Origin of the sequence: Sphingobacterium sp. BN32 (assembly GCF_030503615.1) — a bacterium.
Classification (GTDB): Bacteria; Bacteroidota; Bacteroidia; order Sphingobacteriales; family Sphingobacteriaceae; genus Sphingobacterium.
The window spans coordinates 2076177-2133847 of the sequence record NZ_CP129963.1; the positions used below are offsets into that span (position 1 = coordinate 2076177).

The 57671-nt window shown below is 39.5% G+C and carries 45 protein-coding genes and 1 other RNA gene (2 of these 46 cut by a window edge); 26 read left to right on the top strand and 20 right to left on the bottom strand.

Annotated elements, in window-relative coordinates; genetic code table 11:
* From QYC40_RS08725 to QYC40_RS08740, 4 genes are all read left to right on the top strand, one after another.
* Positions 1–333 carry the final stretch of a low specificity L-threonine aldolase gene (locus QYC40_RS08725; RefSeq protein WP_301993587.1) on the top strand. The gene continues 705 nt to the left of window position 1, outside the view, so only the last 333 of its 1038 coding nucleotides appear in the window; its start codon lies off the left edge, out of view; its stop codon occupies positions 331–333.
* A 63-nt stretch (positions 334–396) separates the two neighbouring features.
* Positions 397–927 carry an isopentenyl-diphosphate Delta-isomerase gene (gene idi, locus QYC40_RS08730; RefSeq protein ID WP_301993588.1) on the top strand — a complete coding sequence of 177 codons (531 nt, stop codon included), beginning with the start codon at positions 397–399 and terminating at the stop codon, positions 925–927.
* 152 nt (positions 928–1079) lie between these two features.
* Complete coding sequence (locus tag QYC40_RS08735; RefSeq protein WP_301993589.1) at positions 1080–3098, top strand: FUSC family membrane protein; 2019 nt, start codon at positions 1080–1082, stop codon at positions 3096–3098.
* Positions 3099–3175: 77 nt separating this feature from the next.
* Positions 3176–3673, top strand: coding sequence for a DinB family protein (locus tag QYC40_RS08740; RefSeq protein WP_301993590.1), 498 nt, complete (start codon positions 3176–3178; stop codon positions 3671–3673).
* Positions 3674–3723: 50 nt separating this feature from the next.
* Here QYC40_RS08740 and QYC40_RS08745 read toward each other — a convergent pair whose 3' ends face one another.
* The 4 genes from QYC40_RS08745 to QYC40_RS08760 form a co-directional block, all read right to left on the bottom strand.
* Positions 3724–4158: an N-acetyltransferase gene (locus QYC40_RS08745; RefSeq protein WP_301993591.1), complete on the bottom strand. Its 435-nt coding sequence runs from the start codon at positions 4156–4158 to the stop codon at positions 3724–3726.
* 72 nt (positions 4159–4230) lie between these two features.
* Complete coding sequence (locus tag QYC40_RS08750) at positions 4231–4803, bottom strand: hypothetical protein (protein ID WP_301993593.1); 573 nt, start codon at positions 4801–4803, stop codon at positions 4231–4233.
* Positions 4804–4806: 3 nt separating this feature from the next.
* Positions 4807–5490 carry a hypothetical protein gene (locus QYC40_RS08755; RefSeq protein WP_301993594.1) on the bottom strand — a complete coding sequence of 228 codons (684 nt, stop codon included), beginning with the start codon at positions 5488–5490 and terminating at the stop codon, positions 4807–4809.
* A gap of 153 nt (positions 5491–5643) precedes the next feature.
* On the bottom strand, positions 5644–7338 hold the full coding sequence (locus tag QYC40_RS08760; RefSeq protein ID WP_301993595.1) for a helix-turn-helix domain-containing protein: 1695 nt from the start codon (positions 7336–7338) through the stop codon (positions 5644–5646).
* Between the two features lie 311 nt (positions 7339–7649).
* On the opposite strand from QYC40_RS08760, the gene QYC40_RS08765 reads away from it, so the two are divergent.
* Together QYC40_RS08765 and QYC40_RS08770 are read left to right on the top strand one after the other, a co-directional pair.
* Positions 7650–8216, top strand: a complete 567-nt coding sequence (locus tag QYC40_RS08765) for an AAA family ATPase (protein WP_301993596.1) — start codon at positions 7650–7652, stop codon at positions 8214–8216.
* Positions 8217–8340: 124 nt separating this feature from the next.
* Complete coding sequence (locus QYC40_RS08770; protein WP_301993598.1) at positions 8341–8736, top strand: (deoxy)nucleoside triphosphate pyrophosphohydrolase; 396 nt, start codon at positions 8341–8343, stop codon at positions 8734–8736.
* 140 nt (positions 8737–8876) lie between these two features.
* Here the strand turns inward: QYC40_RS08770 and QYC40_RS08775 are convergent, their stop codons facing one another.
* From QYC40_RS08775 to QYC40_RS08785, 3 genes are read right to left on the bottom strand one after another with little or no spacing between them, the layout of a single operon-like run.
* Positions 8877–10106 carry a Glu/Leu/Phe/Val dehydrogenase dimerization domain-containing protein gene (locus QYC40_RS08775; RefSeq protein WP_301993599.1) on the bottom strand — a complete coding sequence of 410 codons (1230 nt, stop codon included), beginning with the start codon at positions 10104–10106 and terminating at the stop codon, positions 8877–8879.
* 17 nt (positions 10107–10123) lie between these two features.
* Entirely contained in the window at positions 10124–11251 is a 1128-nt protein-coding gene (gene hppD / locus QYC40_RS08780) for a 4-hydroxyphenylpyruvate dioxygenase (RefSeq protein WP_301993600.1), read from the bottom strand.
* 29 nt (positions 11252–11280) lie between these two features.
* Positions 11281–12438, bottom strand: a complete 1158-nt coding sequence (locus QYC40_RS08785) for a homogentisate 1,2-dioxygenase (protein WP_301993601.1) — start codon at positions 12436–12438, stop codon at positions 11281–11283.
* A 329-nt stretch (positions 12439–12767) separates the two neighbouring features.
* Between QYC40_RS08785 and QYC40_RS08790 the strand changes: the two genes are divergently transcribed.
* Positions 12768–13745 (top strand): fumarylacetoacetate hydrolase family protein, encoded by a 978-nt coding sequence (locus tag QYC40_RS08790; RefSeq protein WP_301993602.1) that lies wholly within the window; start codon positions 12768–12770, stop codon positions 13743–13745.
* Between the two features lie 17 nt (positions 13746–13762).
* Entirely contained in the window at positions 13763–14659 is an 897-nt protein-coding gene (locus QYC40_RS08795; RefSeq protein WP_301993603.1) for a flavin reductase family protein, read from the top strand.
* Here QYC40_RS08795 and QYC40_RS08800 read toward each other — a convergent pair.
* Entirely contained in the window at positions 14648–16411 is a 1764-nt protein-coding gene (locus QYC40_RS08800) for an aromatic amino acid hydroxylase (RefSeq protein WP_301993604.1), read from the bottom strand. The genes QYC40_RS08795 and QYC40_RS08800 overlap by 12 nt on opposite strands.
* A 250-nt stretch (positions 16412–16661) precedes the next feature.
* On the opposite strand from QYC40_RS08800, the gene QYC40_RS08805 reads away from it, so the two are divergent.
* The 5 genes from QYC40_RS08805 (at position 16662) to QYC40_RS08825 (ending at position 21338) form a co-directional block, all read left to right on the top strand.
* Complete coding sequence (locus QYC40_RS08805; protein WP_301993605.1) at positions 16662–18437, top strand: long-chain fatty acid--CoA ligase; 1776 nt, start codon at positions 16662–16664, stop codon at positions 18435–18437.
* Between the two features lie 213 nt (positions 18438–18650).
* On the top strand, positions 18651–18968 hold the full coding sequence (locus tag QYC40_RS08810) for a GNAT family N-acetyltransferase (protein WP_301993607.1): 318 nt from the start codon (positions 18651–18653) through the stop codon (positions 18966–18968).
* Positions 18969–19023: 55 nt separating this feature from the next.
* Positions 19024–20352 (top strand): amidohydrolase, encoded by a 1329-nt coding sequence (locus QYC40_RS08815; protein WP_301993608.1) that lies wholly within the window; start codon positions 19024–19026, stop codon positions 20350–20352.
* 108 nt (positions 20353–20460) lie between these two features.
* On the top strand, positions 20461–20898 hold the full coding sequence (locus QYC40_RS08820; RefSeq protein WP_301993609.1) for an Rrf2 family transcriptional regulator: 438 nt from the start codon (positions 20461–20463) through the stop codon (positions 20896–20898).
* A gap of 50 nt (positions 20899–20948) precedes the next feature.
* Positions 20949–21338, top strand: a complete 390-nt coding sequence (locus QYC40_RS08825; protein WP_301993610.1) for a group III truncated hemoglobin — start codon at positions 20949–20951, stop codon at positions 21336–21338.
* A 3-nt stretch (positions 21339–21341) separates the two neighbouring features.
* On the opposite strand, the gene QYC40_RS08830 is transcribed toward QYC40_RS08825, so the two are convergent.
* Positions 21342–21851: a thioredoxin family protein gene (locus QYC40_RS08830; RefSeq protein WP_301993611.1), complete on the bottom strand. Its 510-nt coding sequence runs from the start codon at positions 21849–21851 to the stop codon at positions 21342–21344.
* Between the two features lie 101 nt (positions 21852–21952).
* Positions 21953–22777 (bottom strand): hypothetical protein, encoded by an 825-nt coding sequence (locus tag QYC40_RS08835; protein ID WP_301993612.1) that lies wholly within the window; start codon positions 22775–22777, stop codon positions 21953–21955.
* A 269-nt stretch (positions 22778–23046) separates the two neighbouring features.
* Here QYC40_RS08835 and QYC40_RS08840 point away from each other — a divergent pair, with 269 nt between their 5' ends.
* Positions 23047–23505 (top strand): hypothetical protein, encoded by a 459-nt coding sequence (locus tag QYC40_RS08840; protein ID WP_301993613.1) that lies wholly within the window; start codon positions 23047–23049, stop codon positions 23503–23505.
* Positions 23506–24118: 613 nt separating this feature from the next.
* On the opposite strand, the gene QYC40_RS08845 is transcribed toward QYC40_RS08840, so the two are convergent.
* The 4 genes from QYC40_RS08845 to QYC40_RS08860 form a co-directional block, all read right to left on the bottom strand.
* Positions 24119–25585, bottom strand: a complete 1467-nt coding sequence (locus tag QYC40_RS08845) for an efflux transporter outer membrane subunit (RefSeq protein WP_301993615.1) — start codon at positions 25583–25585, stop codon at positions 24119–24121.
* Positions 25585–28740 carry an efflux RND transporter permease subunit gene (locus tag QYC40_RS08850; protein ID WP_301993616.1) on the bottom strand — a complete coding sequence of 1052 codons (3156 nt, stop codon included), beginning with the start codon at positions 28738–28740 and terminating at the stop codon, positions 25585–25587. Before QYC40_RS08850 ends, QYC40_RS08845 begins: the two co-directional genes overlap by 1 nt.
* A 78-nt stretch (positions 28741–28818) precedes the next feature.
* Positions 28819–29982 carry an efflux RND transporter periplasmic adaptor subunit gene (locus QYC40_RS08855; RefSeq protein ID WP_301993617.1) on the bottom strand — a complete coding sequence of 388 codons (1164 nt, stop codon included), beginning with the start codon at positions 29980–29982 and terminating at the stop codon, positions 28819–28821.
* Between the two features lie 387 nt (positions 29983–30369).
* On the bottom strand, positions 30370–32112 hold the full coding sequence (locus QYC40_RS08860; protein ID WP_301993618.1) for a chloride channel protein: 1743 nt from the start codon (positions 32110–32112) through the stop codon (positions 30370–30372).
* Positions 32113–32261: 149 nt separating this feature from the next.
* Here QYC40_RS08860 and QYC40_RS08865 point away from each other — a divergent pair, with 149 nt between their 5' ends.
* A complete protein-coding gene (locus QYC40_RS08865) occupies positions 32262–34421 on the top strand; it encodes a S46 family peptidase (RefSeq protein ID WP_301993699.1) in 2160 nt (719 codons plus the stop codon).
* 145 nt (positions 34422–34566) lie between these two features.
* Here the strand turns inward: QYC40_RS08865 and QYC40_RS08870 are convergent, their stop codons facing one another.
* From QYC40_RS08870 to pckA, 3 genes are all read right to left on the bottom strand, one after another.
* Positions 34567–35421 (bottom strand): DUF6265 family protein, encoded by an 855-nt coding sequence (locus QYC40_RS08870; RefSeq protein ID WP_301993619.1) that lies wholly within the window; start codon positions 35419–35421, stop codon positions 34567–34569.
* A 511-nt stretch (positions 35422–35932) separates the two neighbouring features.
* Positions 35933–36961: a class 1 fructose-bisphosphatase gene (fbp, locus tag QYC40_RS08875; protein ID WP_301993700.1), complete on the bottom strand. Its 1029-nt coding sequence runs from the start codon at positions 36959–36961 to the stop codon at positions 35933–35935.
* Positions 36962–36979: 18 nt separating this feature from the next.
* On the bottom strand, positions 36980–38542 hold the full coding sequence (gene pckA, locus QYC40_RS08880) for a phosphoenolpyruvate carboxykinase (ATP) (protein ID WP_301993620.1): 1563 nt from the start codon (positions 38540–38542) through the stop codon (positions 36980–36982).
* Positions 38543–38932: 390 nt separating this feature from the next.
* Between pckA and QYC40_RS08885 the strand changes: the two genes are divergently transcribed.
* The 3 genes from QYC40_RS08885 to hisD all read left to right on the top strand — a co-directional run bounded on the left by QYC40_RS08885 (position 38933) and on the right by hisD (position 44338).
* Positions 38933–41503: a DUF5686 and carboxypeptidase-like regulatory domain-containing protein gene (locus tag QYC40_RS08885; RefSeq protein ID WP_301993621.1), complete on the top strand. Its 2571-nt coding sequence runs from the start codon at positions 38933–38935 to the stop codon at positions 41501–41503.
* Positions 41504–42195: 692 nt separating this feature from the next.
* Complete coding sequence (gene hisG, locus QYC40_RS08890) at positions 42196–43047, top strand: ATP phosphoribosyltransferase (protein ID WP_301993622.1); 852 nt, start codon at positions 42196–42198, stop codon at positions 43045–43047.
* A 1-nt stretch (position 43048) separates the two neighbouring features.
* On the top strand, positions 43049–44338 hold the full coding sequence (gene hisD / locus QYC40_RS08895; protein ID WP_301993623.1) for a histidinol dehydrogenase: 1290 nt from the start codon (positions 43049–43051) through the stop codon (positions 44336–44338).
* A 58-nt stretch (positions 44339–44396) separates the two neighbouring features.
* On the opposite strand, the gene QYC40_RS08900 is transcribed toward hisD, so the two are convergent.
* Positions 44397–45389 (bottom strand): hypothetical protein, encoded by a 993-nt coding sequence (locus QYC40_RS08900; RefSeq protein WP_301993625.1) that lies wholly within the window; start codon positions 45387–45389, stop codon positions 44397–44399.
* A 249-nt stretch (positions 45390–45638) separates the two neighbouring features.
* Between QYC40_RS08900 and ssrA the strand changes: the two genes are divergently transcribed.
* The 7 genes from ssrA (at position 45639) to QYC40_RS08935 (ending at position 54899) form a co-directional block, all read left to right on the top strand.
* Positions 45639–46006: a transfer-messenger RNA gene (gene ssrA / locus QYC40_RS08905) on the top strand.
* Positions 46007–46705: 699 nt separating this feature from the next.
* Positions 46706–47752: a ComEC/Rec2 family competence protein gene (locus tag QYC40_RS08910; protein WP_301993626.1), complete on the top strand. Its 1047-nt coding sequence runs from the start codon at positions 46706–46708 to the stop codon at positions 47750–47752.
* 2 nt (positions 47753–47754) lie between these two features.
* Positions 47755–49068 (top strand): ABC-three component system protein, encoded by a 1314-nt coding sequence (locus QYC40_RS08915; protein WP_301993627.1) that lies wholly within the window; start codon positions 47755–47757, stop codon positions 49066–49068.
* Positions 49058–49618 (top strand): ABC-three component system middle component 1, encoded by a 561-nt coding sequence (locus QYC40_RS08920; RefSeq protein WP_301993628.1) that lies wholly within the window; start codon positions 49058–49060, stop codon positions 49616–49618. The genes QYC40_RS08915 and QYC40_RS08920 overlap by 11 nt, the downstream gene beginning before the upstream one ends.
* Positions 49615–52728, top strand: a complete 3114-nt coding sequence (locus QYC40_RS08925; protein WP_301993629.1) for an AAA family ATPase — start codon at positions 49615–49617, stop codon at positions 52726–52728. Before QYC40_RS08920 ends, QYC40_RS08925 begins: the two co-directional genes overlap by 4 nt.
* A gap of 241 nt (positions 52729–52969) precedes the next feature.
* The gene (locus tag QYC40_RS08930) at positions 52970–53890 is read left to right on the top strand and encodes a toll/interleukin-1 receptor domain-containing protein (RefSeq protein WP_301993630.1); all 921 of its coding nucleotides are present in this window, start codon (positions 52970–52972) and stop codon (positions 53888–53890) included.
* A gap of 151 nt (positions 53891–54041) precedes the next feature.
* Positions 54042–54899, top strand: coding sequence for a hypothetical protein (locus QYC40_RS08935; RefSeq protein WP_301993632.1), 858 nt, complete (start codon positions 54042–54044; stop codon positions 54897–54899).
* 524 nt (positions 54900–55423) lie between these two features.
* Here QYC40_RS08935 and QYC40_RS08940 read toward each other — a convergent pair.
* Together QYC40_RS08940 and QYC40_RS08945 are read right to left on the bottom strand one after the other, a co-directional pair.
* Positions 55424–56749 carry an ATP-binding protein gene (locus QYC40_RS08940; protein ID WP_301993633.1) on the bottom strand — a complete coding sequence of 442 codons (1326 nt, stop codon included), beginning with the start codon at positions 56747–56749 and terminating at the stop codon, positions 55424–55426.
* 23 nt (positions 56750–56772) lie between these two features.
* The gene (locus QYC40_RS08945; RefSeq protein ID WP_301993634.1) at positions 56773–57177 is read right to left on the bottom strand and encodes a helix-turn-helix transcriptional regulator; all 405 of its coding nucleotides are present in this window, start codon (positions 57175–57177) and stop codon (positions 56773–56775) included.
* Between the two features lie 168 nt (positions 57178–57345).
* Here QYC40_RS08945 and QYC40_RS08950 point away from each other — a divergent pair, with 168 nt between their 5' ends.
* On the top strand, positions 57346–57671 hold the 5' portion of the coding sequence (locus QYC40_RS08950) for a hypothetical protein (RefSeq protein WP_301993635.1). Its footprint extends 145 nt past the window's final position; the window shows 326 of its 471 coding nt (coding positions 1–326); its start codon is at positions 57346–57348; its stop codon lies off the right edge, out of view.

The window sequence follows — 57671 nt, forward strand, 5'->3', positions numbered from 1 at the left end:
ATGGCAAAAGGGCGCCTATTAGCTGCACAATTTTATGCTTTATTTGAGCATCAACTTTATTTTGATCTGGCAAAACGTGCGAATCGCCACGCTATGCGCATCGCTGAGGCACTTCAGTCGGCAGGATTTTCTTTTTCATTGTCCCCAGAAAGCAATCAGCTATTTCCGATCCTGCCCTACAGCGTCATCAATGTTCTTTACGATGAATTTGAATTCTATGTTTGGGAAAAACTGAATGAGCAAGAAGCAGTCGTCCGTATCGTTTGCTCATGGGCAACAAACGAAAACGATGTTGATTTGTTCATTAAAAGAATAAAGGACCTGAGTAGCTAGGTCGGTAGGACATTTGAGATTTTATTTGTTATATTTCACACTTAAATATTAGCGAGCGTAACGATGATGAAGGAAGAATACGTAATATTAGTCGACGAACAGGACAATCCCATTGGCGAGATGGAAAAGCAGGCTGCACATGAGCAAAATAAAAAGCATCGTGCGTTCTCTGTTTTTTTATTGGACGAACAAGGAAGAATATTGTTGCAAAAACGAGCTGCTGGCAAATATCATAGTCCAAACCTATGGACCAATGCCTGCTGTGGGCACCCCCGCCCTGCTGAGGAAACGATTGATGCGGCAAAACGGAGAACATTTGAGGAATTGGGAATACAAGTCGAAATCGAAGAACTCTTTACCTTATCTTACGCTGAGGAATTGGAAAATGGTTTATGGGAAAATGAGTATGACCACGTTTTTGTTGGAAAATATACTGACCCGATAGAACGCTTTAATCCAGATGAAGTGCGGGCAATTAAATATGTAGCCGCCTATGAATTATTAGATGACCTAAAGCTTCACCCGGAACAATATACATTTTGGTTTAAGAAAATAATGCCGAAGCTGCTTCCCTATCTTGAAAAAGTAGATTAAAGTGTCTGCAAATTTTCAAAATTTAAAACAAGTAGAATTTCTGTCATCAAAATATTATATTGCATCATCTACAAGAAGCAATATCATATTTTATTTTCAATTTATTATTGTTATTTTTGCGCCTATAAATTAATGCAATTATAACATATTGAATGCTGCTTTTTTTAAAGGTAGCGTCATTTTTAAGGACTGAATCTAGTCTGGACGCACTTCGAAACATTTTAACCATCCTTTTACCCAGCACTTTGCTATTCCTTTTTTGGGATGGTCATATCGCAGTCGCTTTTGCTGTGGGCACTTTATTGGCCTCACTAACCGATCTACCAGGCAATAAATCGGACAAACTAAGCACCGCATTCTATTGTATCCCGATCTTTTTCGTTACAGCAATAACAAGCTCACTAGCTTTACATTATAATTCCTGGACTATAGTATTACTTTTAGGAATTTTTGGCTTCGTCTATACCATTATTGCCTTACTAGGTTTTCGCATCAATGTTGTTGGCAATTTAGGGTTAATCGTCGCCAGCTTTACCATTGGGCTACGTCCTGAAGACCCCATACAATTCAGTCTTTCTGTAACGGCAGGTGCGATATTCTTTTTCATCGTTTGTATTGCCCAAGTCTATCTGTTCCCACATCGCTCCTTACGCTATGCGGTGGAAGGCGGAATCAGTAATATGGCGAAACTCATACGTCTAAAGGTTGATTGTTATGATGAGGATGTACCTCTGAATAAAACGTATAAACAACTAAGCGCGCTGCATTCGCGGGTGAGCGATCAACTAGAATCTGTACGTTCCATTCTGTTGCGCGACAAACGTCTTCTCGCAGAAGGGAATGCATACAGCAAGCGCTGGTTGGCTAAGCTCTACCAATTGGTCGATCTTTATGAGCTATTGATGGCCGTAGATAACGATTATGAGACGATTAGAGAGACTTTGAGCGGTGGAAACACCTTACACAGCATCCGAAGGTCTTTAGCGATTCTAGCCTACGAAACGTCGCGATTGATGCAATCCAACAAAGAGAGAACTTTCCGCAGCATAGGTACGGCAGAACTGAAAAGATTATACGCGCAGCTAGAAGCAGAGCAGCGTCAGGCTTCTCCAGAAAAAGCGGCATTAATTTATTCTATAAGTGCTCAATTAAAGCAGTTGTCGGATATCCTTCAGCATATACATATCAGTAAGTTTGCTGCTGATGACTCCTGGATAGAATCTAAAAACTTTAAGGATTTTGTTGCTCCACAGAGCAGCTTCCAAACCATTATTAAGAATTTAAATTTTCGTTCGCCTATTTTTTCTTATGCGGTACGTATGTCGATTCTCTTGATATCGGGTGGTTTGATCGGGTTTCTCCTGCCGGAGTATCGTTATGCTTCCTGGATTTTGTTGACCATAATCTTAGTCGCCAGACCGAGCTATACCATTACGCAAAAGAGAAATTACCAACGAATTGTAGGTTCTTTGATTGGTATTGCGATCAGCCTACTTTTATTGCTGCTAATCAAAAATACCTTTGCCCTTTTAGCGATCGCCGCATTGTGTCTCTACCTGTTTCTTCTTTTCAATAAACCCAATTACTTGGTATGCGTGATTTTCATTACGATTACGATCTTGCTGGGACAGAAACTACATGAAGGAGAGCTTCATGATATTTTAGGTAGCAGATTCGCCTTCACCCTCTTAGGTTCTATATTTGCGGTTCTGGGTTGTTTGGCGATTCCTATCAATCATTATCGAAGCGTAGAACAAACGACAGCTTCTCTTTTCAAACATTTTCGTGATTACCTGGAGAAGATACAGGAAAGCTACCAGACCGCGAACTTGAATCACTACGACCTTCGCCTGCTGCGTAAATTTACGCAGGCTTCCTTGGCGCAAAGTTATGATTCGCTAGAGCAATTTGGGAAAGAGCCGCTTCGCGGAAAGGCTTTCAAAGACGATATACAGCATTTACAAACGCTCGCTTACCGCATCAACGCATTGCTGGTTGGCTTATCGGTCAACATCACCAAACTTGGGCTAAACTGGAATTCTGATGCCATGAATTCTCGGGTGAATTATGTTCAGGTGCTCATCGAAGAAGCGGAAGAGCTATCTAAGAAACTCGCACAATCCAAGCGTGCGAAGGATAACAGCAAAGTTAATCTTCAACCCTCAAAGTAAGGGACACCCAGCATTTCTTGCCTTAAGACAAGCGAACTTTGCATAGTATTTGAGATATTGCATTAAAGCAATGTACTATGGAAATCAATCAGCAAATATCAAGGGAGATTACGGAGGTTTTTGATCAGCTTAAGACGCTTATTCAGGATCTCACGGATGAACAGATTAATAGAAGGCCCGAAGCTGGCGGATGGAGTATCGGCCAAATCGTTGAGCATATTCTGCGTAGTTCGAATGGTATTCCGGATCGTAAAGTGCAGACCTATAATCGCGCTTTTGACGAGCAAGTGCCTGCTATTCGATCGCTGTTCTTGGATTTAAATACTAAGTTTGAAGCGGATAAAAGCTTGTTGCCTAAGGAGGATAATTATACGAAGGAGGACCTGCTAGAACGTGTGTTGGCTCGAAAAACGAAGCTTGTTCTGGATGTGAAGGATAAGGATTTGACGCTGATGTGCATGGATATGGAATTCCCGAATCTTGGCTATCTGACCAGGTTTGAATGGTTGACGGTGATAGCGGCGCATAGCAAACGACATTGTTTTCAGATTGAGAGTGTGAAGGGGGAATTATAGCGGGGCGAATAAAGGTTCTTCACAGCTTTCTGTAATAGATATTGAACAATCTATTTTTTGAATAGATCGACTATCGTCTTTAACGGCAAAAACATCCGTTTTGACGTTTTCAAAGGTAGAAAGCCTAGTTTAGTGTAAAATCTCTCAGCAGGCTCATTGGTTGGATCAACAATGACGGCATGGTTCCCCACGAGCGTGCTAATTTCTAGGATTCGTTTAAATGCATCAATTAGTATCGCTTGGCCTAGCTTGTTTCCCTGATAGTACTGGTGTATTGCTAAACGTCCAATAATGATAACAGGCACCTCAGTATATGATAAAGATTTCGCTAAATTGTCGGGGATATCGGATATATCTATACGATTGGACGAAAGCGTGTAATATGCAATTACATCATTCTTTTTGTCGGCAAGGACATAACAAACCGCCAAGCGCCGTTTGATATCTTGATTTGTACAAATGTACGGAAAAGATCCGTACAGCAAAAGGTGCTAATTATTGAAAAGACTGGGTGTATTGAGGATGGCTAGCGTTTTTGGGCATTACATCTCCACAAACTACCACCACTGCGCAATTGGTAGCTTATAGAAGTTTAGGTCAATCTTAGTTTGCCATGGAGCCATGGGGAAAGACCAACTTTCGGGAGTCTTATCGAATCGGCGACCTATGGATTGGTCACCCCATTGATACTCTACTTTATATTTTTTGCCATTATAATCGATAGCTCCGAACAGGCAGGGCTTCGAGCTTCCGGACACACCATTCGTATACATCGTTGCTTTGGAAAAAACTACTTGCTGACCTGCGGGAATTTTTACGATAAATCGTGCATCGGGTACTTCAATGGTCAAACGCTCGTGCAGGTATTGATAATTTCGCTGATACCGGTCGGTAATCAAATGAGGAAAATCGTCGTTGGTTGGGAATTCTTCGATAAACAGTTCGACATCTCTAACCAAGCTCAAGGGTTTGTTTAATATCTCTTGGAAGGGAGTGATTTTGTTCAGACTAGTAGACTTAGTTTTTACCGACGCATAAAGCATGAAGCAGAAAAGAAATATTGCAGCTACAACAACTAAGAGTGCAATTTTTAGCACGCACTTACCAGTTAATTCCTTTTTCTGCTTCATCTATTATTTCTTTTCCGTGAGGTTTACTTCAAGTAGACCATCCGTTGATTTTAAACGGATATTATAGCTTTTTTGTTCTTCAACCTTCATTTCGTCCGCCGTTTCCTCGAAATCCGTCGAGTTCATGTTGGCAGGAGTTTGGTGGTGAATCTGCATATCTTTACTCATCGCCAATTTTACAGTACCATTAGCATTCTCTGTTACTTTAAACCATCCAAATCCGGTCTTCGAGGGTACTCGATTCCCTTCTTCGTAGCGCTCGAAGCGACCAAAATATATATTGTTTGGCTCCATAGGTAATTCTAATGGCTGAGCTGCCGTTAAATTAGTATCTACAGGCTTGAAGAATGAATCATAGGTTAAATATGCGAATAGCCCGATAACACCAAGTAGCATAATATAACCAAGAGCTTTTATTTTAAAACGATAGGGTGCTTCTGGTACCTGAGATTCTTTTTGTTGAACAACATTGTGCATGCCCTCCGTCCAATATTTTTTCCCTATTCTTTTATTCGTAACGGTATCCACATAGAATGGAGCTGCGTCCTTCGATGTCGCTGAAAAAAATGCAGAACTTGAATAGTTACGAACAAAGGATAAAACCATCGGGTTTCCGGGGTTTACCGGATTTACTAATTGATCTACCGCAAAGGCAGCCTCTTCATGTTGTCGAATAGAAAAAAACATAGAATTCGATTTAGTTTAAGTTCAGCAGTTCGATTTTCGAAAAACTGTTGATATACCAAAGGTAGGTCACTCCTAAAAAAAATACTATCTGATGCCTTGCGGATTTATATAATACAGGTAGGAAAAACGGCTGGATATCATTTAAAACGCTATTTATCGACCTTCATCCTTTAGGTAATCTAAAAATTGAGAGGGTGTCACACCTGTACTTTTCTTAAATGCTTTACTAAAAATACTATGTGATGAGAAGCCTGATACTTCCGCTAAATAGCTGATCTTATATTGTTCAAACTGCGGTTCGTTCTTGATACGGTCGATGATGTAACGAATACGAAGACCATTAATATAATCATTGAAGTTCATCTCTTTGAACGTGTTGATAATCTTTGAAAGCGTAATGGTGTTAGTCCCAAGATAACTTGCCAAGTAAGACAAGCTCATGCGGCTATCAACGAAGAGATTGCTATGTTCAAATTCCGTCAGCTTATCTAATATCTTGTTCGTCTTATCATCAATTTCTTCATTGGCTTGGGATCCCCTCTGCTCGTTCGTGCGACGCTCCTTTTTCAAAGGTACAACTTTTGTTGCCTCATCAACAGCTTCGTTATCCATCTGATCCATGTATTCCTCAATCCTCGCACGGATTGCTTTATTCTCTGAAACCTGATAAAAAGAAAATAAGATCAAACCGACCGTAAGAATGCCAAAACCGATCAAACCATAACGAAGGAGATGATTGCTGTTACTGGTCGATTTAATGTCCTCCTCGAGTTTATTGACTTCTAAATTGTTGATAAAGGAATTGATAAAATTGGATTTCCGATTATCATTCATTGCAGCGTCTTGTTCGATAAAAAGGCGAGAATATTCCAATGCCTTCTCGGTTGCTCCCAATTCCTTACTCGATAAATAGGCATAGCGCAATGCCTCCATCTCAAAGTCAATATAATCAGCGACAGCAACTTGAGAATGAATCGCTGTTTCCGCCTGTTTCAAGGCTTCTTTATAATTCCCCTGTTGGTAATTTACTATGGCCAGAAATACGCGCGCTTTATATTGATATTCTTTAAAACTGTGTGAATCACCAAGATTAATAACCTCCTGAAGATAAGGGATCGCCTTATCAAATTCTTTCTTAAACAAATACAGCTGACCGAATGCTAACTTGCGCATTAAGCTGGAGCTATACAGATCATCGGGAAAATGCTTTTCGATGATTGCTTTCGATTCATTCAGATACTTTTCGGCAGATGCAAAATCCTCTTTCATCGTATATCCATGCGCAATAAAATTGATCAGTACTGACTTTCCCATCCACAAAAAATCTAAATCAACGCCTTTCAGCGCTTTGGACTCTTCAATTTTATTGATCTCTTGCAGATTCTTGAGGTTCTGCTCGATAAATAGGTCGAATTTACCGCTCAAATAATAGAAATAGCTGTATTCGGCTTTGGACAGCACCTTATTCATGCCCTCTGGGAGTTTCTCGATAAGCGGTTGAGCAGCCTCAAATACCATTTGACTTTTCTTGTATTCTTTCTTTCGATAATGAAGTTCCGCAATAGAAAGCTTTGCGACAACCTCATTGGTAAGATCGTCGGTATTTATTGCCGAGGAATCAAGCTTATTGTAATAAACTAATGCCGAGTCTAACTTACCCTCCGAGATTAACATCCGTCCTAAATCCTGATATAAAAGCTTCGTTTCATCAACGCTCAACTTTCGTTTTTCTAAATATTCCAGATAAAATGTCTTATGCGTAGAAAATGCCCTGTCTAAAAGTTCCTCATTGGAATACTTCGCTAAAGTATCAGGTAGCGGATTACTTTGTAAAGCTGTGGAGTGCAAACACAAAAAGGATAGAATTATTAAAAAAAAGCTATAGCACTTTAATCGCATGGAATGAAAATAAGATAATTGGAGCATCTTCACTGCTTAGGTCGAAACTTCCGAAAATAAGTCTTAATTAAATAATACTATAGCCAATATAATGCCACAATAAAACTATTTATAGACATTATTGTTATTCGATTAATTACAAGTTTAAACACAGAATAACAAGCACTTAACAAGGTGCGAAAATGACCTTATAAGCACAACAAGATTAGATATCTATCGTTTTATAATAAACAGTTAAATCAGCGTTTTTAAATATGCTCATGGATAATTTTTTCATTCTTACAGGCGGACCGGGGGTTGGCAAGACGACTTTGCTCCGCGCACTGGAAAAGGAAGGTTTTACAATAGTCGACGAAGTAGCACGTCATATTATTCAAGACGAGGTGCAAAAGCGTGGCGACGCCTTGCCATGGGCAGATAAAACCAAGTATGCTGAGCGGATGTTGTCCGGATCTATTGATACCTTTGAAAAGCAACAAATAGCATGTCCACATAACGTATGTTTCTTTGATCGCGGTATTCCCGACACATGGGCGTATGCAAAAATGGAAAAACTAGATCTATCTCCTGAGCTCCTTGAACGGACTACGGATTACAGATACAATCCTATCGTATTTATCCTCCCTCCTTGGGAAGAAATATATGCAACGGATGAAGAACGAAGACAAAGTTGGGAAGAAGCCCTGAGAACCTATCATGAAATTCAAGACACTTATATCTCGGCTCATTACCATTTGGTAGAAGTACCGAAGACAGATGTTGACGCAAGACGAGACTTTGTTATGAAAACCATTGTCGCTGCGATGAAGATGAAAAGCAACGGCTAATACCCAGCTCACAAAACTATCCTCCAGCGCGTGAAGCACTGGACTCCATAAAGAATCGGCCATAAAATTGGCGCTAGCGAATAATATTATTTTGCTATGCGTTAAATTTAACTATATTTATGTAATGATACATGTAGCCTGCGCCCTGATAGAGAAAGATAATCAAGTTCTAATTTGCCAACGATCGGCGGATATGAAACTTCCCTTAAAATGGGAATTTCCCGGTGGCAAACAAGAAGAGAATGAATCCTTGGAAGAATGTTTACTTCGCGAGGTTGAAGAGGAATTGAAGTTAAAGATTAAGATTCATCGTCCCTTAACCAAAGTAGAATATCATTACCCTGACTTCTCCTTAACGCTCTACCCCTACCTCTGTAGCATCCAATCCGGTGAACCTACTAAAACCGAACACGAACAAGTCATTTGGGTCGATCAAGTTGACCTAGGGAAATACGACTGGGCAAATGCCGACCTCCCCATCATAGAAGAGTATATTCGTATTGTAAGGGAAGCAATTTAAAACAGAAAAGAGTCTAATAAAGGCTCTTTTCTGTTTAGACAATAGATATAAGACATTAGACTTTAGACCTTGACCGGTTTAAACTAATCTAATTATGTCTGATGTCTACGGTCTAATATCTGACGTCTAACATCTCATATCTATATAAGCTGCTTCAAAGCAATCTCATATCCCCTCGACGAAATACCCGTCTTGGAAGTCGGATTAGCAGCATGTATAGCCTCCATGGCCTTCAGAATTATCGCTGATACATCAGAGAATAACGCATCGTCACTGATTTCAATATTGGGTTGCATCAGGTAAGCAAATACTCGCGCCATGCCGCAATTCGCGATAAAGTCTGGGATAACAGCGACATGTTGATCGGCATACTCCATCACGGGGCCATAGAAGATCTCTTTGTCGGCGAATGGGACATTGGCGCCAGAAGCGATCAGCTCTAGTCCGTGGGCTACCATCGTGTTGACTTGCTCTTTGGAAACAAGTCGCGAAGCGGCCGCAGGAATAAAGATATCAGCTCCTAATTTCCAGATGCGCTCATTGATCTCTTCGAATGGTATCAAATGGTCTGCAGCAAGGGAGTTTCCCTTACGCGATAAAAATAAAGCCGCAATCTCTTCTTCGGAAAATCCTTTCTCATTGATCAAACCACCGACGCGATCGATAATCCCGATAATCTTTACGCCAAATTTACTCAGGTAAAATGCTGCCGATGCAGCCACATTACCCCAGCCTTGAATGATCGCTGTCTTCTCACTTATCTGGCCTCCAAATAGCGAATAAAAATGACGAACTGACTCCGCAACACCGAATCCAGTAATCATGTCAGCAACCTTATATTTACGCCTCAATTCCGGACTGTATGTACCATCTTCCAATACCTTGGAAACACCATAACGAAGCTGTCCGATTTGATGTATTCGGCCATTCTCTCGCACATCGAAATGTCCGCTAAGCACACCCTCCTGCGGATGCCAAAGGCCGTATTGCTCCGTTAAAGGAATAACATCGGTTATTTCATCGATGTTCAAGTCTCCACCGGTGCCATAATAGTTTTTCAACAACGGCGTTACAGCCTTAAACCAACGATCCAGAACGTCTTTTTTACGAGGATCTGATGGATCAAAATTAATACCCGATTTAGCTCCGCCGATAGCCGGTCCGGACACTGTAAATTTCACCTCCATGGTCTTCGCAAGCGACTCTACCTCATTACGATCTAATCCCAAACGCATACGCGTGCCGCCGCCTGCGGCACCACCACGCAATGAATTGATAACAACCCATCCTTCTGCATCCGTCTCCGGATCTTTCCATTCAAAAACAATCTCCGGACGCTTCTCTTCGAAAGCTTTCAATAATTCTTTCATTCTAACTTTGCAATATGTTAAAGGTTTCCTCTCTTTTCTTGTTCTCTTTCGATGGCTTCAAATAGTGCTTTGAAGTTTCCAGCACCAAAACTCTGTGCGCCTTTGCGCTGAATGATCTCATAAAATAAGGTCGGACGATCCTCTACTGGCTTGGTGAAGATCTGAAGTAAATAGCCTTCCTCATCGCGGTCGACTAAAATTCCCAGATCCTGAATTATCTTGATTTCCTCATCAATAGCGCCAATACGCTCTGGTAACATCTCGTAGTATGCCTCCGGCGGTGCTCCTAAGAACTCCACGCCCCTAGCTTTTAATGCTTTTACCGTAGCAACAATGTCGTTGGTAGCTAAAGCAGCGTGCTGAACGCCTTCTCCCTCATAAAACTCCAAGTACTCTTCAATCTGAGACTTCTTTTTCCCCTCGGCAGGCTCGTTGATTGGAAACTTCACATAGCCATTCCCATTGCTCATTACTTTACTCATCAATGCTGAGTATTCCGTATTGATCTGCTTGTCGTCGAAAGAAAGGATGTTTACAAAGCCCATCACATCCTGATACCACGCTACAGTCTCGTTCATTCTTTCCCAACCCACGTTGCCCACGCAATGATCGATATACAATAAGCCCGTTTCCTCCGGGTTATAATCAGACTCCCATACTTGATAGCCTGGCATAAATGCACCCGTATAATTCTTACGTTCAACGAACATATGCACCGTCTCACCGTAGGTGTAGATACCAGCCGTACGAACTTCGCCAAACTCATCTTGTTTAACTTCTAGTTCCTGATACACTTTAGCACCACGGCTAACCGTTTCTTTGAAGGACTTCTCCGCGTCGTCAACCCATAGTGCCAACACTTTCACACCATCGCCATGCTTTTTAACATGTTCGGAAATAGGGTGATCCGATTTCAATGCTGTTGTCAGGACTAAGCGTATTTTATTCTGTTTGATAACATAAGAAGCGCGGTCGCGAACTCCTGTTTCCGGACCAGCGTAGGCTTCAGATTGAAATCCAAAAGCAGTCTTGTAATAATGGGCTGCCTGCTTTGCATTGCCCACATAAAATTCAACGTAATCAGTTCCGTTAATAGGTAGAAAATCCTGCGCTAAGGCAATCTTTTCTGCGAATGTTTGTGCCATAATCAATAATTTATAATAGTCGAATGTTTTTAACTTAACCAAGAAATGTAATAGTCCGGATCCTCTAGTTCCAAAGCTTCCTTCGTTAATTTAAGCGGACGGAAAGGATCGATCATCACTGCTAACTCATCTGTTCGCGTTTGCCCGATGCTCTTCTCCACGGTACCCGGATGCGGCCCATGCGGAATACCGCCCGGATGCAAAGTGATCTGTCCCTTTTCTACAGACTTACGGCTCATAAAATCGCCATCTACATAGTAAAGCACTTCGTCGGAGTCCACATTGCTGTGGTTATAAGGAGCAGGAATAGAATCTGGATGGTAGTCATAAAGACGCGGACAGAAACTGCATAACACGAAAGAATTGGTTTCAAAGGTCTGGTGAACCGGTGGCGGCTGATGCAGCATGCCAGTAATCGGCATAAAATCATGAATTGAAAATGCCCAAGGATAGTGATATCCATCCCAACCGATAAAATCAAAAGGATGGCTTCCATAAATGTATGGATAGATCAAGCCCTGCTTTTTAATCTTGACTTCAAAATCCCCAAATTCGTCATAAGTCTTCAGATTCTGCGGACGCTTGATATCTCGCTCATAAAATGGCGCATGTTCCGCTAATTGGCCAAACTCATTTCTATAGCGCTTCGGCGTACGGATAGGCTCGAAGGATTCAACGATAAACAACCTATTGTTCTTATCATTGAATTCCAACTGATAGATTACCCCTCTTGGGATAACTAAATAATCACCATAAGCGAAGGGAATTTCCCCATACCCGGTTTTTAATGTTCCTGAACCCTCATGTATAAAGATCACCTCATCAGCTTGGCTATTTTTATAGAAATAATCCTTCATCGAATCCTCTGGGGCTGCCAGTGAAATATGTAAATCGTCGTTAACCAATACTGGCACTCGGCTTTCTAAATAATCTGCTTTAGGTTTTACTTGAAAACCCTTCAGGCTCGTATGTTTTAGATGCTTGTCGCGTGCAACTGTTGGCGAAACATCATAAGGTTCTTGTATTTGCTTAACTAAGGTTGGCGGATGACAAGGGTAAACCAAAGCATAAGTGCTCGAGAAGCCGTGCGTAGATACCAACTCTTCCGCATAGAGCTCGCCATTCGGCTTTCTGAATACGGTATGTCGTTTTGGGGGAACTTGTCCCAATTGATGATAAAGTGGCATATTAAAAAGATTTATAAATTGATTATTAACCCGATTGCAATACAGCAACGGATAGTTTATTTCTCGAAATCGTAATGAGGAATTAGTATTGGGCAAACACAACTTCAGCAATAAGTGCCTTCGTAAAAGGCATCATTCCTTTTGGAGGAAAGACAATATTTGCTCTACTGATGTTCATAAATGGTTATTGCTATTACCCAAATATACGGCATTTTATTTTATATTTACGTCGGAATACAGAATATATCTTTTATTTAACAAGTCATTTTCAAATACTTAATAAATAAAAGCGCCAATTGTAAATTTTAAACATTCGAAGATCATCCGTTATGAAAATCATAACATTCCGTCATAATAATCAAGAATCTTTAGGTCTTGTTCATCAAGATTACCTCATCCCGATATCGAATATTGGCGATAATCTACCGGATAGCATGGAAGCGCTTCTGAACGCCGGACAAGAAGGGTTGGATAATCTATACCAAGCCTTTCAAACCTACTTAGAAAACAGTCAGCAAACTGCTAATTTATCATTTGAGGAGGTCGAAATACTTGCTCCTGTCCCGAGACCAACATCCTTAAGAGATGCTTATGCCTTTCGGCAACATGTGGAAACCTCACGCGCAAACCGCGGATTAGAGATGATTCCCGAATTTGACTTATTCCCGGTATTCTATTTTTCCAATCATCGAGCAATTGCCGGTCCTGGAGAAGTATATTGTATGCCTGATCATTTCGATCGAATGGACTTCGAATTGGAAGTTGCCGTTGTTATAAATAAAGAAGGTAAAAATATTAAAGCCGCAGATGCCGATGAATACATTGCCGGTTATATGATCATGAACGACCTGAGCGCACGCCGCCTACAGATGGAGGAGATGAAGCTTAATCTAGGCCCCGCAAAGGGAAAGGATTTTGCTACTGTAATCGGCCCATATCTAGTAACAAAAGACGAGCTAGCAGCTTACAAGGTCCCTACGCCTGCGGGTCGCGAAGGCGACTTATACGACTTAAAGATGGAATGCTTTGTCAACGACATGAAAGTATCATCAGGAAGTTTGGCAAGTATGAACTGGACCTTCGCGGAGATCATTGAACGCATATCCTACGGCGTGACGATCTACCCAGGAGATGTCATAGGCTCCGGAACTGTAGGAACAGGATGCTTCTTAGAACTTAACGGAACCGGGAATCGCAAAGACCCAAACTACCGGGAACAGTGGCTGCAGCCCGGCGATAGTATCCGCATGGAAGTTACAGCCTTAGGATCTCTTGAACACACTGTTCTCCTAGATAAAAACCTATAAAAAAACTAGCGATTGATATGCAAAATCTAGAAACCAAAACCTTTGAACCCGCTGTACATGGACGCGTATTCGACAACCTGATAAAATATGCTGTTGCTCCTCGACCTATCTGCTTCGCCAGTACGATTGACGCTGCGGGCGAAGTGAACTTGAGCCCATTCAGCTATTTCAATTACATGTCGCAAAAACCGCCCATCTGCGTATTCTCACCACTACGCCGAGTACGCGATGGTTCTACAAAACATACCTTAGACAATATTAATGAAGTGGCAGAGGTTGTTATCAATATTGTAAACTACGATATGGTACAGCAGCAGTCCCTCGCCAGCACGGAATATGCTAAAGGAGTCAATGAGTTTGATAAATCAGGGCTTACCCCTGTCCCATCACAACATGTTAAACCACCGCGTGTCGCGGAATCTCCAATACAGTTAGAGTGCAAGGTACGCCAAGTTATTCCGCTCTCAGAGGATGGTGGGGCTGGTAACTTAGTTATTGCAGAAGTCGTTTGTATGCATGTGAAGAGTCATCTTCTTAATGAGCACGATCAAGTCAATCAAGCAGACTTAGATCTTGTTGCACGTTTAGGTGGAGACTGGTATTGTCGAATAACGGAAGAAAACCTATTCGAAGTCCCAAAACCATTAAGAAAGTTAGGAATTGGTGTGGATCAATTACCCGAGCATATCCGCTTGTCCAGTATCTTAACAGGAAATCAATTGGGGCTATTGGCAAATATAGAAGCGCTTCCCGAGGAAAGTGATCTAGCAAAAAATGACGCACACGTGCAGCAATTGCTTACTATGTGGCAGAATGATAAGACTCAATTAACAAATGAGCTGCATCGATATGCAGCCCAACTTCTTGACCAAGACGAAATAGACTTCGCCTGGCAGGTCTTATTACTGGCTTAGCGTCAGACTGATATTCCTGTCTTTCGCCAAACGAATACCATCCTGAATAAGTTTATCTAATTCAGGATGTTTTGTTTTCATCATCCTTAAATAGCCCTCTGCATCGATCGCTAGGTCTTGCTTCTCCTGATCCAATGCGATTTCTAAAATTTCCAAAGCCGCTAACCAGGTATCCGAAAAATTCGCATCTAAACCTCTTAATTTATTAACTAAACTGTCCACATTACCCTTTTCGGTTCGCACAGCGCGGATAGCTTGATATACTTGTTGTAAAGCTAGAACGCGATCCGAGTAAACGCCTGCAGCGATAGGCTCGCCTGTACCGCCTCCTGCTCCTTCATAGGCATCCTTATCTGCGGCGCCTGCAAAAACAGATACTATTTTATGACCGACCGCCATATCGTAGGTTCCCCATTCGGGTTGAAAATATACTTTCCCAGATGCATCATTTACTGTGCAGTCGCTGAATGAAATCATCAATAAACGCTCGTTGCGATAGGTCAGCCCATCAACAACGCCGCGTACTGCTAATCCTGATTCGAAATGTAGCTCAGCAGGCTTTCCCTGGACAATTCCCAGTTCGCTCAACTGTTGCGTTGAAAAAACTTCTAAAGGCTGAGAAATGCCTTTTAGTAAGCCTACAGGCGAGCTGAAACCATCTTTATGATAGTTTTTCCCATGCCCATCGAGCTGCTTGTCTTCAAATGCAAGCGAGGTAGGGCTGTTCGTCTTGATGCCGATCAGCTCTTCGCTATCTGCGAAATCTACGAATACACCCGAAACCTGCAATCCCGAACTATATACCGCAGTACATACCGTCCGACTATCAATCGCCTTGTCCATACTCGCCTTCCCGCCAACGCGGAAAGCCATTTGATTCGCGAACTCATCCAATACGTCGTAAACCTGATGGAAATCTGCTGTCACAAATAATTGGGGCTGCGGCTGCGTGATATCATATGCATATTTTATCGCATCTAGCGTAAAAGGTAGCTTGCTGACCTCCGGACGCATGCAATTCGCGCTTTCACCGATTGAAGAAAGCAATCCTGCACCATATATTTTAGGGTCTTCTAACGTACCTATCAGGCCGTACTCCACTGTCCACCAGTGTAAGCGACTCAATATAGCCATTTCCGACGGCTCACCCATGTTCTTGGAGATAGCCTCAAACTTAGATTCCGCCGCATCGATTTCCTCTTGCGACGCACCTTCCTTTTCTTTCACGATCGAGAGCTCCCGGATCGCTTCATAAAGTTCCATATCTTTCCCCGAGCTTAAAGCTTTGGTGCCGACAGATCCAAAATACTGCAAATAATCAGCATATTCAGGTTCACCAATAATCGGAGCATGCCCGGAAGACTCATGAATAATGTCCGGTGCCGGCGTATATGAAATATGATCTATACTTCGGATGTCTGCCGCAATGACCAGAACGCGGTATGCTTGAAACTCCATAAATGCCGAAGGCGGAATAAATCCATCAACCGTAACTGCACCCCAGCCTATTTTTTTCAAAGCATCGTTCATCGACTGTAGGTTCGGAACCTCCTCGATACTAAGGCCAGCTTTCGTCAACCCTGGAATGTATGGGTAGTAGGCTATTTTGCGCAAATAGGCATAGTTCTGCCGCATAACATAGCGCCATACTGCTTGATCAATTGCTGTATATCGGGAGTAGTCTTGCGGAACAATGTATTTTAACAAATGCTTAGGTAGCTGAGCAACTACCGGATTATCATAATGATTCATTTACAACCGTTTTAACAAACATAATTATTTTAATTATTAATCACAAAGAATATTAATTGGTGTAAAGATAGAACAGTTAAATATCGCTTAACATTCCCTGTCCTTGGGTTTCAATGAAAAACTTAACAATTTCATAAATTACAACCCTTTATAAAGCAACATTTTTTTATTTTTGCAAACTTCTACTCATAGACAATGTTTAAATGAGGAGGAAGTCAGTCCCTAAAAACGACTGGTAATTTGATTTGAAATGGATGAAAAACTTAGACTGTTCGATCTAGCGTTTAGACAGGTCGAACTATTCCCTAACCTTGATATTTTCTCGCATAAAAAAGAAGGTGAGTGGAAACCAATAAAAACCGAACAATTTTTAACGGAAGTAAATGCAATTTCTAAAGGCCTTATTGAATTAGGTGTCAAGCCTGGCGAAAAAGTAGGTCTAATAGCCGATAGCAGTGTAGAATGGCATATTGTAGATTTTGCAATTCAGCAAATTGGAGCCGTAACGGTAGCTATATATCCGAATATCACTGATGCGGACTATCAATTTATCTTCAACGATGCGGAAATCAAACTATGTATCGTCAGCAATAAATCCCTTTATAACCGTATTCTTTCTTTAAAAGACTCCATCTATACGTTAAAATTCGTATTTGCGATGGATAAACAGGAAAATGTTAGGCATTGGGACGAGCTGAAGACCTTGGGTGAAAAGATACCTGACGAGCAATTGAATTTGCTTCGTGATGCCGTAAAACCAGAAGATCTGGCTACACTAATTTACACATCCGGAACTACCGGGAAACCTAAAGGTGTGATGCTAACACATAACAACATCATGGCCAATGTGGAAGCCGCGAGAGAAATTACCCCTTGCCAGGCCTACCATCGCTCCCTTACCTTCCTCCCTCCTTGCCACGCCTATGAGCGGATGGTCATCTACACCTATCTCTATATCGGTATCACGACGCATATCGCTGAGTCCTTAGACAAGATAGGACAGAACATTAAGGAAGTGCAGCCACATATTATGACCGCTGTTCCTAGAATTCTGGAGAAAGTCTATGAAAAGATTATGAAAACGGGTCTTGAGCTGACCGGTATGAAGCGTAATATCTTTGATTGGGCGGTGAAAGTGGCGGAAGATTATGACCCTGATCCCAAGAAAAGAAGTTTTGGGTATAATATAAAATTGAAACTCGCTAAGAAATTGGTGTTAGATAAATGGTACGAAGCCTTAGGCGGTCAGTTAATGACCGTAGCGTCCGGTAGTGCTTCCTTGCAGGCGAAACTTGCGCGCGTATTCTTAGCGGCGGGCATCCCACTTTATGAAGGCTATGGAATGACCGAAGCATCGCCACTGATTTCGGTAAACCATTACATTAAAGGAACCCGTGTCGGTACCGTGGGCCTTCCGGTAAAATATGTAGAAATTAAATTAGCCGAAGACGGCGAAATCCTGGTAAAAGGACCCAACGTCATGCAAGGTTATTATAAGAATAAAGAAGAAACGGATAAAACGATTATTGACGGCTGGTTGCATACCGGTGATATCGGAACTTGGGAAGAAGGTCGTTTCTTAAAGATCATTGATCGCAAAAAGGAAATGTTCAAAATTTCCGGCGGTAAATACGTCATCCCACAACCTATCGAAAAGAAACTGTTAGAGTCGAACTATATCGAACAAGCGATGGTCATCGGCGATGGTCAGAAGTTCGCTTCGGCCTACATCGTACCTAACTATGCTCATTTAATCGACTGGAGTAAATCCGAAGCACCAGAGCTGCGGGATCTACCGAAAGATCAGTTCTTGAAGCAGGATAAAGTTGTTAGAAAGATAAATAAGGAAGTACAATTCGCTAATAAGCATTTCGGAAACTGGGAGCAGATTAAGCGCCCAATTATTCTGACGAATGAATTTACAATTGAGGACGGCGAACTGACACCGACATTGAAAATGAAGAGAAAGGTCATTCTCGAAAAATATAAGAAAGAGTTCGAAGACCTCTATCATACAGCAGAATAACAGGCAATTGCCTTCTGCTAAATTATTTCGAGAGCCCTATTATTAATAGGGCTCTTTTTTTTTCGCGAAGCTATTTGTTTTTAAAGGCTTCATCAACTTTCCTACTTTTTGCAATTTCATTGAAACCTGAAAGATTTCTTATCTTACATCAACAATCATAAACAAAATCTTTCCGATTTTGTGGTACTATTAATAAATAAAATAACACAGCATATGAAAGAGCAATTCGAACCCATCCCTGTCGTGAAAAACGAGGAAAAGAGCAGATTTGAGCTAGATGTAGATGGCCATATCGCCTTTATAGACTACAAAGAAACCCCCAGCAATGTTGCATTGATCCATACCGAAGCACCGGAGGAACTCGCTGGAACAGGTGCGGCAGCAGCATTAGTAGAAAAAACGCTGGTATACATTCAAGAGTCAGGCAAGAAATTATTGCCTTATTGTCCTTATGTCTTTGCATTTATTAAAAAGCATCCCGAATGGAAGGCTTTGGTCGCTCCCCATTTCCCAGGATACGATAAACTTTAACAATCGCTATCTTTGGGATTGCTATTGAAAAAATCGTGAATAAAGGAAAAGTGGAATGGATAAAAAAGAACATCTAAGTAGAAAAACATTTATTAAAAACACCGCATTGGGAATCGCTGGATTAAGCGCAGGATCGCTATTGACAGGTTTTAAGCAAGCAGAATCTAGAGAAAATAAAAGCAAACCTATGAAACTGTTAAAAAACGTACGTCTTGAGACAGGCTTTGACTATGATGGCGATGAAGTGGTTGGAACAAAAACAGATCTGTTTTGTGTTGAGCTTGCTGATGGCAAAATTACCAGCATCAAAAAGAATGACCCTCAAGCAGATGCTTTTGATGCCAAAGGCATGCTTATGTTACCTGCCTTCAAGGATATGCACATACACTTGGACAAAACCTTCTACGGTGGGCCTTGGAAGATCGTTAAGCGCCGCCCAGGCGGGGTAAAAGGAATGATTGCATTAGAGCAAGAAATCCTTCCGGAAATGCTGAAAACATCGACTTATAGAGCGGAGAAGCTAATTGAACTTTTACAAGCTAAAGGATCTAGTTTTGCCCGAAGCCACGTCAATATCGAACCCACATCCAAACTGCAATCTCTTAAAAACTTACAGTTAGCTCTAGAGAACAAAAAGGCTGGTTTTGAAGCGGAACTCGTGGCTTTCCCCCAACATGGACTTTATTATACCGATTCTGTTCCTTACATGAAGGAGGCAGCACAAACTGATATTGACTTTATTGGCGGTCTTGACCCCTATACGATCGACGGGTCAATTGAGAAGCCCGTTGATTTTACTGTACAACTCGCATTGGATCATACCAAAGGTATCGACATACACTTGCACGAATCCGGGCAATCGGGAGTGGCTACCATCGAATACCTTATCAAAAAGGTCTTGGAGAATCCAAGTCTCAAGGGCAAAACCTATTTGAGCCACTGCTTTGCCCTGTCGGCAATCGACTCTGCCAAGCAAGAGGAACTCGCGGAAAAGCTTGCTGAGGCACAAATAGGGATTATTTCAACCATTCCTTTCGGAGGAAGGGTGATGCCGATTCCAACCCTGTATAAGCATGGCGTTCATGTCGCTACGGGTATCGATAGCGTTATTGACCATTGGGGAATCTATGGTACCGGATCGGTATTAGACAAAGCTAGTTTAATGGCCCAGCTATACGGTTTTGGAAATGAATTTATGCTTTCCCGAAGCCTTCGATTGGCGACTGACAATATGTTGCCGCTCGACGACAAAGGAAAACAACAGTGGCCGAAACAGAATGACAAAGCTAACTTTGTATTGGTCAATAGTAGTTGCTCGGCAGAGGCAGTCGCGAGAGTTCCAAAAATTGAGCACCTGATTCATGCAGGTAACCTAGTGTATTAAAGTCAATTTTCACCCGAATATCATAAAGCTCCTTATTTAAGACAAAACAGTCTTAAATAAGGAGCTTTTCTCTTATCTTTGTTAAAAGAACAATTAAAGCAATAAATTATGTTCTCAAAAGCAGTTGAACACGGTATTAAGGCTATCATCTATATTGCAACGCAATCGATGGAGGGCAAGCGGGTGAAGATTGGTGAAGTAGCCGAACATACCGCAACCCCCGAAGCTTTTACAGCAAAGGTTTTAGGCACTTTAACGAAACACGATATTCTACAATCTATCAAAGGTCCCTATGGCGGTTTTGAAATGACTGGTAAACAGATTGAGCAGGTAAAAGTGGCTGATATCGTGAAAGCATTGGACGGAGATAATATCTTTACCGGCTGCGCCTTAGGCTTAACGGCCTGTAACCATAAAAACCCCTGCCCTATGCATGAACGTTTCGTCAGCATTCGCCGGGAACTGAAAAGCATGATGGAAAGCACCACGATTCACGATCTTGCGACAGGATTGATTGCGGGAGAAAGCGTGCTTATCCGCGCCTAAAGCCTGGCAAAATAGAAAATATCGAATTATAATAAATAGAAAAACCAGCCATGAAAGCAGATATCCAACATATAGAAGACGTCAAATTACTTGTGAATACCTTTTATGATCGTATTCGTGAGAACGAGCTACTGGGAAAGATCTTTGATAATATTATACAAGATCGTTGGCCGGAACACCTCGAAAAAATGTATCGCTTCTGGCAGACGGTGTTATTCGACGAACACACTTACTTTGGAAGCCCCTTCCCCCCGCATATGCACATGCCCATAGAGAAACAGCATTTTGATACCTGGATTGCGATCTTCAGCAAAACGGTCGATGAACTGTTTGAAGGGGAAAAGGCTGAAAGAGCAAAGTGGCAAGGCGCGCGCATGGCTGAAATGTTCCAGCATAAAATTGCTTACTACAAGCAGCAAAGCGGAAAGCCTTTAGCTTAAATTTTATTTTCTAACCCATTCATTGAAGAAGGCTAAAACTTTCTTTTCATCGTAGCTCTTATCTTTCTCAAGATTACCGCTCTCACGAACTTTCAATACTTTTCCATCTTTACCCAAAACAATAAAGAACGGAAAACCTAATGCTGGTCCATCCGGAGCATATTTCTTAAAGAATGCCTCGTTTTTATTCTCTTTAGAATAGTTTACATGGTAATACAAAAACTTATCTTTCAATAATTTGCTGACAGCAGGATTTTGCTGAATATAATTATTGAATCGAAGGCACCAAATGCACCAGTTCCCTCCTGCTTGCACAATAATATTTTTATTCTCCTTTTGAGCCTGTACAATCAACTTATCAAGATCGGCCTGCGCATCCGCCTCCGGATGATAGGGCTTCGCATACGTGTCTATCTCCTTCGGTTTTTCAGTCTGCGCATTTACATCCGTCGACCAAATTCCCAAAAACAATACGCATGCCGTGTAAACTAATGGTAAAATCTTCCCTTTCATAACAAATCTCATTTAATTACTAAATCTAAATTAGCTATTCTCACCTACTTTTATGCCAATTTTTTGTCAAGCTTTTTATACATTTAGATTATAGCTTCTTTTTATTTCAAAGGTTGACAATTGAGGCAGTAATAAACAGTCCCGCCCATATAATTTTCTTTAACTATTTCTCCTTGGCATTTGGGACAAGGATTGCGATAGGTTTTCTTCGACATCAATGTTTCATAAGCACCCCAGCCATGGATCGTTTTTTCGGTATCACGTCCGCCAGCCTCAGTCATTGCGCGAAGTGTCGTTTTTATCGATTGAAATAGGTTTACCTTTTCCTGATCGCTGAGTGTTGAAATTTTGCGTTTAGGGTGAATAGATGCATGGAAAAGTATATCCTGCAGGACGCCGTTGCCAATTCCGGGAATACGTTGCTCTGTTGCTAATAGCGCTTTGACCGATATATCTTTCGTTTCCTTTTGGATTAGGCGCTCAAAATATAACATATCAAAAGCATCGCTCAATGGAGAGATGCTTTCTATACTTTTTGTATAATACTTGTTATCGCATGCTCCCTGATAAGCTGCTATTAGGCCATACATAGCCACTGTAAATGCAAGAAAGCTTTCATCGTCAAAAGTGATCAACAGCTGATATTTAGCGGGTATCTTGGACGCATTCCTACTGTATTGAAGATTGATACCATCATTCAAACTAATGCGGATATTATCTTCTAACACGATATCCACAAATATACCAAATCCGATTGCTGAGAGGATTTTTTTACCTGTCAGTAATTTGCTGTATGCTAACGGATCAGCATAGAAAAACGTGAATCGATGAGGACTATTGGAATTGAATACATCTGTTATTGTTTTTCCGGACAGTGCATCGTTGAGCTGACGTCCCAGTGTAATTGCTTCAGGTAATTCAATCATGACTTTAATGTATTATGTTTTTTAAATGGGATATATTTATCCAACACCGATAAATCGTTATCGCAATATATCTTATAAACAACAAATTAAAATGACCTGATACACTCATCGTATTTTTGCCGTAGCTAATAAGTTGGTAACGAAACTTTGTTTTACCTTTGTGTTTTGCTATCCGAAAACGACAAGCCAAATCAGGAGTTACTCCACTGTTATTATTTGATCGTTTTCAGTTGGCTATTTCTTGCTTTTTTCTCAGACTATTGTTCTAAATGAATTATTCGCACTGGTTACTCTATCATTCATACTACCGTTGGATCGTTTTAATCGCCATGCTTATCCAAATTGTTTGGATATATATTAATCACCGCAACAAAACAACCTTCGAAATAAAACACTACCAATGGCTTGTACTATTTTGCATGCTCTATAACATTCAATTGGTACTCGGTTGGATGCTCTATCTGACTAGCCCCATTAGCAATGCCTTTTGGGATGACTTGCCAGCGACCCTTAAAAATCGACAACTCCGCTTCTTCGGTCTCGAACATATGAGCATGATGACCCTAGGAATTGTCCTGATGAATACACTGACCTTTCTTGTAAAGAAGAAAGTCGGAACGCCGGCTTTCACGTACCTCTGGAAGCGCTATATCTTTATTTATATCATCATTCTTGCCTCCGTTCCCTGGTCATTTTCACCTTTAACGAGCCGCCCTAACTTCCGCTAGGAAACTAGTTCCTGTCTTAGCAATTTCTTAGCTTATTCAAACCCATATCAAAGCCCTTTCCAATCGGCTTTGATTGGGTTATACATTGGGTTTGAATTGGGTTTAAAAGGGGATTGAGTAGTAGTTGGTATTTAGTAGTTAGTATTTAGACCTATGGCTGGCTAAGATGTGAGATCATAGATTTTAGACGCTGGTGTCTTGAACCAAGAAAAAAAGGGAAAGTTTGTTTTGAACCAGGAAAAAAAGGATGTAAGGATGAGGAGGATCGGGTATGGTGTCGCGTTAGTTGAAAATGTCGTCTTGAACCAGGAAAAAAAGGATAAAAGGATTTACAGGATCCTGCTTATCCTTTTATCCTTCCTTTCTTGGTTCAAAGACAAAACATCCTGCTTATCCTTTTATCCTTTTTTTCATGGTTCAAAACAACACTCTAATATCTCACCTCTAAAATCTAATATCTAATAAAAAAAGAAGCTGCCCTTTCTAGAACAGCTTGCTTTCAAGTTATCTTCACCTCATTTAACGAGGAAAAGATAGAGGAAGTGTATCGATTCCGATACTGTGAAGATTCTTTGTGGTTATTTATCGTTAAAACGTGATTTTAACATTAAAATTATCTCCATCCGCCGCCTAGTGCGCGATAAAGATCAACATAGGATTCCAGGTGTTCCTGTCGAAGTTCTACGAGGGCTAGATCGGAGTTCAGGGCATTTCCCTGTGCCGTGATAACCTCTAAGTAGGTCGCATAACCACTGCGGAACAGGAGGTTGGCATTTCTAACGGCTTTCGCGGAGTTCTCAACGCGAAGGCGTGCAAATTCCAACTGCTCGCGTAGTTTGTCAACGGTAATTACCGCACCGGAAACTTCAGATACCGCTTCAACAACGGTTTGCTGTAAGGCAAGCTCTGATTTCTCGCGTTCAATTTTTGCGACTTCCCAGTTAGTCTTCAGAGTTTTATTTTTAAAGATCGGTGTTGTTAATTCGCCGGTAATCCCTCCTAACAATGCGCCCGGAATGGAAAACCAATTTTTCGGTAACATCGCATTCACCCCTAAGTTACCGCCTAAGGTTAATGATGGATAGCGCATCGCTTGCTGAATGTTGGCTGCGGCATTTGCTGCAATCAAATCATATTCTGCCGTTCTGATGTCCGGTCGATTACGAATAATCTCCAAAGGCGATCCGAGAGAAATATCTTTGTTCTCTGCAAACAGGTGTTCAAAGCTTGTTCCGCGTTTGATGGAATCGGGCATTTGCCCCGTCAATACACGTAGCGCATTTTCTTGGAGTATGATCTCGCGTTCCAATTCAGGCACCAAAGAGGCTGCGATTAAGCGCTGCGACTCGGTCTGCTGTATCGCAAGCGAGGTGATTTCACCTGCTTCATATTGTAGCTTGATCATCTGCAGGGTACTGTCGTTCAACTGCACGTTACGTTTGGCAACTTCAATCTTTGCGTCAAGCATCAGCAGATTGAAATAGCCTTTGGCCACATCGCTTACAATCTGTGTTTGGATTGCATTTTTCGCTTCGCGCGTATTCAGGTATTGCGCTAGCAACTGATCTTTGGAATTCGCAATCTTTCCCCAGATATCGATTTCCCAATTGAAACCGATCTCGGTTCCGAACTGCGATAAGTAGGTAAACATATTCTCCGAAGCCTTCGTTCCATGTCGCTCATACCATTTTGTTGATGGACCTGATCCGAACTCTTTCGAGCGCCATTGTTTGTTCGCGCTTGCAATCGTCATATCCACCTGTGGTAAATAATCCAGTTTGTTTCGGCGCAGATCCTTGTTGGCAATTTCGATATTCAATAGCGCAGTTTTCATATCGAAGTTATTGCTCAAGGCAGAGTCGATCAGGTCCTTCAAAGTGGGATCATGGAAGAACTGCTTCCAGGTTGTTTTGCTGATGCTGGTTGTATCGCCAAAATAGGCTAATGTATCTCCGCGATAATTCTCGGGCAAATTGAGCTCAGGCTGGCTATACTTCTGTCCTACTTTACAGCTTTGTATAAAGACTACAGCAGCAAATAAGCAAGCTAAGCTTAGTTTTGTTATTGATATCTTCTTCATTATTCTTCCTCTGTTTTTATTTTACTACGTACTAGCTCGTCCAGCGATTTGAACACAACAAATAGCATCGGTATAATAAAAATACCGAACGTTACTCCGAATAGCATCCCTCCTGCAGCACTGAAACTGATGGAATGGTTACCAATGGCTGATGGTCCTACCGTCCACATTAATGGAACCAAACCTGCCACAAAGGCTAGTGAGGTCATTAAGATGGGGCGTAGACGCAATTTTGCACCGTTGATAGCCGCATCGACAATGCTTAATCCTTTCTGCCGCTCTTGAACGGCAAACTCCACAATAAGGATGGCATTCTTCGCCAAGAGACCAATCAACATGATCAAACCAACTTGTACATAAATATTATTTTGTAATCCTACGATCGCAATCGTTCCATATACGCCAATTAATCCAACCGGTACGGAAAGTAATACCGCCCATGGTAATATATAGCTCTCATACTGCGCTGCCAATAGGAAATAAACGAATAGAATACTCAAGGCAAAGATGAGAACGGTCTGGGAGCCGGATTGGCTCTCCTCAAAACTCATCCCTGTCCACTCGTAACCGTAGTTTCCAGGTAGCTTTTCTTCCGCATACTTTTCAATGGCTACCATCGCATCCCCGGTACTGTAGCCTTCAGCAGGTTCTGCATTTACGGTGATGGCATTATACAAGTTGTATCGTGTGATAGTCTCCGGCCCTACGATCTTCTCCAGCGTCAGGATCGTGTTGATGGGCACCATCTTGCCCTGATCGTTACGTACGAAAATTGAATTGAAGGACTCGGGATCTTTACGGAAATCAAAGTCTGACTGTACATAGACGCGATATTGCCTACCGAAGCGACTGAAGTCGGATGCTTGCACCCTCGCGAAATACGAACGAATGGTAGACATCAGGCTGTTGATACTAACACCCAATGCTTTAGCTTTGACCACGTCGATATTTACTTCATATTGCGGGAAGTTTGATTTGAACGAGGTATAAGCATTCCCTACTTCAGGTAGCTGATTCAGCTCGCTGATAAAGGTGTCGGCAACAACGTTAAAGTCACGTATATCTCCGCCTAATCGATCCTGCAATACCATCTCGATTCCGGCAAAGTCTCCGAAACCTTGTACTGTAGGGCGTGGGAATACAGTAAACTTGGCCTCGTGCAATTGGGATAAATCCTGACGGATGGTATCCATAAAGGCTGTAATATTTTTGATCTTCTTACGCTCGGCATGAGGAACCAAGTTGATGTATCCTGCAGCAAAGGCTGGACTGGAACTAGCATCTAATGCATTGTATCCGGATACGGTGGTCATCCCGGCGATGTCTTCATGCTTCTTCAAAATGCTATCCGCCATTCTTAACACTTCCGTTGTACGGGCTAATGAAGCCCCTGGAGGCATCGCCAAGTTGTAGGTGATAAAACCGTCGTCTTCTGTAGGAATAAAGGCTTTTGGCGACTTATACATAGCAAATACGCCAATCGCGGTGATTAAAGCTAATCCTGCCCAAGCGACATGCTTCTTTTTGATCAGGTACTGGACACCAACAATGTATTTGTTCGTGAAATTGTCAAATGCTGTATTGAACGCCTTAAAGAAACGGCCCTTATATTTTTCAAATTTGTTTTTATCCTTCTCTTCCTCTAACTCATCTTGCGCGGGCTTCAAAAGCAAAGCACATAAGGCCGGACTTAGGGTCAGGGCGTTCAATGCTGAGATTAAGATAGCGGTTGCCAAGGTGTAGGCGAACTGACGATAGAAAATACCTGCCGGTCCTTCCATAAAACCTACGGGCAAGAATACCGCCGCCATGACCATCGTAATGGATAGAATTGCTGATGTGATTTCCGACATCGTGGATAAGGTCGCTGCCTTCGCCTTTAAGCCGGTATGGTGCATCTTCTGGTGGATGGCCTCGACGACGACAATGGCATCATCGACCACAATACCAATCGCGAGCACCAAGGCAAACATCGTTAATACATTCAATGAGAACCCGAAAAGACTCAAGAAGAAGAATGTACCGACCAAGGAAACCGGGATAGCGATCGCCGGAATTAAGGTCGAACGGAAATCTTGCAAGAAGATAAATACTATAATAAATACGAGGATAAATGCTTCGAATAGCGTGTGCTTCACCTGAGAGATGGACTCATCAATCTGGTCGCGCACCGAATAGGTAATCTCGTAATTGATACCCTTAGGGAATGTTTTTGCTTGTTCTTCGAGAACTTTCCGTACTTCCACGTCAATATCGTGGGCATTGGATCCACTAGTCTGTGTTAAGTTCAATGTTAATCCCGGATGGCCATCGACTTTATTGTCCGAGTTTAGGTTGGTCGCGCCAAACTCCACACGGGCAACGTCTTTTAGATAGAGTACCGAACCATCTTTATTGGTTTTGATAACGACATTCTGGAATTCTTCGGGTTGTGTAAATCGTCCTTTATGTTTAATTACCGTTTCGAACGCCTCCTCCGAAGTTTCACCGAACTTACCTGGAGCGATCTCAAAGTTTTGATCTTTAATGGCATCCGTTACATCTTTTGGCACTAAGTTATAGAGCGCAAGCTTCTCCGGGTTCAACCATAAGCGCATGGCATAGTCACGCGCCCCCAGGCGGGACACTTGAGCGACGCCGTCTACACGTAGCAAGGGTCGCATTAAATTAATCTGCGCATAGGCCTGCAAGAAGGTCTCGTCGTAGATACTATCCCGATGATCGGAGAATAGGTTAATGGTCATGATAACCCCACTCTGCCTAGGCATCGTGGTAATACCGGCCTCATTTACTTCGGCGGGAATAGAACTGATTGCCTTTGAAATACGCGTTTGGACGTTTACTGAGGCTACATCGGGGTTGGTTCCCGTTTTGAAATACACCGTCACATTACCTGAACCGGAGTTCGAGGCTGTAGAGCGTATATAAGTCATGTTCTCTACCCCGTTGATGGCTTCTTCGATAGGTAAGAGCACACTCTTGGCCACCGTTTCGGCCGTTGCACCCGGATAACTTAGGGATACCACTACCGAGGGCGGTGCAATTTCGGGGAAACGAGTTACCGGAAGCAACTTCATCCCTACTAATCCGAGGATAACTAATATGATAGATACAACCGTTGCAAGGACGGGTCGATTTACGAATGTCTTTAGCATATAAAATATTTAGATAGACGATGCTATCCTACCGCTCTGGCGAGCAGTTGAAATAGCTTATATAAGTCTTGAGTATTCTTATTTCTTTTGATCAATTGGGATAATAGCAGATCCGTCAGTTAGTTTATCAAAACCACTTAAGATTACGCGATCTCCTTCCTGTAATCCCTCAGATACAATGTAGTTTGCTTTACTCTTGCCGGCAATTTTAATGTTGCGACGCTGAGCTGTATTGTTTTTATCGACAACAAAAACAAAGGTTTTATCCTGCAGTTCGCTGGTTGCGACCTGTGGGATTTGAATGACATGGTCCTTGACTTCTGAGATTTTCAAGGTCCCTGTACTTCCTGAACGCAAGATATTATCTGGGTTCGCAAAAGATGCACGCAATGAGATGGCACCGGTCATACGGTCGACTTGCCCATTTACCGCATCCACGGTACCTTTGTATTTATAGTCCTCTCCGTCGGCTAAAACTAGCGTAACATCCGGGAAAGTTAGTTTTTTGAGTTTATCATATTTGCGGCCTTCGACGCTATCCTTTTTCGCTTGAGCCTTCGAGAAGTATAGGAAATCGGATTCGTTCATAGCAAAATAAACGTAGACTTCTTGAACATCGGATAGGTAGGTTAAAGGCTCTTTATCGCCTTTAGATACTAAGTTACCGATACGTTTCGGAATACGCCCGATGTATCCGCTTACTGGTGCTGTAACGATGGTAAAGTTTTTCGACAATTGTGCCGAGCGAACTTCTGCGTTTGCTTGATCTAAAGTTGCTTTAGCTACTTGGTAATCCGCCTGTGCCGATGATAAACGAACTTCTGAGATAACCTCGTTGTCCACCAATGGCTTTAAACGATCTACTTCCAACTGTGCATTCTTTAGTTTCGCACGGGCTACCTGTTGGCTAGCAACCGAGTTATTCAAATCCTCTTGGTAGAAAGATGGGTCTATTTTAAATAGCTTCTGTCCTTTTTGTACAAAAGCACCTTCGTCGACATAGATTTCTTGTAAGAGCCCTTCCACCTGCGGACGTACATCGACATTCACTTTACCTTCGATAGTACCTAAATAGTCTTTCACAGTAACGGCATTATCACGCGTTACGGTGTAAACTGGTAATGCCAATGCTTTGTTGGATTCTTTTTCTTTTGATTTGCTTTCTGAACAGCTTGATAAGATACTTAATGAACTGAACAATACGAGCGTTCCTTTTAAAAATGATAAATTTAGTTTCTTCACAGTAATTGTATATGTTTAATTCTTCCTTCGTAATATTTTTATTACACTTCCCTCTTATTAACGTACTATTTAACAATTATTGTACCGTTTAACATTTGTTAACATATTATTTTATAGTTAAGAAATTGAGAATTTTGGAAGCTACTTATGTTAAAACATTGGTTTTCAATGCATCTAATATCCAAGACAAACGATAGCGTTAAATCGTTGGAAAAAAGAAGATTATTTTTTGAAATTGTATTTTCCCTTGATCAGAAAGTGGGTTGAACACAAGTTTGTACAGCGCAGAAGACGATGCATATCATTTGACAGGAATCTTTTAGCAAAGATTTGAATAAGATTAGATCTGCGTTGTTGAGTTAGCGTGAAGATTGTAGGTTTATTATATTACTCCAAGTACATTCCTTGACGAACTAACAGCCCGCGGTATTTATTGAATACGGAAGATTTGGATACAAAGCCTAGATATTGACCATCTTTATTGACTACGGGAAGTATCCAGACGTCGTCGCGATTCATCTTCGTCATTACCACTTCCATATTCTCGTTCTCCAAGATTATATCGTGTGGTTTCTGTGCTAAGACAGCGAAGTTCTTATCCTTACCCTCCTGCTCCGCCAAAAGGATGGAGAAGAGTCGCTCGCTATAAATAATACCTAAGAGCTTTCCGCCGTCATCAACGATAGGAAAAATATTACGTTTAGAATGGATGATGTCAGATTGCCGATCTACAGGTGTTTCTTCCGGCTTCAATACAACAAAGTTGGTTTCTAGCACATATCGCAATTTCATCATGCTGAGTACCGTACGATCTTTATCTTCATAAGATAGTAAGTCGCCCGATTCCGCTAATACCTTCGTATAAATCGAATGCTTCATCACTGCTCTGTTAATAAAGTAGGATATAGAAGCGACCAGCATTAGGGGTACCATGAGCGTATATCCACCGGTAATTTCTGCAATAAGGAAAATACCCGTTAATGGAGCATGCATAACACCTGCGAGGGCGCCTGCCATACCTGCCATTACGAAGTTAGGGACGTTCAATTGCACAACGCCAAGCTGATTCATTCCGAATGCGAAGGCGAAGCCTATTAATCCGCCCATCACAAGACTAGGTCCAAAGACCCCACCATTACCACCACCATTAATAGTAAACAAGGAAGCAATAGACTTGGCAAACAATGTCAAGATGGTATAACAGATAACCACCCATGCCATATCTTTATAATCCGCAAACAAGCTATTCTTGACTATGGAATCAAAGCGCCCATCTAATATTTGCTGTATGGTGATATATCCCTCGCCATAGAGCGCCGGGAAGATAAAGATCAATATCCCTAATGATACACCGCTGACCCATACTTTATTGTATGGGTTCTTAATACTGGCAAACCAGTCTTTTACCCATTGTGATATTTTAGAAAAATAAACCGTATAAATCCCGATGATCACCGCCAAGAGTAAATAGAAGAACAGTGCATCTACTTCCCACCCTGTGGTTGCCGTATGGAATAATGGCTCACTATATAACAGTTTAGAAATAACCGACGCTAAGGCTGCAGAGATCAACAAAGGAATAAATGCCGGGATTGAGAATTCCGGAAGGAGAATCTCGATTGCGAAGATCATCCCAGCCACCGGACTGTTGAATGCTCCGGAAATACCTGCTGCAGCACCACAGGCCAGCAACATCGTAATCTCCTTGTAACTCAAGCCAAAAAAGCGTCCTATATTGGATCCTATTGCCGACCCGGAGTAAGCAATCGGTGCCTCCAATCCTGACGATCCTCCAAAGCCGACGGTCAAAGCACTCGTGACGATCTGCGAGTAGATGTTATGAAAATCAATACGGCTTGATTTACGCGAGATTGAATAGATAATCGGAGTAATTCCGTGCTCCAGTTTCTTGCCTCGTAAGAACTTCCGCACAAAGACTACACTTAGAAAGATACCTATTAATGGGAATACAAGATAAAGCGAATATTTATAATGCCATTCCACATCGTCCTGAAGGGATGATGCGATAAAATGAGTCATTCCTTTTAGCAAAGCGGCTGCTAATCCGCCGACTATACCCACCACAAAAGCTAACACTACCAAGAAGTTCCGATTGGAAATCTTCTTCATCCGCCATTGATTAATATACTCTAGTCTTTTTAGCAAGCGCTGTCTCATATTATATGCAAATATAGAAACACTTTCGCAGATACCTAAAAGGATTCAACCCTCCCAAAAACATTTTGTATTTTTGGGCTGAAACAAATACAATGATTATGATGAATATGTTAAAGACGGGAGTCTTGCTCTCGGCGCTAGCGCTTGGAACATTCAACTTCTCGGCAACCATTCCTGATGAAGGAATGTTCCCCCTAAGTGAATTAAGCCGTGCCGGATTGAAAAAAGCGGGTCTTAAGATTAGTGAAAAAGATATCTACAATCCTGGACAAATTGGTTTAGTAGACGCTCTTGTGCAGGTTAGTGGCTGTACGGGATCTTTCGTCTCGAGAACCGGATTGATCATTACCAACCATCACTGTGCATTCTCCGCCGTTCAATTAGCATCTACACCAGAGCACAACTATCTACAGAATGGCTTTGTCGCAAATTCGCACGAGCAAGAAATCGAAGCAAAAGGATTAACTATTCGTATTACAGACTCTTACGAAGATGTATCGAAACAAGTTCTTGATGCTGTCGCTAATATTACTGATCCTATTCAGCGTATTGATTTAATCAATAAGAAGCGAGTGGAACTCGCGAAAGCTGCAGAAGCTGCTGATCCTACGATCAAAGCTGAAGTTTCTGAAATGTTCATCGGGAAAAGCTATGTGCTATTCAAATACAAGACTATTGAAGATGTTCGCTTAGTTTATATCCCACGTCAGGACATCGGTGAGTTCGGTGGCGAAACGGATAACTGGGTATGGCCAAGACATACAGGCGATTTCTCATTCCTAAGAGCCTATGTTGCTCCGGATGGTAAATCTGCCAAGTACTCAAAAGACAATGTTCCTTACACGCCAAAGAAACACTTAAAAGTAAATCCTAAGGGAGTAAATGAAAACGACTTTGTGTTCATCCTAGGCTATCCAGGACGTACGTTCCGTCATCGTCCTGCCCAATATATTGAATACCAACAGAAGTTCTTATTACCTTATACTTCAGAACTCTACGATTTCCAGAATCAACAGATGCTTCTAGCTGGTAAAGATGATAAAGCGACTGAACTTGCGCTGGCAACACGTATTAAACGCAATGCGAACGTGATGAAAAACTACCGCGGCAAATTGAAAGGTCTAAGAAACATCGACCTGATCAATACCAAAGAAGCGGAAGATAAAGCATTATTAGATTTCATCAACAGCAAACCCGAGTTAAAACAGAAATACGGTACGCTGATGGCGGATATCGACAAACACTACGATGTGGTATTTGCTGATGCAGAAAAAGAACTATGGTATAACAATATCTATTCGGGAATCCGTTTACTTCAAGTGTCTAGCTTAGTGAACTCATTTAAAGAGGCGTTAGGAAAAGAGCTTTCAACGGCAAAACGCGAAGAATTGTTCAAAGTCAACATTGATCAATTTAAGAAACAGTTAACTCCGTTATACGAAGGCTACAACTTAGCAGTCGATAAAACGATTGGTGGCCATATGTTTGAGCAAGCCTACCAATTAAACGGTGCAAACCGTATTGCTTCTGTACAAGCAAAAAACTTTAAATCGCAACAGGATGCTGCAAACTATATTCAATCGGCTTTAGACAAGTCTGCAATGAACGACATGGATAAGTTTGTAAGCACGGTATTGAAAAATGCTTCCACCCTAATGGCGTACAATGACGACTTGTTAAAGTTTCAAGATGAACTTTACAAAGAGACTGCACCTTTCCGCGATGAGCAAAAACGTCGTGAAGGAAATCTGAATAAACTGATGGCGGACTACGTAGCTGTTAAGGAGCAATTCCAATCGAAGAACTTTATTCCGGACGCGAACTCTACACTTCGCTTAACTTTCGGAAATATCAAAGGATACAGCCCGGTTGATGCAACTTACATGGAGCCTTTCACTACAGTACGTGGATTAATTGAAAAAGGAAACTCAGGAGCACCTGAATTCGCTTATCCTCAAGCTATTAAACAAAACTGGTTAGACAAAAACTTCGGCAACTATTTCAAAAAGGAAATTAATGATGTTCCTGTCAATATCCTTTACAATATGGATACTACCGGCGGAAACTCCGGATCGCCAATCATGAATGCACATGGCGAATTAATCGGAGTTAACTTCGACCGCGCATACGATGCCACCATCAACGACTTCGCATGGAACGAAAGCTATAGCCGCTCTATCGGTGTTGATATCCGCTATGTATTATGGATCGCAGACAAGATCGATAATGCACAGTTCATCTTGAAAGAAATGGGAATTTAGTAGTAGAGATTAGATATAAGACATTAGATATTAGACTTTGATGCGCGAGCAGACGGACCTTTATCTAATGTCTATATTATCTTAGATGTTTGATTAGGACGATATAGGTCTTAATACTAACTACTAAATACTAATTACTAATACCTTATCGACTTATTTTCTTTGAAAAAGGCAAATACATGGGTAGTGCTGCCGAACCGTACCAAGGGTAAATCCTAAAGTCCAATAGACTGTTTTTAATAGCCGGATCTGTATTCAAGATGATTTCTAATTCGGACTCATTAGCAACATTATGGAATATAAATAATCCACGGTAGTTGTCCTGGTTTTTCCCAAATGGACCGGCAACAATTAATTTATCTTCTTTTACAAGACGATTAATATTCGCCATGTGACCTGAAAAGCTCTCATTGATTAGGTTCTTATCTTTAGTTTGATTAGTCCCCGTCTTCAAAACCACAAAGAAATAGGACTTCATTCCTCGCTCATCAGCTTTTAATTTCTGTGCTAAAGCTTCATCGTACGTTGTATCTACAGCAGCAGTTGAAACCGGATTGCTAGTACTTACTTGACGAATCATCTTAAAACTGTGCTCCTTCTCTCCTGCTCCAACTGCGACATGCATCGTATCCGCGCTAATTTTCTTGTATAAAATCTTCTTAGGAAAGTCATGCTCTGGGTTTAAGAAAACATAATAATCTTTACCGCTACTACCCTCAAATTGAATGGCTTTTCCCTCATTCTGTCCCAAGACAGTTGCCTCTAAGACGAGCTTTCCATTCGCATCTTTTACGTCGAGATATTCAATTGTTGAGTTCCCCTGGCCCGCTGAAAATCTGTAAGAGAAACCTTTCAGATGATGATCGGAAAGCCTATCCCAATGTTCATACAATTCTTTCCCTTCAACTTTCCATGTTCCTGAAAAGAAAGAAGATATGTTTTGCTGAGCATAGACGCCCTGCACGACTAGCAAGCTAAGGAATGTGAGTAGGTTTTTCATATCCAAATATAATTATAGTAGTTAGTATTTAGTAGTTAGTATTAAGACCTAAGGCTGGAAATAGATTTTAGATATTAGACCTGTGTGTCTATCCTTAAATACTTCTTTTAAGATTAGATATAAGACATCCGATATTAGAGCTAGACATTTGATTGTAGTTTCAAATAAGAATGGGAAACTTTTCTTTGAACCAAGAAAGGAAGGATACAAGGATATTCAGGATCCTGTTAATCCTTGCATCCTTCCTTTCCTGGTTCAAGACAACACTCATCCTTCACAACAACACTTATCTGTCACAATAACACTCATCGTTCACAACAACACTTACTCTTCAAGAAAACACTACTACTTTACCCTCACTCCTTCTAAAGCAAGAAAACAGCCCGCTACCCTACTCTCAACCATTTCTCTAATTAGCACAAAAAAAAATAGACCTATGTCGTCATTTCCAGTTGAGAAACTGGAAATGACGACATAGGTCTAATTACTAACTACTAAGTACTAAAAAACACTATACCAAACTGGGCTCCGCGTCTGCAAATTGGTGGATATACCTTTCTACCATTTCAACCATCTTTTCGCTACCGATGATCAGTGCTGTTCTTTGGTGCAGTTCTTTAGGCTCAATATCCATAATAGGCGACACGCCCGTAGAAGCCTTTCCTCCTGCTTGTTCGGCGATGAAGGCTAAAGGATTACATTCGTACATTAAGCGTAGTTTTCCGTTTGGATATTGTACGGTGCTTGGATATAGGAATATCCCGCCCTGTATCATGTTGCGATGGAAATCGGCTACCAAAGAACCGATATAGCGCGATGAAAACGGTCTATTTGTCTTTGGATCTATTTCCTTGCAATATTGTAAGTAATGCTTAATTGCGGAAGAGAACTGATTGTAATTACTCTCGTTTACTGAGTATACACGTCCGTCTTTAGGAATGGTTAGACCAGGATGTGACAGGCAGAACTCACCAATAGACGGATCTAATGTAAAGCCATCCACTCCTTTTCCAGTGGTATAAACCAATACGGTCGACGAGCCATAAATGACATAGCCAGCAGCAACCTGCTCGCGGCCGGTCTGGGCGAAGTCTTGCGCCTGCATCTCTCCTTCAGCGCTTTTGCGCTTGTAGATGGAGAAGATCGTACCTACAGAGACATTTGAGTCAATGTTGGAAGAACCATCCAATGGGTCGAAGTAGACCATGTATTTCCCTACACGATAACGCTTCGTCTGTGTTAAGTCGATACCATCCTCATGCTCTTCTGAAGCAAGATAACAACATTCGCCACCACGTTTAAGTGCATCCATAAAATGGTTGTCAGCAAAAACATCAAGCTTCTGTTGCTCCTCGCCTTGCACATTGCAATTGCCTTGTTTCCCAAGAATATCGGCCAATCCAGCCTTATTCACTTCGCGATGAACAATCTTTGCCGCCAGGGAAATTGCCTGCAACAAACGGGTAAATTCACCTTTTGCGGTTGGAAATTGAGCTTGCTGCTCAATAATAAACTGTTCTAATGTTTGTATACTCATTATTCTATCCGCTTTTTTCGATTAAGCTTCCTCTAATTTGACATACTGTACATAGTTTTCTTCAAACATGCCCTTTAGCTTCTCAGCCATTTCGACATAGCCTTCTTGATTTGCCCATACACGTTTCGGATTTAAAAGCTCCGATGGTACGCCCGGACATTCTCTAGGCATTTGAAGATCGAAGATTGGATGCACCTCATAACCAGCCTCGCCGATGACATTTTCCATCGCGCTGCGGATTAACTGACGGGTATAAGCCAATTGGATTCTACGCCCAACTCCATATGGCCCTGCTACCCAACCGGTGTTTACCAACCAAACTTGAATATCTTGGTGATTTTCTAATCGTTGCTTCAACATTTCTGCATAACGCATCGGATGTAGCGGTAAAAAAGCTGCTCCAAAACATGCTGAGAAAGTCGCCGTCGGCGTCTTTACGCCCATCTCGGTACCTGCCACTTTCGCAGTATATCCGTTGATGAAGTAGAACATCGCCTGCTCTGGCGTCAACTTTGAAATTGGAGGCAAAACGCCAAATGCGTCAGCACTTAAGAAGAAAATATGCTTTGGTGCGTTGCAGCAGCTCTTGTCGCTCGTATTCTCGATAAATTCCAAAGGATAAGAAACGCGTAAATTCTCGGTGATGCTGATATCGTTATAATCAATCTCGCGAGTACCCGGTTTGAACTTCGCATTTTCAATCAATGCGCCAAACTTGATCGCGTTGAAGATTTGTGGCTCATGCTGATGCGTCAAGCCAATACCTTTTGCATAACAGCCACCTTCGAAGTTGAAGATTTCGTTATCCGCCCAGCCATGCTCATCATCGCCGATTAAATAGCGTCCTTCATCTGAAGAAAGCGTTGTTTTTCCTGTACCTGACAAGCCAAAGAATAGAGCGGTGTCATTGTCCTTACCAACGTTTGCAGAGCAGTGCATAGTAAGCACATTGTGTTTCAGCGGCAATAAGTAATTTAAAGCACTGAACACTCCTTTTTTAATCTCGCCTGTATAGGCCGTACCGATAATCAGGATTAGCTGGCGTGTTAAATCCACTGCAACGCAGTGTGATGTTGGCAAGCCAAGCTCTTCATAATCCTCCAATTGTAAATCTGAAGCCACTAAAACCGACCAATCTATGCGTTCTTGCTTCTGAATATCTGTTTCGATAAACATATTGTCAACAAAATGGCTTTGAACAGGACGTTCACAAACCACAAGAACCTGTTGTGCATAAACCTGATGGTTACAAGCTTGTACCGAGCGGATATACAACGGAATTTTGGACAAATAGCGGCTAACGCGATCATGAAGCTGATCGAAAAGCTCCACAGTCATCCCTTTATTTACTTTTCCCCAATTAACTTGGTCGAAAGTAAACTCGTCTTTAACGATAAAACGGGACTCTGGTGAGCGCCCCGTAAATTTTCCGGTGGCGAAACTTAATGCACCACTATCCGTAAGAGTTCCTTGATTTTGTTTTACAGCGTGTTCCACTAATTCGGGAACCGGTAACTGGACATAGATTGGCTCTTCTGGTCGAATGCCAAGAGCCTCTAATTGAATACTGATTACGTTTGTCATTATATAGGCTTTATTTTGCGACAAAGCTAGATATATTTTTAGCAACTAAAAAAGAAAATTTAGCATATTGTATGAAATACACAATTTTAAAACACTGTATTTCAAGTTATTATAACTTAAAAAAATTGTCTCACATTTTTAGCTAAAGAAAGAATTAACCTTTAGCATTTGAATATTTTTTAAATCAGACAAAATAGGTTTACTCAAACGGATAAAATACGTGTAGTGGTTAACTGACAAGGCAATTTGTGTGTCATAACATGGAATTTTTGACCGGAATTATCATAAAATCGTCAAATCGAAGAAATGCCTCTTTTTTATCTAAAGAATAAAGCTGTTATTTGCATAACTTTTTGAACAAAAGGATACAAAAGTCAAAAAGTAAGCATTATGAAATCACATATACACGGCCTCCTATTCGTCCTGTTTACACTCTTTGGAATTTCGGCTGCATGGGGACAGCAGACCATCACTGTAAAAGGCAGAGTGATGAACGCGGAGACATACGAAGCAATTCCCTATGCATCGATTAGCATTATCGGAACCAGCAAAGAGTCGGGCGCATCATCTACTGCTAACGGTACTTTTACGCTTACCCTTCCGAGCAACTTAAATAAATTACGCATTAGTTCCGTAGGATTCGATACGGAAGAATTTGTGGTAACGACGGATAATGCCGGCAATGCTAAGATATTCTTATTCCCTGCTAATAAAATCGAAGAGGTCGTGATTAAGCGCCCTAGAAGAGGAAAATATTCGAACAAAAACAATCCTGCGGTTGAATTGATCCGCAAAGTTGTAGAGCATCGTGATCAAAACAGATTGACTGGTCAGTCTTTTGCTGAATTCAACCAGTACGAGAAGATAAGTTTGGGTCTGAGTAATTTGGACTCAAAATTCAAAAACAAGAAGGTCTTCAAGAAGTATCAATTCCTATTTCAGGAGGATGATACGGCTAACGTAAATGGCAACTATGTTTTGCCAGCATATATGGAGGAGAAATTCTCGAAGGTATATTACCGGAAAGACCCCAATGCGAAAAAGCAATACGTAATGGCCGAGAAGAAGGCACAGTTTGATCCAAAATTTGTAGACAACGATGGTTTGAGCAAGTATTTCAATCGCTTATATGATGAAGTCGAAATCTACGATAACAATATTGAGATCTTGACGAATCAGTTTTTGAGTCCGATCGCAAATACTGCACCTACCTTTTATCGCTTCTATATTACCGATACGATCAAAACAGCGCAGCCGAATTTAGTGGAACTGAGCTTCTTTCCTCGCAATAAAAGCGACATGCTATTTACGGGTAAGCTCTACATTACTTTGGATGGAAACTATGCCGTACAACGCGCTGCTATGACGGTTGCCGACGACATCAATTTAAACTTTGTGCGCGATCTTGACATCGAGCTAGCATTCAACAAGGATCATAACAATAAATTTTACCTAAGCAAATCTAGTCTGGGTATAGATTTTTCGATTACGGGCAAAGGAAAGGGAATAAAAGGAAAGCGCGTTGTCTTGATCAATGATTATAAACAAGGCGTACAGCGTCCTGACAGCACCTACCAGGTGCCCGACATCTACCTTGTAAAGAAAGAGGCTGAAATTGAGGCCCAACCCGAGAGCTATTGGGCTACGCTAAGACCAGAGCCATTGAGCAAATCGGAGAGCTTGATTTACCATAACATCGATAGTTTGCAACAAATGCCATCGTTCCGAACGTTTATGGACATTAGTGCTCTATTGTTGTCGGGGTACAAACAAGCTGGCCCTGTAGAGATTGGTCCTGTCAATACCTTTTATTCTTACAATCCTGTAGAGGGTTTTCGATTGCGCGTGGGTGGTCGGACGACAGACCGGCTGAGCAAACGGTTCTATCTTGAAGGATATACAGCTTATGGCTTTGACGACCAGAAATGGAAATATTTCTTAGCCGGAACCTACTCATTAAATAATAAATCGATTTATAATTTCCCGCAGCACTATATCCGTGTTTCTGCATCCTATGATACAAAAATCCCTGGCCAAAAGCTAGAATTTATTCAGGAAGACAATGTTTTGTTATCCTTCAAACGAGGCGAGAACCAAAGCTATTTGTACAATGAGGAATATCGCGTGGACTATAAAGTAGAATTCAGCAACAACTTTTCCGTGACCGCAGGCTTAGGGCGATGGAAACAAACACCTGCTGGAGTTCTATCCTATCATTTACCACAGGCAGACGGTAGCTTCGAAAATCTACCCTACCTTCAATCTACAGAATTTAATATAGGGCTGCGTTATGCACCTAAGGAAGAGTACTATCAGGGAAAATTATACCGTACACCGTTATTTAACAAATATCCGATCTTCCAGTTGAATTATACTGCTGGGGTAAAGGGATTATTTGGCGGTGACTATAACTATCATACTCTTTCTGCGGATATTTTCAAAAGGTTTTATTTATCGCAATTTGGTTATGCTGATGTTAATTTAGATGGATCTTATACTTTCGGGAGCAATATTCCCTATCCATTCTTAAATATCCATCGTGCCAACCAAACGTATGCCTACCAGTTGCAGTCATACAACTTAATGAACTTCATGGAGTTCGTATCCGATCAGCATGCGAGCATCAATGTACAGTATTATATGAATGGTTTTATTTTCAATAAAATTCCATTATTAAAGAAATTGAAACTTCGCGAAGTGTTTAGCTTCAAGGGTGTATATGGTGGCTTAAGAGACAGCAACAATCCTTCGCTGAACAATGAGGTTTTTGCATGGCAAACAAACGGTAAAGGCGAGCAATCGAGCTTTACGTTTGGCAGCGAGCCTTATATGGAAGCCAGTGCCGGTGTATCGAACATCTTTAAAATATTACGCGTCGATTTAGTAAAACGCTTGAACTATTTGGATAACCCTGACGCTCCAGAATGGGGTATCCGCGCCAGAATTAAATTTGATTTCTAGGAAGCCTAAGTACGAATTGAAATCAAGTTGAAGTCAAAGAGGTACCTAGAAGGAATCGAAGCTTTTTAACAACCCTTACAGACCCCTATCATACCCGCTCCGAAAGGGTTATGATAGGGGTTTGAATTGGGTTTGAATTGGGTTTGAATTGGGAGAGTAAGGGGATATACTAGTAGTTAGTATTTAGTAGTTAGTATTTAGACCTAGGGCGGGAGTAAGATATTTGGCGCTTGTTTTGAAAAAGTATTTAGTAGTTAGTACTTAGTATAAAGACCTATGGCGTAATATCCTGCAAATCCTTAAATCCTTCCTTTCCTGGTTCAGAAAAAGTATTTAGTAGGTAGTACTTAGTATAAAGACCTATGGCATAATATCCTGCAAATCCTTTTATCCTTCCTTTCCTCGTTCAAGACAAACTTTCCTTTTTTCTTCAAAAAGTCTAAAATCTTATATCTAACATCTAATGTCTATACCAAAAAATCAATTTTCATAAAAAAACTTAAAAAAGTTTGCATACAAAAGCTTGATACATTACATTTGTTGCATTAATAATATGAAGATCACTTGCACATACCATTACAGTATTCATCATCGCCATTGTGGCGATAGATATTAGTATTGGCTCTACGCGAGGCAACATTCCCCCCGGATCGTATTTTATTATTAATTCTTTACTTACAAAAACCGACATTTTGAAAAATCTGAAAATTGCTATCCAGAAATCGGGTAGATTAAATGAGAAATCTGTACAACTATTAAAGAACTGTGGACTCGATTTCGAAAACTATAAAAGCTCCCTTATCACTACGGTATCTAACTTTAACCTTGAAATCTTATTCCTTCGCGACGATGATATCCCTGGATATGTAGAACAGGGTATTGCCGATTTAGGTATTGTTGGCGAAAATGTGATCGACGAAACGCTCTCCAAGGTTCAATATCTTCAACGTTTGGGCTTCGGGAAGTGTACTTTAAAATTAGCGATCGCGAAAGACTCCCCGATAGAACGTCTGGAAGACCTAAATGGCAAATCAATCGCAACCTCCTACCCCAACATCCTTCAACAATTTCTTAACGATTTCAAAATCAAAGCAGATATCCAAGAGATATCCGGCTCGGTAGAGATTGCGCCCGGATTGGGCTTGAGCGATGCTATTTGTGATATTGTTTCTACAGGCGGGACGCTAAAAAGCAACGGCTTGAAGCCATTTGCTGATGTTCGTTCTTCGGAGGCTATCCTGATCGCTAGAGAAGGTATTGAAGAAAATCCTATCATTTGCGAGCTGTTGCAACGTGTTCAATCGGTATTGCGCGCAAAAGAAACCAAATATGTGGTTTTGAATGTGGAGAAGAAAAATTTAGAGCAAATCACCGAACTATTGCACGGTGTAAAGAGTCCTACGGTTGTTCCCTTGGCGGAAGAAGGTTGGGTTGCTGTACACACGGTAATTTCGGAGGATGATTTTTGGGAGAAAATCAATAAATTGAAAGCTGCCGGCGCACAGGGTATAGTGGTGATGCCGATAGAAAAAATCATAATGTAATATGCTAAAGACTTATTCATATAATCAGCTTGATCAAGCAAAGATTCAGGAGCTTACCAATCGAAATACCGATCCGAATAACGCTATCCAAGATACGGTGTCTGCGATCATCAATGAGGTAAGAACACATGGCGATGCAGCACTGAAATCCTATGCTGCACAGTTTGACAAGGTTGAATTAGAAAAATTATATTTAGACGCTTCCGATATTGAAGAACTGGCGATGGGAATTTCCCGCGACCAAATGCGGGCATTGGAAATAGCGTTTCAGAATATCCATAAATTCCACTCCTATCAAACCAAAAGAGAGCGGACAGTGGAGACGATGCCCGGCGTAAGCTGTTGGCGCGAATTACGTCCGATCGAGAAGGTGGGACTTTATATTCCTGGTGGCTCCGCGGTATTGCCGAGCACATTATTGATGTTGGGAATTCCAGCGCGCATTGCAGGCTGTAAAGAAATTGTGGTTTGTTCGCCGCCTCAAAATAACGGCAAGATTAACGGCTTTGTTGCGTACTGCTTGAAGCTTTTACGTATAGAACGCGTTTATTTAGTTGGTGGTGCGCAAGCGGTTGCTGCTATGGCTTTTGGCACGGAGAGCATCCCGAAGGTGAATAAGATCTTTGGCCCTGGGAACCAGTTCGTGACGAAAGCAAAAAGTCTAATTCAAGGGATTACGGATGTGGCGATTGATATGCCGGCGGGGCCTTCAGAAGTGTTGGTTATTGCCGACGAATCTGCTAATCCTGCTTATATCGCTGCTGATTTATTGGCGCAAGCGGAACACGGTATTGATAGTCAGGCGGTGTTGGCGACGATCTCCACAACGATTGCAGAGCAGGTGAACGAGGAACTTAGCAAGCAGTTGTCGATCCTTCCGAGGAAGGAACTAGCGGCGAAGGCGCTGGACAATTCCTATATCGTCGTATGTGATGATTTGATCAGCTGTATGAACTTCTCGAACGCGTATGCTCCAGAGCATTTGATTATTGAATCGGATCAGTGGAAATCTTTGGTTAACAAGGTTCAAAATGCGGGGTCTGTATTCTTAGGACATCTGACGCCGGAAAGTGCAGGTGACTATGCCTCCGGAACGAATCATACCTTACCGACATCGGGATATGCACGCTCCTATTCTGGTGTGTCTGTAGACTCGTTTGTAAAGAAGATAACTTTTCAGCATATTACCGAGCAGGGCTTAGAACAGATTGGTTCGACGGTCGAAATATTGGCAGAATTAGAAGGTTTACAAGCGCATAAAAATGCGGTAAGCATTCGGAAGAAAGCCTAAAGAAAAAGGAGTCACAGCGAACTGTGACTCCTTTTTTATATAAAGAAATGCAGGTTTCTTATTTCTTTTTCTTCTTAGCTTTTTTCTTATCATCTCCAACAATCTTGCTGTAGATTTCAGAAATCGCTTTCTTTAGCTTTCCGAAAGACTTAGCTTGTTTTTTATCTTGTTTTTTCGGCTTCTCCTCTTTTACTTTTTTCACTTTCTTTGCCGAAACTTTTGCTTTTTTCTTGTCCTTGCTGTCTTTTTTTACCTTCTCAGCTTTTTTATCGTTCGCCTTTTTATCGTCTTTTACAGCTTTAGGATCTTTCGCTTTTTTCTTCTCGCCTTTTTTAACTTTAACTTCTTTTACCGGAACTTCCTCTTTATATGAAGCTTCTTTCTCCAACTTGGCTTCCTGCGCTGCTGGCGCTTTTTCTACGGTTTTCGTTTCAAGCTTATTATCAGGAGTTTCAGGTTTTGCCGATGCTGCTTTTGGAGCGGGTGTCTTAGCACCTAGGCCATCACCATCCGTTTTTGGTGCTGCCGCTTTGTTAGCTGTTGTAGACGAAGCATTTGCTTTTGCTGCTGCCGTAGTCTTGGTGGATTGGTTTCCTGACGCTAATGGCTTCGCAGGCGCTGCCTTTGGCTTCGTAGCTGTTGTGCTTGCTGTAGTTTTAGTAGCCGGCGCTTTTGATGATGCCGCCGTTGCTTTCACTGTTGCAGGTTTTGCAGCTGAAGTTGCTGGTTTTGTCGCCGGAGCTGCCTTCGCTACTGGCTTTGTCGCAGCCGTCGTTGTCTTAGCCGCGGGCTTAGCAGCTGTTGAGCTTGCTGTTTTCGCGTTGGATGTGGCAGGTTTTGCCGCGCTTGCCGTAGTTGCAGGCTTTGCAGCCGTTGTTTTATTTGCTGCAGGTTTCGTAGCCGCAGTGCTAGCTTTTGTTGCCGCAGGTTTCTTAGCAGCGTTTGCAGGTTTTGCTACCGATTTAGCAGCGGGTTTTGCTGCAGTAGTTGTTTCCTTTTTATCATCAACAGCTGGGGTTGATGGATTATTAGCATTTGTTGGTTCTGCCATATTCTTTAATGATTTGCGTTTCTGTGATTTAATGGTGTTATTCCGTGATGTTTTTCTAGGGTAGTCTGACGTTTAAATAGTTTAAATGCGTCTAAATTTTCCAAAAGTTTACATGTCGCTTATCTTTTTGGTTTCTACCACTTTAAAAACCTTAATATACCAAAAATGTTTGCAATAACGCGCACAATTAAACTTTTTCTTGTTTCAGAGGTCAAATAGAATGATTACATTTGTAGCCTATACATAACTGGGGTCGACCGGAATTGACAGGATAGCGATGGTTATGTAAGCATGCAGTGCATTGTTAGTCTAGCACTTAAATCTGAACTTTCAACTTTATAACTGGCGAAGAAAACTACGCCTTAGCTGCTTAAGTTAGACTTAACATAGCTATTTGTCCCGTTAGATCCTGTTCTTTGGTCTAACACCTGGGGCATCGAACAATAGAACTGGTCTTTGTGATGTTGCTAAGCAAAGACGAGAAACAGCAACTACGGAGAACGGTATAGGTAAGCGACTCACCTTCCCTCTCCCGACAATTAAAGAGAAGCTAAGCATGTAGAAAGCGTAGATCATACTATGTTTGGACGAGGGTTCGAATCCCTCCGGCTCCACAAAACAACTTGAAATTCAATAATTTACAAGATTAACACCCAAAACTACACCCAGTTTTGGGTGTTGTTATATTAATACAATTCAAAATTATGTTGAAGAGTTTATTTAATAATATTCATTAATCGTAATTTGCTGTAACTCGCGAAAGGTGTATTAAAAGTTCGAATCCTGCCACCCCGACAAAAGCCACTGATAATCAGTGGCTGTTTCTGTTTTCGGACGTATTTCGGACAATAATAGGCAGATTTCGATAGTTGTTAAGTTGTAATAATTACATTCCAGTATACTCGCTGGAGGAATCTAGTTATAATTGATACAACTATTAATAGCGGTTATATATCTCACAACCACAATTTATCCAATAATCTAAAATATTTGATTTAGTTCAAATGTTTTACAAAGTTTAAGACTTATTTTTTTGAAACATTTTTAAAGTTCTGATAAGATGAATTAGAACTTATTTTTTGTGGTATTATGTTAAAAGATTAGCTTATTCCAAAATTGTATTATGCACATACTAGATTCTTTTACTTACTAAATTAATATCAAAAATTTTGCATTTTACAAATTTTTGTTTGGAAACAAAAATACCTAGTTAATATTGACTACGAAAAATCATCTTAAACTCAAGAATTTCATAATTCTGTATGCTTTAATTAATATATATTTGTGGTTAATAGTCATAAATAAACCTATCTATTATGAAAATAAAATTTTTACCCGCTTTTAACGGTGATTGTATCTTAGTTTCATTTGAATATGAAAATAGAAAAAGAAATATCCTAGTAGACGGGGGTGTTCCAAGAACTTATCTTCGTCATTTAAAACCAGAACTTGAAAAACTTATTCAGCAAGAAGAGAACATAGATTTACTAATTGTAACTCATATTGATGATGATCATATAGGAGGAATAAAAGAACTATATCAAGATGCTGCTCTCAATAAAGATTTCATTAAAGAAGTGTGGTTTAACTCAGGAGATCTATTGTCTGACTATTTTAATTCAGCAAGAGAATCTATAAGAGCGGTAGAGATTATTAAAACTGATCAAACAAATATGAGTGTTGGTCAAGGAGTAACTTTAGAAAAAGCTTTGAAAGAAGAAAAGGGGAATTGGATTCAAAACCTCATTCAGGTATCTGAAAATAAAATAAGTTTCTTAGGATTATCAATAACTATTTTATCTCCTAACGAGAAAACGCTTGAAAAACTTCATGACCATTGGGAAACAGAAATAGATAAAAAAGTTACCATGTCAGAAGAACATGATGATTTTAATGTTTCAATTTCTGAATTGATTAAACGCAAGTTTAAAGAAGATAGAGCTGTTCCCAATGGTAGCTCAATAGCAATTCTAATGGAAGAGGGAAGCAATTCTATTCTTCTACTTGGTGATGCCCACCCCACTGTGGTTTCTGATTCTTTAGAAAAATTAGGGCTGGCTACCGAAGAAAAAAAACTGAAAATTGATTTAGTGAAAGTATCTCATCATGCAAGTAAAGGAAATACTAGTCCCAAGCTTTTATCCTTAATAGAAAGCAGCAAATTTGTTGTATTAACTGATGGAAGTAAACATGGTTTACCGGATAAGGAATCAATAGCTCGAATTATTGCTTCACAGCCGAATTGTAATATCTATTTTAATTATGATGATATCCCAAAAGAAATCCTCATACCAGAAGATAAAGAGAGTTATCCTTTTAGTTTCTCTCTACTTTCCGAGACCGATTATTCAATAGAATTGTAAATATGCCGACAATAGATGAACAACTAAGACATTTTGCTGTAAAAGTCAATAATGGAAGCGGTTGTATATTTCAACCTGATTCCAAAGAATATACTTACGTACTTACCGTTAAACACAATCTCGAAGTCACAAGTGACGGAGAGAAAGTATTAATTCCTACACAAAACATTAAGATATACAGAGGAAATGCCGATGGAGATCCTATTCCCAATATAGTAAGCTATGAAGTGCATGACACATTAGATTTAGCTTTAATTGTAATTCCATACATTGGAGATTCTGAAATGGTATTGGTACATTCTAACCCTATAAAAGATGAATCAATCGTCCTTTATGGATATCCTTCGAGACTGAGCAAAAACATAGAGAAAGGAGAAAAAAGAGAAAATGTCCGCTGTTTTTGTGATATGCAAAGTGAAGATAAATTAGGTACGGAAATAAGAACAGAGCAGGGGCAAAATACATGGGATATTAATACACAAAAAGCTATGATTGGTTTTTCCGGTTGCGGGGTGTTTGCAGAAGTTAATGGTGCTTTGGTTTTAAAAGGTATATTTCCTGAATTAAAAGATCCGTCAGGAGCTAATAATAAGCTTATTACAATCTATATTTCTAATTTTAATTCTATTATCAACAAATTAGGTTTAAAACATCTCATTCCATCAGATCTCCTAAGTTTTAATTCTTATGTAGCAAAGGCATTTATGAGAATTGATCCCCAATTACATGGATTTTTTCGATCAAAAACTGAAAATATACATAATAACGGTATTACTCCCATAACAATAGCTGATCGAAATAAAGAAAAGCTAACACTACCTCTCTCAAAAAATTATTCAGATAGCCTTTCTCAATCGAAACTTTGGGAAGCGTGGTTGGAGTTACTTACTTTCTTAAATATTGCAATTCCAGAACTACAGGATTTGGAATCTTGCTGTAATAAAGTACCATTATATTTTTCAGCCAATGAGAATCATATCAAAAGCTTACTCCGATTATTCTTATCCCAACACGATTTACAAGCTGAAATAAGAAAGAATTCATTAATAGCATTTTCAAGTACAGAAAGGACTGGAGGTAATGATTTTTTAACAAAAGAAAAAGTCAAGAATATTGTTGCGAATGTTGATCGATCGAATTTTTTCAGTAACGGTATGATGATTGACAATGCCTTACAAATTCCAGAATTTTCCTGTATACATGTTGATCATTTTTCAACAAAAATTGATCAAATAGATATAGACGACTTACAACCAAATGAAATATTAGAACTTATAAAACAAGAAATTATAAATATCCTTAACTATGCTTCGTAATCTAGAATTACCGGAAAATATATTGCAGAATGCAAAGAAAGACTATGTTGAAAGACAACTCCAATATTGGGCTTATCGAGTGGATGCAAAAGTTCCATATACCTGCCACCTATTTACGTTAACTTGTAGTAACAATGATGCTCTAAATGATTATTGGGAAGATCTTACTGAAAACATTGCTATAAATTTTCAAACAAATTTAGAAAGGGAGATAGAAAGGTGGAACATATACCTACTATTCTTGTTGGAAAATGAAGTTCCAAAAGAAATAAAATACAAAATCGAGCAAGATAAATATTGTTGTAGAAAACTGGTGGAAGACAATTTGAAAACAGTCGATTTCTCTGAAGATTATATTTCACAGTTAATAAGAGAGAAAATTTTCGCAATATATACAACAGCAAAGGAAGTGGTTTCTTCTTTACCTCTAAAAGATAAAAATATAGAAACAATAATAAAAGAAGCCGATATTAATATTCTGACAGCCCTAAAAGGATTTAAAAGCAATAAGCAAATTACCCCATTCTATTCTAAATATATAAGGAAATGACGACGCAAAACAACAATATTAAATTAAGTAAAATAATCTTGGAGGCGTTTAGAGGCTATAGAGATAGGGTTACTTTTGATTTTACGTTACCCGATAATAAAATTGCTGACATAGTTGCTATATATGCGCCGAATGGTTTTGGTAAAACATCTTTTTTTGACGGTATTGAATGGAATACAAAAGGAAAAATTGAGCGTTTTGAGGAAAACTCAAAGATTAAAAATTCAGCAGAAGAGTTTGGTGGTGCAATTCTAAAAAACAGAGAATCTAATCTTAATAATGGAAGTGTAAGTCTGTTTGATCAACAAAATTTACACTTTACCCGTATAACATCAAGCAGTGATAAATGGGATTTACTTCCAGGGAGATTAGATTCCAATAATACATCTCCTCTGAAAAATATTGTTAATTATAAAACTCACAAAAGGATAGAGATTTTACCACAATCAAGAATTGATTCATTTTTAAGCTCCAAAACACCAGAAGAAAAATATCAGGCATTATTGGATTTTTGGGATGGTAATGATGAGTCAGATTATTTTGTTGGAGTTTCTAAATTTTATGAAGAAAGTGAAAAAGAACTAGTACATATAACTGCCGAGATTGGAAAAATATCTAGTAAAATTTTGGGGTTAACTAATTCTGAAGGTAAAATTCTCTTTTTTAACAGCTTAATAAAGCAGATTAACTTTAATAAAAGTAATAATATTATTATTCAAGAATTTACAGAAGATACTACTGATTCTGAATTTGAAAATACTGTTAGAGAAATAAACAATAGTATTGCGTCTGTAGTATCTAAATTACAACAATCGGAATCTGAAAAAGAACGCATGATTGCTTTGAGAGAAGGACTTTCTTCATATTCCCAGAATATTGAATTGGTTGTAAGCCTAAACAATGAAGTTAAAGCCTTACAATCGGTATTAAGTGTGTTCGCTCAATTGGAGAACAAACAAAATGAGAAAAAAGATTTAGAGTCAAAACTTCAAAAGGAGGTTATTAATTTAGAAAAAATCAACGCAATAGAAATTCTAAAAAATTCTTTTTCTTCTATTATTGACGAAACCAATCGATTGACAGATGAACGAAAAAAAATAGTTGAAGATAAAATAAAATTTGTAGAACAAAAAAACACCGCTGACAAGGAATTAAAAAATAAAGAAGATCGGTTAAAAAGTATATTAGTTAATGAGAGCAAGTTCAGTGAAAACTACGAACGTCTGGCTGAACTGATGATCGCAATAGAAACAAACAAGAAAAAAGGAGATTCTTCTAATAACCGCTTGTCTCTTTGCAAAAGAATAAGAGAGACGAGAAATAATATTGTAACAACCCTAAGAACTGAATTAAATACAGTTCAAAATATATTATCCCTTAGTCTGGAATCACTCTGTAACATCGAATATACTTACAGTGATTTTTCTGAACTGGTTCTAAAAATAAAAGAAGAATTTTATGACATTGAAGCGGATAATAAAATGCTGGCAGGCTTAAGGAAAGAGTATAATAAGAAAGGTAGCCTTAATGAAGATCTACAAAAAATAATTGAGCTTGGAAAGAACTTTATATCCAATACCGAAACAAATACATGTCCTCTATGTGATACACCACAAACTGATTTTAAACAATTACTATTTCGAATTTCTAGTCAAAAAGATGATGCTCTAAGTCTTAATCAAAATTATGAACGGATACAATCACTTCAGACCGGTATTGAACAACGGAAATACAATATTAATATACAACATGAAGTATTGTTAAGTCATTTAAAACAACAATCTTTGGAATTAACAGAAAGCTTAACCATCAATAGTTCAAAGTTATCTGGCACAGAAGGTCTCATTAATTACTATACAAGTATTGAAACAATAGTTGAGAACGAAAACAAAAGGCTCAATTCTCAGTACAGTGATATAGAAATCGAAAATGACTTTTTAAAATTACTGTTAGAAGATTCCGATAATTTAAAGCAAGGTTTATCGCAGTCAATTACAGATGCTAAAAAGCAAATCGAAGACGCAGGAAAACGAATATTAGAAACAGAGCATAGGGTCACCGAGATTGTTGCTAAAATTGAAGAACTCAATCAAAGAGATGATTATATTACGGTTGATACATTTTTGCAAAGTGAATCTATCATTCAAGCTCAATATCTAGAATCTGGATTACAGGAGATAACTAATAATACTCAGGGAAACATTCAGAAGTTAAGAGATCAGATTTCATTCCTGAAAAATCAAATAGACTTACTAAGAAAGAATACAGAAAACAGCAATAAAGAAGATATACAAAAAAATCTGATAGAGAAAACGACAATCTTAAAGAGTACAGAGGATAGAGTGTCACAATATAAGAGTCAATACAAGTCCCTCATTGAAGCAGATGATATTAAAGCCGAGATAATTAAACTAAGACTGTCAACTATAGAACAATCAACCTCAAATTTAAAAGAGAGAGATATAAAGCTTCGGGAATTGCAAAACAATATTGAATTCATGCAGCAAAATTTGGAGCTAAAAAAACTTAGAGCAGATTTTAAATTTTATAAGGAAAAATTAGAGAATATAAATGAAACAGCGGAAAAGCTTAGTAAGCTTAAAGCGGAGTTGTCTGATTTTTTGACACAGAAAATAGATTCGGTATTCAATCAGGAAATAATAAATGATATTTATAAAAAAATTGATCCACACCCTGATTTTAAAAAGATAAAACTTGAACCTCAATTTGATGGGATAAAACCCAAGCTATTTATAAAAGCTGTCAATGAAGAAAATCAAGATGAAATTGACCCTATTCTTTATTTAAGTTCTGCTCAGGTAAATATTCTTTCTCTTAGTATATTTTTGGCAAAAGCACTTCAGAATAAAGATGTAATGATCAATACCATCTTTATGGATGATCCTATTCAATATCTAGACTCTATAAATGTATTATCATTTATAGATTTACTTCGTAGTATTACGACTGATAAGCAATTAGATAGACAATTAGTGATTTCCACTCATGACGAGAATTTCTTTAATTTATTGAAAAAGAAATTCAACCCTCATTATTATAATTCAAAGTTTATAGCGTTTGAATCTTATGGCAAATTAGAAGCAAATTAAAAATAAACTTGCAGTGGGAAGACAGATTTACAGTGTAAAATTAATTATTTAGCTCGTTCCTTAAGGGCTATTAAGACGGAAATAGAAATGAAGTATTGTAATACTATCATTAATAGGGATCTTCTTAAATTAAAAGGCCAAATAACAAAAAAATATTGGTCTCTTGAGGATTTATGGTATGATGAAGATGCTTGCACTGATAGAAATTGATATCAATAAAATTTTAATGAGATAAATTTATATGTTAGAAAATGCTGAAAAATATTTATTCGAATTCAAAAATCGCAATCATGGACCATCATATGAAATTGCTATGGAAATTAAGCCTGACCGTTCCGGTTGGACACCATATGGGACATATGATGAGCAGTCAGAAATCTATGTCGTGACTAAAACTTTCTCTATAAATTTAGACACCCCCTTATATAGCGGCAATTGGAAAGTAGAATATTACAGTCCTAATCAGCTTGTAAATGTAATTGAAAAAGAGATTGATTACTATTCAAATCAACTCGAGTCGCTAGAAAAAATTAATAGAAAATATAATGGTCAAAATATACCAGTTCATTACATATATTCCATTTGTAAAGAACTTGTAGATCTCTTAAATTATATCAGAAATGATGACGAGTATAAATTGATTCAAAAACAAATTAAAGTCTTAAATGAAAATAAATCAATGAAAATTTTTATTTCACATGCGAGTATTAACAAAGACTATGGAACAGCGCTCGTAGAACTTTTAAAAGGAATAGGAATAGATGATATTATATTTACTAGTAATGTAGCTTATGGTATTCCGATCGGAGAAAATATTTTCAATTGGCTAAAAAAACAAATAAGTGAAAAGTGTTTTGTTATTTACCTTCTCTCGTCAGAGTATTACAAAAGTGTAGCATGTCTAAATGAGATGGGAGCTGCTTGGGTAATTGAAAATGACCATGCAGTACTTTTCCTGCCAGGCTTTGATATCTCAAGTTCAGGATTTCAAAATGGTGCTATTGACCCTCGGAATATAGGCTTCTATATTGATAATAAAGATAGGGTTACAGAATTTTGCACCAAGTTAAAAACTCACTTTCCAATAACAAATAACACAGTATTACTATCTCAAATTATAGACAAATTTATTTTACAAGTCAACGCGATACCTAAATCATAAAACAATGAAGTAAGTAATATTATCCTGCAATATTATGAGTATCATCCAATATTTTTAAGAAGTTATTCTCCATTTTATGGACGATTTCAAATTTTAATATTAACAGTTACATTTGTATGAATTTCCTTAGTTTTAGAAAACCAAAGTAATAATGATTAATGAATTTATTAGTGAATATAATTTTAGGTACTTGGATGTCAGGTGTGATAAGATTTTAGCTTACAGTGAAAAATTTAAAAGATATAGCGAAGAACTTATCGATAAGATTGATGACGAAACTTTTTCAGAATGGAAGTATCGATATTATGTCGCCGGGAAGTATATTTTGGCTACGACAGTGTTGGTTAATTCGTACCGGTATGCTAAAAAGCAAAATTTGAGCATGGTAATACCTTATTTAGGATACTATAGTTTGTTTACTGCCTCTCGTGTACTACTTTTGGTCAACCCGAAAAACGAATGGAGAGATGGCGACTTAATTAGAAAAAGCCACTCTAAGATTGCGAATTTAGTGACCGATGAAATTGAAAGAATAGACAAAAATATAGGTGAAAAATATAAGCAGTTTTTTACACGTTGTAAGGATTATCGCGAGTTGTTTAGTTATAATTTTGCACTTGGTGGATTCGGAACAGTAGCCTTAGAGTCCATTTTTAATGATGAGGAATTAATTAAAAGTGTTGGCTATTTACTAGAGGTCGCGCAATTCCAATCTTGCTTATTTGCACAAATATATCAAGCTAAATCCCCTACTCATCATAAGCTTCTTGTCGAGCCCTTTGAAAAAGGGTTTATCCATGAGATTGGTGATATATCTGCTTTTGATGTGCAAGATGCTTTCCGAATCCGTAAAACATTTAGAAAACCTAGCTCATTATATCCACTTTCATATCAGGTATCTGCTGGTGTATTGGAAGACTTCGCTGATGGATTAATGATAGTTGATGAATTGATCGATGGTCAGTTTGACCCCGACGAAGATTTGAATATTATATTTTCATTTGACTAATATGACAAATAGATGATTATGTATTTTCAAATGGAAAATATAATATATTCTCTGTTTGGAATATCGCAGTGTTTTTAGAACTTTAATATTAATAGAAAAAAATTGAAGATGAAGGAAAGTTTAAAACTCCCCTTCATCTCAGAATGAACAGTAACTATCAACAGTCTAGCAATACAAAACATAAGCAAAAAATGGACTATGCCAAATCGTAATTGGGGCTTGACAATGCACCAACTCCACCTTAAATTTGGTGATAGAATTAAAGCCTTCGGCGGCTCTAAATAGATATAGGTCCGAAGGACCTATATCTATTTAGAGCTCAGTGACACAGTTTGCTTTACACTTCCATGAATTATTATAAGTACATCTCTGAAATGATTCATATCTATTAATAAATTGAGCCCATTGTGAGCCCATTACTATGTACGTATTGTTTCATAAATATTGATAAATCATTCACTCTGGAATTAATCCATTTATTTGTGAGTCGATTGTGAGCCCATTTATCTGTGGCTAAAATTCAATTAAGAGCTTTTCAATACATAGATTGTTCCTGCACCAGTAATTCCGATTTTAGTAATGTATTCTTTTTCTAGCTCGGCTAAGTATCTTGTTGCCGTAGCTTTACTAACTTTACTGATTTCTTGGACGATTGAATTTGAGATTGAACCGTGTTCTTGAATATATAGTATGATTGTTCTAAACTCTTCTTTTAGCCCTTTCTCTTCAAGATTCTTATTGCTATATACCGTGATTTCAACTTGAAAATCAGGTGGTTCATTTGAAAATATAGGTGGGGCAATTTTATGTACTTTGCAGGAATTAATTATTTTAATGGTACCACGTCCCCATGATTCAATGTAGCCCGCTCTAAATAATGTATTGGCGATATCAGGATTGAAAGGTTTTGATGGGTGCTTTTGTGCAAGCTTTGCCACAGTCCAATTATCAGGCAGCTGGCCGTCATTCCAAAAAATAATTTTGTCAGGGTAGACACTTATCTGGGTAGGTATCCCACTGCTGTAGTCTTTGTGCGCGATGGCATTGTACAATGCTTCTCTTATTGCCTCTTGCGGAAATAATGGGATTTCTTCACGTATGCCGTCTTTATAGGTTATCGTAGATTTATTATATTTTGTTGTTAAAAGATTGAGTGATAGTTCAGCTTGCTCAATTAAGTTCCCTTTGATTTCATCTTGGAATTTTAAATCATCATTTGATTCGAAATATCCAATTTTGATATATGCACCAGTTATGTATTTTTCTGGTTTGGGGTGAAATAGCAATATTGCTGCTCGTTTGAGCATATTTGTTTCTTCTGCTATGAGCTGCAGATTTTCTAATATCGCATAGTTATCATCGTAGATATCTTGTTCTTCTAATCTTCCGCTTTTAATTGCTCTCTTACGAAATAGATCAAAAGTGTCATTTTTTAAATCTTCTACACTGATGTTTGGAACGGGAACACCATCCCATTTTTTACCTTGCCTTTGTAATAGAAATTTGGATAACGCAGCACCTTTAAATTCTTGAAGTGTACTCCCAGATCTGTAATAATATTTACCTCTTAGACTGATTGGAAATGGATAAGGTTCAACAGTGATTTCTAAATAATCATTGTTGTTTTCGGTATGAAGGTTTACGTCAATCATTAGCCCTAATAAGTCTCTTGATTGATTAGGGATGTCTTCAAGTAGTTTTTTTGCATTTTGGAGATGTTTGACTTTTCCATTATCGTCTTTACCAATAAATAAGGTTCCACCTTGTGCATTTGCAAAACCACATATCCATTTAAAATAATCCTGATGCCATGATTCTTTCCACTCTGTGTTTTGTGATTCGCTGTGCATTATTAAGGTTAGAAAATTGGATCTTATTTATTTATTAACTTTTCTAGTAATTCAACCTTCGATTTTTCGGCTTCTAAAAGACGTTCGTACAGTTCGACAATTTTATCTGCAGTATTAAAAGTTGGTTGATAGTTTACAGAACTTGCAATTAAAGTAGAATTATCGCTACTAGTATTGTGATATGTATTATTAATAATATTGAACACAGCTTCTTCGTCAAAATTCTCAATCGCTTCGGGAGTAACGCCTAATATTTCTGCTACTTGTGCTAATAAATCAGCTTCGATAGTAGCGTTTTTTTCGATATTGGATACCGTCTGCTGACTTACACCCAATTCAATCGCTAAAGCTTCCTGCTTCATTCCCCGCAGTTCACGGATACGGCTGATTTTTCTTCCTATGTGGTTTGTCGTGTTGGTTGTACTCATAAATCCAAAGTTAACAATTATTCAGCATTCAAGATACGAAAGATATTCAGATAGTACAATACATGATAATTCTAGTAAAATACCAATGTATATTGTTTTATACATGCTGTTTTGGTTCACTACATGAGTGATAATTGGCTTTTTTGTGTTAACTAAAAATAAAAAATTATGGGAAAGAAAAAAGACATAATTGTGGAGGTCGATATGTATAATAAGTATGCTGAAATCGATGAAATGTATTCTACGAAGTGCAGAAAAATAAAGCTCTCTGTTCCAAGTAACTTTAGAATGTTGTGTGCAATATTAGATGTCAAAGTAGAGCAAATACTCAACGATTTTATGTGGATGTTAAGCTATTCGTATCATAAGACAGCAACAGGTAAACAACGCAAATTTGCACAAAAGTTTTTTCAAGTCTGCAAATACGGTGAGCATCTCTATACTAAAAAACAAATCGAAGAGATGTTTGATGAATTGAGATGTGAGAGAAAAAT

What these genes read in the sequence shown, in the direction of transcription:
- QYC40_RS08900 (WP_301993625.1), bottom strand. Translation starts at nt 45,389, where the DNA reads ATGGCAGAACCAACAAATGCTAATAATCCATCAACCCCAGCTGTTGAT.
- QYC40_RS08750 (WP_301993593.1), bottom strand. Translation starts at nt 4,803, where the DNA reads ATGAAGCAGAAAAAGGAATTAACTGGTAAGTGCGTGCTAAAAATTGCA.
- idi (WP_301993588.1), top strand. Translation starts at nt 397, where the DNA reads ATGATGAAGGAAGAATACGTAATATTAGTCGACGAACAGGACAATCCC.
- QYC40_RS08800 (WP_301993604.1), bottom strand. Translation starts at nt 16,411, where the DNA reads ATGAATCATTATGATAATCCGGTAGTTGCTCAGCTACCTAAGCATTTG.
- QYC40_RS08930 (WP_301993630.1), top strand. Translation starts at nt 52,970, where the DNA reads ATGTTAGAAAATGCTGAAAAATATTTATTCGAATTCAAAAATCGCAAT.
- QYC40_RS08810 (WP_301993607.1), top strand. Translation starts at nt 18,651, where the DNA reads ATGAAAGAGCAATTCGAACCCATCCCTGTCGTGAAAAACGAGGAAAAG.
- QYC40_RS08935 (WP_301993632.1), top strand. Translation starts at nt 54,042, where the DNA reads ATGATTAATGAATTTATTAGTGAATATAATTTTAGGTACTTGGATGTC.
- pckA (WP_301993620.1), bottom strand. Translation starts at nt 38,542, where the DNA reads ATGACAAACGTAATCAGTATTCAATTAGAGGCTCTTGGCATTCGACCA.
- QYC40_RS08850 (WP_301993616.1), bottom strand. Translation starts at nt 28,740, where the DNA reads ATGCTAAAGACATTCGTAAATCGACCCGTCCTTGCAACGGTTGTATCT.
- QYC40_RS08915 (WP_301993627.1), top strand. Translation starts at nt 47,755, where the DNA reads ATGCCGACAATAGATGAACAACTAAGACATTTTGCTGTAAAAGTCAAT.
- QYC40_RS08865 (WP_301993699.1), top strand. Translation starts at nt 32,262, where the DNA reads ATGAATATGTTAAAGACGGGAGTCTTGCTCTCGGCGCTAGCGCTTGGA.
- QYC40_RS08835 (WP_301993612.1), bottom strand. Translation starts at nt 22,777, where the DNA reads ATGATTGAATTACCTGAAGCAATTACACTGGGACGTCAGCTCAACGAT.
- QYC40_RS08755 (WP_301993594.1), bottom strand. Translation starts at nt 5,490, where the DNA reads ATGTTTTTTTCTATTCGACAACATGAAGAGGCTGCCTTTGCGGTAGAT.
- QYC40_RS08825 (WP_301993610.1), top strand. Translation starts at nt 20,949, where the DNA reads ATGAAAGCAGATATCCAACATATAGAAGACGTCAAATTACTTGTGAAT.
- QYC40_RS08870 (WP_301993619.1), bottom strand. Translation starts at nt 35,421, where the DNA reads ATGAAAAACCTACTCACATTCCTTAGCTTGCTAGTCGTGCAGGGCGTC.
- QYC40_RS08830 (WP_301993611.1), bottom strand. Translation starts at nt 21,851, where the DNA reads ATGAAAGGGAAGATTTTACCATTAGTTTACACGGCATGCGTATTGTTT.
- QYC40_RS08945 (WP_301993634.1), bottom strand. Translation starts at nt 57,177, where the DNA reads ATGAGTACAACCAACACGACAAACCACATAGGAAGAAAAATCAGCCGT.
- QYC40_RS08805 (WP_301993605.1), top strand. Translation starts at nt 16,662, where the DNA reads ATGGATGAAAAACTTAGACTGTTCGATCTAGCGTTTAGACAGGTCGAA.
- hppD (WP_301993600.1), bottom strand. Translation starts at nt 11,251, where the DNA reads ATGGCACAAACATTCGCAGAAAAGATTGCCTTAGCGCAGGATTTTCTA.
- QYC40_RS08860 (WP_301993618.1), bottom strand. Translation starts at nt 32,112, where the DNA reads ATGAAGAAGATTTCCAATCGGAACTTCTTGGTAGTGTTAGCTTTTGTG.
- QYC40_RS08735 (WP_301993589.1), top strand. Translation starts at nt 1,080, where the DNA reads ATGCTGCTTTTTTTAAAGGTAGCGTCATTTTTAAGGACTGAATCTAGT.
- QYC40_RS08840 (WP_301993613.1), top strand. Translation starts at nt 23,047, where the DNA reads ATGAATTATTCGCACTGGTTACTCTATCATTCATACTACCGTTGGATC.
- QYC40_RS08795 (WP_301993603.1), top strand. Translation starts at nt 13,763, where the DNA reads ATGCAAAATCTAGAAACCAAAACCTTTGAACCCGCTGTACATGGACGC.
- QYC40_RS08845 (WP_301993615.1), bottom strand. Translation starts at nt 25,585, where the DNA reads ATGAAGAAGATATCAATAACAAAACTAAGCTTAGCTTGCTTATTTGCT.
- QYC40_RS08770 (WP_301993598.1), top strand. Translation starts at nt 8,341, where the DNA reads ATGATACATGTAGCCTGCGCCCTGATAGAGAAAGATAATCAAGTTCTA.
- QYC40_RS08775 (WP_301993599.1), bottom strand. Translation starts at nt 10,106, where the DNA reads ATGAAAGAATTATTGAAAGCTTTCGAAGAGAAGCGTCCGGAGATTGTT.
- QYC40_RS08815 (WP_301993608.1), top strand. Translation starts at nt 19,024, where the DNA reads ATGGATAAAAAAGAACATCTAAGTAGAAAAACATTTATTAAAAACACC.
- QYC40_RS08885 (WP_301993621.1), top strand. Translation starts at nt 38,933, where the DNA reads ATGAAATCACATATACACGGCCTCCTATTCGTCCTGTTTACACTCTTT.
- QYC40_RS08740 (WP_301993590.1), top strand. Translation starts at nt 3,176, where the DNA reads ATGGAAATCAATCAGCAAATATCAAGGGAGATTACGGAGGTTTTTGAT.
- QYC40_RS08790 (WP_301993602.1), top strand. Translation starts at nt 12,768, where the DNA reads ATGAAAATCATAACATTCCGTCATAATAATCAAGAATCTTTAGGTCTT.
- QYC40_RS08925 (WP_301993629.1), top strand. Translation starts at nt 49,615, where the DNA reads ATGACGACGCAAAACAACAATATTAAATTAAGTAAAATAATCTTGGAG.
- QYC40_RS08785 (WP_301993601.1), bottom strand. Translation starts at nt 12,438, where the DNA reads ATGCCACTTTATCATCAATTGGGACAAGTTCCCCCAAAACGACATACC.
- QYC40_RS08820 (WP_301993609.1), top strand. Translation starts at nt 20,461, where the DNA reads ATGTTCTCAAAAGCAGTTGAACACGGTATTAAGGCTATCATCTATATT.
- QYC40_RS08765 (WP_301993596.1), top strand. Translation starts at nt 7,650, where the DNA reads ATGGATAATTTTTTCATTCTTACAGGCGGACCGGGGGTTGGCAAGACG.
- QYC40_RS08920 (WP_301993628.1), top strand. Translation starts at nt 49,058, where the DNA reads ATGCTTCGTAATCTAGAATTACCGGAAAATATATTGCAGAATGCAAAG.
- hisD (WP_301993623.1), top strand. Translation starts at nt 43,049, where the DNA reads ATGCTAAAGACTTATTCATATAATCAGCTTGATCAAGCAAAGATTCAG.
- QYC40_RS08940 (WP_301993633.1), bottom strand. Translation starts at nt 56,749, where the DNA reads ATGCACAGCGAATCACAAAACACAGAGTGGAAAGAATCATGGCATCAG.
- QYC40_RS08910 (WP_301993626.1), top strand. Translation starts at nt 46,706, where the DNA reads ATGAAAATAAAATTTTTACCCGCTTTTAACGGTGATTGTATCTTAGTT.